At 47.4% G+C, this 57671-nt stretch carries 44 protein-coding genes (2 of these 44 only partly in view); 43 read left to right on the forward strand and 1 reads right to left on the reverse strand.

The genetic code is table 11. From position 1 onward, the window contains the following. On the reverse strand, window positions 1–151 hold the 5' portion of the coding sequence (locus LHL18_RS00820; RefSeq protein WP_226765387.1) for an alpha/beta fold hydrolase. 623 nt of this gene lie to the left of the window's left edge; only the first 151 of its 774 coding nucleotides appear in the window; it begins with the start codon at window positions 149–151; its stop codon lies beyond the left edge, outside the window. 108 nt (window positions 152–259) lie between these two features. On the opposite strand from LHL18_RS00820, the gene seqA reads away from it, so the two are divergent. The 43 genes from seqA to LHL18_RS01035 form a co-directional block, all read left to right on the forward strand. Beyond that, complete coding sequence (gene seqA / locus LHL18_RS00825; protein WP_134054892.1) at window positions 260–763, forward strand: replication initiation negative regulator SeqA; 504 nt, start codon at window positions 260–262, stop codon at window positions 761–763. 12 nt (window positions 764–775) lie between these two features. Next, window positions 776–2425 (forward strand): phosphoglucomutase (alpha-D-glucose-1,6-bisphosphate-dependent), encoded by a 1650-nt coding sequence (gene pgm / locus LHL18_RS00830; protein ID WP_226765388.1) that lies wholly within the window; start codon window positions 776–778, stop codon window positions 2423–2425. 153 nt (window positions 2426–2578) lie between these two features. Next, window positions 2579–5065: a glycogen/starch/alpha-glucan phosphorylase gene (locus tag LHL18_RS00835; protein ID WP_134054888.1), complete on the forward strand. Its 2487-nt coding sequence runs from the start codon at window positions 2579–2581 to the stop codon at window positions 5063–5065. Between the two features lie 114 nt (window positions 5066–5179). After that, window positions 5180–5980: an SAM-dependent methyltransferase gene (locus LHL18_RS00840; RefSeq protein WP_226765389.1), complete on the forward strand. Its 801-nt coding sequence runs from the start codon at window positions 5180–5182 to the stop codon at window positions 5978–5980. Continuing rightward, window positions 5980–6501, forward strand: a complete 522-nt coding sequence (locus LHL18_RS00845; RefSeq protein WP_226765390.1) for a GNAT family N-acetyltransferase — start codon at window positions 5980–5982, stop codon at window positions 6499–6501. Before LHL18_RS00840 ends, LHL18_RS00845 begins: the two co-directional genes overlap by 1 nt. A gap of 4 nt (window positions 6502–6505) precedes the next feature. Beyond that, window positions 6506–6763 (forward strand): hypothetical protein, encoded by a 258-nt coding sequence (locus LHL18_RS00850; protein ID WP_226765391.1) that lies wholly within the window; start codon window positions 6506–6508, stop codon window positions 6761–6763. A gap of 56 nt (window positions 6764–6819) precedes the next feature. Beyond that, window positions 6820–8520 (forward strand): GGDEF domain-containing protein, encoded by a 1701-nt coding sequence (locus LHL18_RS00855; protein ID WP_134054880.1) that lies wholly within the window; start codon window positions 6820–6822, stop codon window positions 8518–8520. Window positions 8521–8593: 73 nt separating this feature from the next. After that, window positions 8594–9652, forward strand: a complete 1059-nt coding sequence (astE, locus tag LHL18_RS00860) for a succinylglutamate desuccinylase (RefSeq protein WP_226765392.1) — start codon at window positions 8594–8596, stop codon at window positions 9650–9652. A 316-nt stretch (window positions 9653–9968) separates the two neighbouring features. Further along, window positions 9969–11153: a thiamine pyrophosphate-dependent dehydrogenase E1 component subunit alpha gene (locus tag LHL18_RS00865; protein WP_134054876.1), complete on the forward strand. Its 1185-nt coding sequence runs from the start codon at window positions 9969–9971 to the stop codon at window positions 11151–11153. Continuing rightward, window positions 11153–12130 (forward strand): alpha-ketoacid dehydrogenase subunit beta, encoded by a 978-nt coding sequence (locus LHL18_RS00870; RefSeq protein WP_226765393.1) that lies wholly within the window; start codon window positions 11153–11155, stop codon window positions 12128–12130. Before LHL18_RS00865 ends, LHL18_RS00870 begins: the two co-directional genes overlap by 1 nt. An 11-nt stretch (window positions 12131–12141) precedes the next feature. Beyond that, complete coding sequence (locus LHL18_RS00875; RefSeq protein ID WP_226765394.1) at window positions 12142–13695, forward strand: dihydrolipoyllysine-residue acetyltransferase; 1554 nt, start codon at window positions 12142–12144, stop codon at window positions 13693–13695. Between the two features lie 84 nt (window positions 13696–13779). Further along, window positions 13780–15615 carry a protein kinase domain-containing protein gene (locus LHL18_RS00880; RefSeq protein WP_226765395.1) on the forward strand — a complete coding sequence of 612 codons (1836 nt, stop codon included), beginning with the start codon at window positions 13780–13782 and terminating at the stop codon, window positions 15613–15615. Window positions 15616–15760: 145 nt separating this feature from the next. Then, window positions 15761–16234, forward strand: coding sequence for a GAF domain-containing protein (locus LHL18_RS00885; protein ID WP_226765396.1), 474 nt, complete (start codon window positions 15761–15763; stop codon window positions 16232–16234). After that, the gene (locus tag LHL18_RS00890; protein ID WP_226765397.1) at window positions 16231–16539 is read left to right on the forward strand and encodes a hypothetical protein; all 309 of its coding nucleotides are present in this window, start codon (window positions 16231–16233) and stop codon (window positions 16537–16539) included. Before LHL18_RS00885 ends, LHL18_RS00890 begins: the two co-directional genes overlap by 4 nt. Further along, the gene (proQ, locus tag LHL18_RS00895) at window positions 16526–17227 is read left to right on the forward strand and encodes an RNA chaperone ProQ (RefSeq protein WP_226765398.1); all 702 of its coding nucleotides are present in this window, start codon (window positions 16526–16528) and stop codon (window positions 17225–17227) included. The genes LHL18_RS00890 and proQ overlap by 14 nt, the downstream gene beginning before the upstream one ends. 17 nt (window positions 17228–17244) lie before the next feature. Beyond that, window positions 17245–19269, forward strand: a complete 2025-nt coding sequence (gene prc / locus LHL18_RS00900; RefSeq protein ID WP_226765399.1) for a carboxy terminal-processing peptidase — start codon at window positions 17245–17247, stop codon at window positions 19267–19269. Window positions 19270–19347: 78 nt separating this feature from the next. Next, on the forward strand, window positions 19348–20679 hold the full coding sequence (locus tag LHL18_RS00905; protein WP_226765400.1) for a sodium-dependent transporter: 1332 nt from the start codon (window positions 19348–19350) through the stop codon (window positions 20677–20679). 64 nt (window positions 20680–20743) lie between these two features. Beyond that, a complete protein-coding gene (gene nhaC, locus LHL18_RS00910) occupies window positions 20744–22213 on the forward strand; it encodes a Na+/H+ antiporter NhaC (RefSeq protein ID WP_226765401.1) in 1470 nt (489 codons plus the stop codon). A gap of 76 nt (window positions 22214–22289) precedes the next feature. Beyond that, window positions 22290–24875, forward strand: coding sequence for an aminopeptidase N (pepN, locus tag LHL18_RS00915; RefSeq protein ID WP_226765402.1), 2586 nt, complete (start codon window positions 22290–22292; stop codon window positions 24873–24875). Beyond that, window positions 24875–25096 carry a DUF2835 family protein gene (locus LHL18_RS00920; RefSeq protein WP_134054855.1) on the forward strand — a complete coding sequence of 74 codons (222 nt, stop codon included), beginning with the start codon at window positions 24875–24877 and terminating at the stop codon, window positions 25094–25096. Before pepN ends, LHL18_RS00920 begins: the two co-directional genes overlap by 1 nt. A 319-nt stretch (window positions 25097–25415) precedes the next feature. Continuing rightward, window positions 25416–27500, forward strand: coding sequence for a DUF1302 domain-containing protein (locus LHL18_RS00925; protein ID WP_134054852.1), 2085 nt, complete (start codon window positions 25416–25418; stop codon window positions 27498–27500). Between the two features lie 16 nt (window positions 27501–27516). Further along, window positions 27517–28878 (forward strand): DUF1329 domain-containing protein, encoded by a 1362-nt coding sequence (locus LHL18_RS00930; protein WP_134054850.1) that lies wholly within the window; start codon window positions 27517–27519, stop codon window positions 28876–28878. A 160-nt stretch (window positions 28879–29038) separates the two neighbouring features. Beyond that, window positions 29039–29995, forward strand: coding sequence for a WD40/YVTN/BNR-like repeat-containing protein (locus LHL18_RS00935; protein WP_226765403.1), 957 nt, complete (start codon window positions 29039–29041; stop codon window positions 29993–29995). Window position 29996: 1 nt separating this feature from the next. Continuing rightward, window positions 29997–32312 (forward strand): efflux RND transporter permease subunit, encoded by a 2316-nt coding sequence (locus LHL18_RS00940; protein WP_134054846.1) that lies wholly within the window; start codon window positions 29997–29999, stop codon window positions 32310–32312. A gap of 227 nt (window positions 32313–32539) precedes the next feature. Further along, window positions 32540–37378 (forward strand): NAD-glutamate dehydrogenase, encoded by a 4839-nt coding sequence (locus LHL18_RS00945; RefSeq protein ID WP_134054844.1) that lies wholly within the window; start codon window positions 32540–32542, stop codon window positions 37376–37378. A 64-nt stretch (window positions 37379–37442) separates the two neighbouring features. After that, window positions 37443–38453, forward strand: a complete 1011-nt coding sequence (pyrD, locus tag LHL18_RS00950; RefSeq protein ID WP_226765404.1) for a quinone-dependent dihydroorotate dehydrogenase — start codon at window positions 37443–37445, stop codon at window positions 38451–38453. Between the two features lie 116 nt (window positions 38454–38569). Further along, on the forward strand, window positions 38570–39085 hold the full coding sequence (locus tag LHL18_RS00955; RefSeq protein ID WP_226765405.1) for a cell division protein ZapC domain-containing protein: 516 nt from the start codon (window positions 38570–38572) through the stop codon (window positions 39083–39085). Window positions 39086–39162: 77 nt separating this feature from the next. Then, window positions 39163–40362 carry a class I SAM-dependent methyltransferase gene (locus LHL18_RS00960; RefSeq protein WP_226765406.1) on the forward strand — a complete coding sequence of 400 codons (1200 nt, stop codon included), beginning with the start codon at window positions 39163–39165 and terminating at the stop codon, window positions 40360–40362. A gap of 138 nt (window positions 40363–40500) precedes the next feature. Next, window positions 40501–41472 (forward strand): UTP--glucose-1-phosphate uridylyltransferase GalU, encoded by a 972-nt coding sequence (gene galU / locus LHL18_RS00965; RefSeq protein ID WP_226765407.1) that lies wholly within the window; start codon window positions 40501–40503, stop codon window positions 41470–41472. Window positions 41473–41486: 14 nt separating this feature from the next. Further along, on the forward strand, window positions 41487–42275 hold the full coding sequence (locus LHL18_RS00970) for a WecB/TagA/CpsF family glycosyltransferase (RefSeq protein ID WP_226765408.1): 789 nt from the start codon (window positions 41487–41489) through the stop codon (window positions 42273–42275). After that, on the forward strand, window positions 42275–43330 hold the full coding sequence (locus tag LHL18_RS00975; RefSeq protein ID WP_226765409.1) for a glycosyltransferase: 1056 nt from the start codon (window positions 42275–42277) through the stop codon (window positions 43328–43330). The genes LHL18_RS00970 and LHL18_RS00975 overlap by 1 nt, the downstream gene beginning before the upstream one ends. Before the next feature lie 8 nt (window positions 43331–43338). Then, window positions 43339–44370 (forward strand): acyltransferase family protein, encoded by a 1032-nt coding sequence (locus LHL18_RS00980; RefSeq protein WP_226765410.1) that lies wholly within the window; start codon window positions 43339–43341, stop codon window positions 44368–44370. Window positions 44371–44392: 22 nt separating this feature from the next. Further along, window positions 44393–45799 carry a mannose-1-phosphate guanylyltransferase/mannose-6-phosphate isomerase gene (locus LHL18_RS00985; protein ID WP_226765411.1) on the forward strand — a complete coding sequence of 469 codons (1407 nt, stop codon included), beginning with the start codon at window positions 44393–44395 and terminating at the stop codon, window positions 45797–45799. Between the two features lie 4 nt (window positions 45800–45803). Beyond that, the gene (locus LHL18_RS00990) at window positions 45804–47171 is read left to right on the forward strand and encodes a phosphohexomutase domain-containing protein (protein WP_226765412.1); all 1368 of its coding nucleotides are present in this window, start codon (window positions 45804–45806) and stop codon (window positions 47169–47171) included. Then, a complete protein-coding gene (locus tag LHL18_RS00995) occupies window positions 47168–48292 on the forward strand; it encodes a glycosyltransferase family 4 protein (RefSeq protein WP_226765413.1) in 1125 nt (374 codons plus the stop codon). Before LHL18_RS00990 ends, LHL18_RS00995 begins: the two co-directional genes overlap by 4 nt. 14 nt (window positions 48293–48306) lie before the next feature. Further along, complete coding sequence (locus LHL18_RS01000; protein WP_226765414.1) at window positions 48307–49530, forward strand: glycosyltransferase; 1224 nt, start codon at window positions 48307–48309, stop codon at window positions 49528–49530. Between the two features lie 38 nt (window positions 49531–49568). Further along, the gene (locus tag LHL18_RS01005) at window positions 49569–50693 is read left to right on the forward strand and encodes an endo-1,4-beta-xylanase (protein ID WP_166670426.1); all 1125 of its coding nucleotides are present in this window, start codon (window positions 49569–49571) and stop codon (window positions 50691–50693) included. After that, the gene (locus LHL18_RS01010; protein ID WP_226765415.1) at window positions 50686–51753 is read left to right on the forward strand and encodes an acyltransferase family protein; all 1068 of its coding nucleotides are present in this window, start codon (window positions 50686–50688) and stop codon (window positions 51751–51753) included. The genes LHL18_RS01005 and LHL18_RS01010 overlap by 8 nt, the downstream gene beginning before the upstream one ends. Next, window positions 51753–53183 (forward strand): lipopolysaccharide biosynthesis protein, encoded by a 1431-nt coding sequence (locus tag LHL18_RS01015; RefSeq protein WP_226765416.1) that lies wholly within the window; start codon window positions 51753–51755, stop codon window positions 53181–53183. The genes LHL18_RS01010 and LHL18_RS01015 overlap by 1 nt, the downstream gene beginning before the upstream one ends. A gap of 1 nt (window position 53184) precedes the next feature. Beyond that, on the forward strand, window positions 53185–54480 hold the full coding sequence (locus LHL18_RS01020; protein WP_134054816.1) for a VpsF family polysaccharide biosynthesis protein: 1296 nt from the start codon (window positions 53185–53187) through the stop codon (window positions 54478–54480). A 223-nt stretch (window positions 54481–54703) separates the two neighbouring features. Continuing rightward, on the forward strand, window positions 54704–56101 hold the full coding sequence (locus tag LHL18_RS01025; protein ID WP_226765417.1) for an undecaprenyl-phosphate glucose phosphotransferase: 1398 nt from the start codon (window positions 54704–54706) through the stop codon (window positions 56099–56101). Between the two features lie 12 nt (window positions 56102–56113). Then, window positions 56114–57313: an outer membrane beta-barrel protein gene (locus LHL18_RS01030; protein ID WP_226765418.1), complete on the forward strand. Its 1200-nt coding sequence runs from the start codon at window positions 56114–56116 to the stop codon at window positions 57311–57313. An 8-nt stretch (window positions 57314–57321) separates the two neighbouring features. Further along, window positions 57322–57671, forward strand: partial view of a polysaccharide biosynthesis/export family protein gene (locus LHL18_RS01035; RefSeq protein WP_226765419.1) — the 5' portion only. Its footprint extends 166 nt past the window's final position; the window shows 350 of its 516 coding nt (coding positions 1–350); it begins with the start codon at window positions 57322–57324; the stop codon falls past the right edge of the window.

The raw sequence follows: 57671 nt of genomic DNA on the forward strand, positions 1-57671 counted from the left end.
TACGCACATCAACGTTTATGATGTGATATTGTTCACTCAGGCTGCGGGCTATGACGCCAAGGTTTTCGTAGCTGCCGAACAGACCATGGATCAGAACCACCGGCTCTGCTGTGCTCTCGGTCAGGCCACTACTGTGGGTATATAAAAGCATGTATAACTCATCTGGTTAACGGGTGGTTTAGTCTAGCAAATCATGTTGCTGGCGTCAGTCGATAAGGCTTTATATAATGAAGCCAACTTTAGTGCGCGGAATAAATATATGAAAACCATCGAAATAGATGATGAGCTGTATCAGTACATTGCCGGACAAACGCAGAGGATCGGTGAAAGTGCCTCAGAAATTCTAAGACGGCTATTGCTGGGTGATGCTAAAGCGAATGTCACTGTTACAGAAACAGAGGCGGTGCCAGCGAAAATTGCTGTAAATAGTAATATTTTTGACTTACTTAACCGGCAGGATTTACAGGCTGAATCCAGTGTTGTCGGGCGCTTTCTGTTTATTTTGTCGACGCTGGCGCGGGCACACAAAAAACAGTTTCATAAAGTGCTGGAAATAAAAGGCCGTAACCGGCTGTATTTTGGTCGCACGGCAGAAGAGTTGTCAGAAGCCGGTAGTAGCACTAACCCTAAACCTATTCCGAATACAGAGTTTTGGGTAATAACAAATTCTAATACTACCCGTAAAAAAATGATGTTAACCGAAACCGCTGTGAAACTCGGTTATAGTGAACAGGACGCAGAGCGTATTCGCGATTTGTTATAACAAGGAATTTTTATGTCTTTACATCCACTGGCGGGGCAACAGGTACCTACGTCGTTGATTCCTAACATCAGCCGTCTGATGACCGCTTATTATGTATTGGAGCCTGACGTACACATGTATCCGGAACATAAGGTCAGTTTTGGTACTTCAGGCCATCGGGGCAGTGCCTTACAGTGTTCCTTTAACGAGCCTCATGTATTGGCAATTTGCCAAGCTATAGCGGATTATCGAAAAAAGCATGGCATTACCGGCCCGCTGTTTTTGGGTAAAGACACACATGCGCTGTCAGAAGCCGCTTTTGCCAGTGCGTTAGAAGTACTGATAGCTAACAAAATTCAGGTTTGTATTCAGAAAGATCTGGGCTACACACCGACACCCGTTATTTCTCATGCCATTCTGACGCAAAACAAAGATGCTGATAGCCGCCTCGCTGACGGTATTGTCATTACACCTTCGCATAACCCGCCGCAGGATGGTGGCATTAAATATAATCCACCACATGGCGGACCAGCCGACAGTGATGTCACCAATTGGATTGAGCAACGCGCCAATGAGCTGCTGGCAAAGGAGCTTGAAGGGGTCAAAATGATGCCGTATGCGCTGGCACTGCAATCCGGTTACTGCCAGCATATAGATTACATTCAGCATTATGTTGATGATCTGGAAAATGTTGTGGATATGGCAGCTATCGCAAAAGCTGGTATCCGCATTGGTGTTGACCCGCTAGGTGGCTCTGGTCTGGCATATTGGCCACGCATCGCTGAGCGTTATGGCGTAAATATCACTGTCGTTAATGATAAAGTTGACCCGGCATTTGCCTTTATGCCGCTGGATAAAGATGGGCAAATCCGCATGGACTGCTCATCTGCTTACGCGATGGCGAACTTGATTCAACTAAAAGACCAGTTTGATATCGCCATTGGTAATGACCCCGATTTCGACCGGCACGGCATAGTTACCCGCAGTGGTGGCTTGATGAACCCAAATCATTATCTGGCGGTAGCGATTAATTACCTGCTGGCGAACCGGCCTGATTGGGATACCAGCTTAGCGATTGGAAAAACATTGGTATCCAGTGCCTTAATTGACCGCGTGGTTGCTGCGCGTGGCCGGAATTTGTACGAGGTACCTGTTGGCTTTAAGTGGTTTGTCAGTGGCTTACACAAAGGCGAAGTGGCTTTTGGTGGTGAAGAAAGTGCCGGAGCCAGTTTCCTGCGCTTCGATGGCACGGTTTGGTCTACAGACAAAGATGGCATCATTTTAGGTCTGTTAGCCGCTGAAATACTGGCTAAAACCGGTGTTGATCCTTATCAGCAGTATCAGGCACTGACCAAAGAGTTAGGTTCGCCACTGTACCGCCGCCTCGATGCACCAGCCAGTAGTGAGCAAAAGGCTGCGCTGAAAAAGCTTGATGTCAGCAGTGTTACACAAACGACGCTGGCAGGTGACGACATCTTAGCGGTACTCACTAAAGCTGAAGGCAATCAGGCTGATATCGGCGGGGTAAAAGTGGTTACGCGTAATGGCTGGTTTGCCGCACGGCCATCCGGTACAGAAAACGCTTATAAAATTTATCTCGAGAGCTTTGTCGATCAGGCGCATCTGCTACAGTTAGAGCATGATGCTAAGGCTTTCGTTGAATACGTATTCAGTAAAATGTAACTGATTGAATTATATAAAAATTAAAATGTAATTAAGTTTCAGGTAATGCTGTTTATTTTGCTATCAGACAGGACATAGGGTATTTTTTTGTAATAATTCTACATATGCCGCTATTTTGTTGAAAATTCAGGCATTAACTAATCAGGATTTGTAATGAAAAAACAAACTGTTTCTGCCAGTACCGGTATGAGCCAGATAAATACCGAGCAACTTAAAGAGCAAATTATCCGCCATTTACACTCGACGTTGGGAACCGACGTAAACAAAGCCAGCCCGCAAGCGTGGTGGCGTGCAACTTGTGCCGCAGTGAATGAGCAGGTGTATGACGGTTTACGTAATACCCAGCGGACGCATTACGAACAAAACACCCGGGCCCTGCATTACTTTAGCCTTGAGTATCTGATGGGCCGGCTGTTTAGCAATAACCTGCATAATCTGGGCTTGTATGAACAGGCTAAACAGGCGTTGGCAGAGCTTGGGCTGAATATCGCTGATCTGGAAGATCAGGAAGAAGACATGGCGCTGGGCAATGGTGGTCTTGGCCGTTTAGCTGCATGTTTTATCGACTCGTTGGCGACGCTGAATTATCCGGCCATTGGTTATGGCATTCACTACGAGCATGGCTTGTTTCAACAGAGCTTCCAGGATGGGCGCCAGATTGAGCGGCCGGATAGCTGGCGTGAATATGGCAACCCGTGGGAGATTTGCCGGCCTGAATCCGTGCAGGAAATATCTGTTTATGGCTATGTCGAGACCGTATACGATCTGCAGGGCAAAATGAAAAAAGTCTGGCACCCTGGCCGTATTATCAAAGGTGTGCCATGGGATATTCCGATCGTTGGTTACAACGGCAGCTCCGTTAACGTACTGCGGCTATGGGAGAGCCGGGCCAGTGATTTTTTTAACTGGGATGTGTTTAACTCTGGTGGCTATATTGATGCGGCACGGGAAAATATCGAAGCTGAAACCATCTCTAAAGTACTGTATCCGAATGATGAAACGGACGCCGGTAAAGAGCTGCGGCTTATTCAGCAGTACTTTTTCGTTTCTTGTTCACTAAAAGATATTATCCGCCGGTATAAGCGGGCCCATGGCGATGACTGGAGCGACTTTGCCAAGCAGGTCGTGATCCAACTTAACGACACACACCCTGCAGTATCGATTCCCGAGCTGATGCGTATTCTGGTTGACCGCGCAGAAATGCAGTGGGATCAGGCGTGGAATATCTGCCAGCATGTATTTGCCTATACCAACCATACGCTGTTACCTGAAGCGCTGGAAAAATGGCCGGTCAGATTGTTCGAAAAAGTGTTACCACGCCATCTGGAGATTATTTACGAGATTAACCGTCGCTTCCTGATAGAGCAGGTCGATGTGTTATGGCCAGGCGACAACGATAAAAAACGTAAGCTGTCCATCATTGAAGAAGGCCATGATCCTATGGTGCGGATGGGGCACTTATCTGTAGTGGGCTCTTTCAAGGTAAACGGCGTCGCTGAAATTCACTCGCAACTGGTGAAATCAGACCTGTTCCCTGAAATGGTAGCGCTATGGCCGGATAAGTTCACTAACGTGACTAACGGTGTAACGCCACGGCGCTGGCTGAAAGCCTGTAATCCAAAACTGGCGAAACTGCTCGACAGTAAAATTGGTGATAACTGGCCAACCGATCTTAAGCAGTTGTCTAAGTTCGCTGCTTTTGCTGATGATCCTGCTGTACAGCAGAGTTTTATGGCAATAAAACAGCAAAACAAAGCCGAGTTGGCAACGGTGGTTAAAAAGCTAACCCAGATTGATATCGACCCTCATGCCATTTTTGATATCCAGATCAAGCGCCTGCATGAGTACAAACGCCAGCACCTGAACCTGTTGCATATATTGGCACTGTACCGCCGTATTCTGCAGGATCCGGACTACGATATGGTGCCCAGGGTATTCCTGTTCGGCGCTAAAGCGGCGCCGGGCTACAAGCTGGCGAAAGAGATCATCTATGCCATTAATAAGGTGGCAGAGAAAATTAACCACGATAAACGGGTGAAAAACCGGCTTAAAGTGGTATTTATGCCAAACTACCGTGTAACGCTGGCCGAGAAGATGATCCCGGCTGCCGATGTATCGGAGCAAATATCTACTGCAGGTAAAGAGGCGTCAGGCACAGGCAATATGAAACTGGCGTTAAATGGCGCTATTACCGTCGGTACGCTGGACGGTGCCAATATCGAAATTGCTGAAGAAGTGGGCAGCGACAACATTGCCATTTTCGGTTTAACGGTAGATGAAGTAAAAGCGCTACACGCCAAAGGTTATAACAGTGCCGATTACTACTATGCAAATCCCGAGATTAAAGCCATTCTGGACTGGCTGGAAACCGACTACTTCACCCCGGGTAAGCCTGGCGAACTGTCTGCAATTAAACGCAGCTTATTAGAAGGTGGTGACCCTTATCTGGTACTGGCTGATTTTGAAAGCTATGTTAAAGCACATGAAAAAGTCGATTCCTGGTATCGCGATCAGGCCGGCTGGGCGAAAAAAGCGATGCTGAACACCGCATCTGTCGGCAAGTTTACCTCGGACCGTTCGATTGAGGATTATGTCAGCCGCGTCTGGCAGCTTAAAAAGTGCAATATTACCGCGCAATAACTAAAAGGCCTGTCACTGACAGGCCTTTTTTCTGATCCTTATATTGCCCGCTGTACAGTAAGCGCTTTATAGTGGGCAAAAGAACAAAAGCAAAAGAATAAAAAGGAATGTGTTTTGCTAACAGGTAGTTTAGTTTGTGTCGGCACCGGTATGACATTGGGGTCACATATTAGCCCGCTGTCGCGCAGTTATATTGAACAGGCTGACGTGGTATTTGTACTGGTGGCCGATGGCATTACCGAAAAATGGATAGAACAAATGAATGCTGACGTGCGTTCACTGCAGCCTTATTACCTGGAAGGTAAATCACGCATGATTACCTACCGGGAAATGGTGGCCGCTATCCTTGCTGAAGTAAAAGCCGGTAAAAAGGTAGTAGGGGCTTTTTATGGCCACCCCGGCGTATTTGCCTGGGTGCCGCACAATGCTATTAAACAAGCGCGGGAACTTGGTTTTAAAGCGCATATGGAGCCGGGGATATCGGCAGAAGATTGTCTGATTGCTGATCTGGGCATCGACCCGGGTTCTTCAGGCTGCCAGCACTTTGAAACCAGCCAGTTTATGTTTTACAAACGCACTATCGACACGGCTGCGCTACTGGTGTTGTGGCAGGTAGGCGTAGCCGGTGACAGAAGCCTGGCCAAATTCACTACCGATAGTGAGTACCGTAAAATTCTGGTCAAGTTACTGGCGCAATATTACCAGTTAGATCATGAAGTGATCTTGTACGAAGCAGCTACATTACCCATTCAGCCAACCCGTATTGAATATTTGCCGATAAGCGCTTTGCCTGATGCTACGATGGATTTAAAAACCACGCTGGTAATTCCGCCCAGTACTAAAGCTGAGTTGAATGATGAGTTGATTGCTGAGTTGGAGCAGCTGGTAAAAAGTCGTGAGGCTGCTGAAGGCTGATGCAAGACCAGGTCAAAAGGTTTAATGAGTTAGTCGGTCAGCGTCTTACTCTTAAACCCATAACAGATAGCGATTATGCGCTTTATGCCAGTTTATATGGTGACGATAATATTCTGCGTTATATATCGCCTGCGCTTGATTCTGACTCACTACATAAGAGCTTTACTTCGGCGGTAAAACTTAGCCAGCAAGACACATGTAAGCGCAGTTTCTTGGTGGCAGTTTTAAATGAAACTGACGAGCAAACCGGCATTTTGGGGCTTACGGTTAACCAGAGTATAAAGCAAATAGAGGTTGGAATTATTTTTCTGCCCGAGTTTCAAAGGCAAAACCTTGCCTATGAAGCCTTGCAAATATTGGTAACCTTTCTTTGTAATCAGTATGTTGAATATAAAATCATAGCTGAAGTAAACCCGCAAAACCGGGCCGCTGTTTGGCTGGCAAATCGGTTGGGATTCAGGTATAACAATGTGTCGGCGTTATTCGAGTTAGAAAAACAACATAAACCATTGTGGGGATAATAAAATGGGAAATATTATAAATTTTATGGAAAAACTCGGCGCATCAGCTGAATTTCAGGAATTGTCTGAAGCTGAAGTATTAGAAATGCTGCACAAGCAAAATCTTACCAGCGAAAAGTCCGACAATTTTAACAGTGCCGTTGTGGATCTGCTTGAACCGAGAAAGAATTTAGTCTGTGGTATCATGCCAGCAGAGGAGCCAAATCAGGAACCTGAACCAGACGATGAGTCAGAAGAAACGGAAAGTCAATCGAAGAAATAAATAAAGTGTTTTTCTGTATTAACAGATTAAATCTTCTGTTCAAGACAAGCTTGCTGTTGGCAAGCTTGTCTTTTTTTATACCTGCTTTAGGTAAAGAGCCGGAAAGCATAGAGGATAAGATTCAATTAGCTGAAGAGTTAAAAGCTACGGATTTCAATAGGTTTAATGAGTTGTTGAAGCAGGTAGAAGACAGCTCCGTAAATTTAACCGCAGAGCAACATGAACAATTCAGATTTTTAGATGCTTATCGCTTGGCTTACTCTGGTTCTCAAACGCAAGCTGTGGCGAATCTAACAGAGCTCGTAAAGGTTGCAAAGTCTGAAAAAGTACAATTTAAATCTTTGAGTGTATTGTTGAATATTTTGATAATTTCAAGGGATTATAGTGAGGTTTTTCAATATCTTGAACAATATGACCAGATGCAAAAAAACATAACAGATAAAGATTTAAGACAACATGCATTAGGTATTCTCGCGTTAGTATTTAATCAAACAAGTCAATTTGACATTGGATATTTTTATGCAAACAAATTGTCATCCGATGCAGTAGATGGGAAATATGCATGTTTTGGTATGCAGTTTAAGTTGGAGTCACTACATCGCCTAAAAAAATATGATGAATTTGATCAGGAGTTTGATGCTGGTGTTGCAACTTGTGAAGCTGCAAAGCAGCCAATTTATAGTAAAATTATTCAATCTTACAGAGTTGAACGTCTGTTAGAGGTGGATCCTAATCAAGCTATAAGTCTGTTAAATTCGTTATATCAAGATGTAGAACAGACTTCTTACAACGTTTTGATTACGTTGTATAAAACGCTATATAGCATTGCATACCTTAGAAATGAACAGTTGGATGTAGCCAAAGAGTATGGGCTGTCTGCAACGAAAAATATAAAAGAAGACGATATAAACTATGCCATTTTATTGCTGTACTCCACATTATACGAGATAGAAAAAGCCAATGGCAATTTTGAAAAGGCACTAACATATCATGAGGTATTGGTTTCCAAGCAGAAAGCCTATGATGACGAAAAAGCAGCAGGTTTGTTAGCTTATAATATTGCTAAAGCAAATGTAGAAGTTAAGAACCAACGAATTGCCTTGCTGGATAAAGACAACGAGCTGCTGTCTTTACAAAAAGATCTGTACGAAAAGGAAGCGCGTCAGAATAGGCTGTTGGTGCTAATTTTAGGCGCCATACTTCTGCTTGCAACGGTTCTGGCTTATCGCGGTTTAACTGGCCGTAGTCGCTTTAAGAAAATTGCAGAGTACGACCAGCTTACCGGTATCAGCAACCGTTATCATTTTAATAATCAGGCTAAAATCGCGTTGGATTACTGTGAAACTAACGCCAAACCTGTAGCACTAATACTGTTTGATCTGGATTACTTTAAAGATATTAATGATACCCACGGCCATGCAGTCGGCGATTGGGCATTGCGGGCGGTTGTAAAAACATGCCGCAATTTTATGCGCAATAACGATGTGTTCGGCCGTATTGGTGGTGAAGAATTCGCTGTTGTATTGCCGGGCTGTCAGACTGATAAAGCGGTATTGCTGGCTGAGATTTGTCGTGATGCTATCGCAGGTATTGATACTACTGAGAGCGGAAAGCACTTTTCACTCAGCGCAAGTTTTGGTGTCAGTGGCTCGGACAACTCAGGTTATCAGTTGAAACAGCTGTTGGCTGATGCTGATAGTGCAATGTACAGTGCAAAAGCAGCGGGACGGAACCAGGTGGCTACTTTTTCTGAATAACGCCATCTCTGATGTTGTCTGAAGCTTTTAATGCGCTAGAATTGGCGCCAACCTCACAACAGGGAGTTGGCGCATGCCCAAGTCATTACCAGAACAACTACTTACACAGGGTGATTTTCTAAAGCTTACCCTGGCTCACCCGGATAGCCTTGAACCTTTTCAGTTTGACTTGCCAGACGATACCCGCGTTAGCGTATGGGACACTGGCGTTATTTGTTTTGAACCTGCAACTTTAACAGGCAAAGATATCGTTTTATCTTGCGGTGTGCATGGCAATGAAACGGCGCCTATTGAAATCTGTGCTGAGCTGGTGCAAGACGTATTGCTCGGCAGGCTTAACCTTAAACACCGCTTGTTAGTATTGTTCGGTAACCCGCCAGCCATCAACGCCGGCAAACGTGAAGTTACAGAGAATCTTAACCGGTTGTTTTCAGGCCATCATAGCGCCGGTGAGGGGCTGGTTAACGCCGAGCGTATACGAGCAAAGGCTTTAGAAGACTATGTTAGCAGATTCTACAGTGATAAACGCGTAACCAAAATGGTGCCGCGTAACCGTTGCCTGTACGACTTACACACCGCTATCCGCGGTTCACGCTTTGAAAAATTTGCTGTCTATCCGTTTGTACACGGTAAGTCGTGGCAAAAAGCCCAGTTAGAATTTTTACGTGCGTGTGATGTCACAACCGTGCTGCTTATGCAAACGCCAGCGTCAACCTTTAGCTATTACGCGTCGAATACTCATGGTGCTGATGCCTTTACCATTGAGCTGGGTAAAGTGCGGCCGTTTGGGCAAAATGATATGAGCCGCTTTGCAAAAGCACGCCAAACACTGCGGGCACTGGTAAGCCTGGCTGAGGTTGCAACCGAGCCTTTCGTTGAAGCCGATTTCCAGTTGTATCAGGTATACCGTGCTATCAATAAGCAAACTGATGCTTTTAAGCTTAACTTTGCCGATGATGTAGAGAACTTTACCAGCTACCCGGTCGGCACTGTGCTGGCAACCGACGGCGATATCGAATACCGCGTCGAGCGAGAAGGTGAGGCGTTAATATTTCCTAACGCCAAGGTGGCCATTGGCCAGCGCGCTATGCTGATGGTGGTTCCGACAACAGTATCGGACAACCTGGCGTAGGTACGCTTGCGGTACCGGATTAGCGTAAAAGAGTAAATTTAAGCTGACAGTCGTATGCAGTGCACAGTGGCTGTCATGGCGCTTGCGGTTGCAATGCAGTTTACGTAAAGGTAAAGTTGCCGCCGTTAAAGCATATAACACCGGCGCAAATAGCAATGTTTACGCAAACGGGGAGAGTGGCTAAAGCCGCTATACTACATTGGTAACAGCTTTACTTAAAAACATAAGCTGCTACCGGGTTTAAGAGCCTGATAAACAGGCCAATGCCGACAGGGCAACCACATGTCTATGACGTATAACAAACAAGAGACATCCTATGACTAACCCAAATAACGCCACCATCACCACGGTGCACACCGCAGAGTTTACCGCCGGTGATGCGTTAAAAATTCCTACGCTGCGCATATTACGCGATGACGGCAGCTTATATGACGGGGCCGCAGCGCCAGAACTGGATAAAGCCACGGCACTGAAAATGTACGATACCATGGTATTTATCCGCGTGCTGGATGAGCGCATGCTGGCCGCGCAGCGTCAGGGCCGGATCAGCTTTTACATGCAGTGTTTAGGTGAAGAGGCCACAACAGTTGGCAGCGCAGCGGCACTGGATGATAAAGATATGATTATGGCGCAGTATCGTGAACAGGGGGCGCTACGTTACCGGGGTTTTACGCTGGAACAGTTTATGAACCAGCTGTTCTCAAACGAGAAAGATTTGGGTAAGGGCCGCCAGATGCCAGTGCATTATGGCAGCAAAGACATTTACTACATGACGATTTCTTCGCCGCTGGGCACACAAATTCCTCAGGCCAGTGGTTATGCCTATGCACAGAAGCTGCGCGGATTAGATAACACCACTATCTGTTATTTTGGTGAGGGCGCGGCGTCTGAAGGTGACTTCCATGCCGGCCTGAATATGGCGGCGGTACATAAAGCCCCGGTGATTTTCTTCTGTCGTAATAATGGCTACGCCATTTCTACACCAGCTAACGAACAGTTTGTTGGTGATGGTATTGCTTGTCGGGCAGTGGGCTATGGCATGAAAGCGCTGCGGGTTGACGGGGCTGATATTCTGGCTGTTTACCAGGCGACGCAAATGGCGCGTAAACATGCGCTTGAGCATAACGAGCCGGTGCTGATTGAATCTATCGCTTACCGTTTAGGTGCGCATTCATCATCCGACGACCCAAGTGGCTACCGCTCTAAAGAAGAAGAAGAAAAGTGGCGCCAAAACGATCCAATTTCACGTTACCGCTTGTGGTTAATTGAAAAAGGCTGGTTAGACGAGGCTGATGATAAAGCCACCATTGAAAAGCTGCGAACCGAAATTCTCGATGCATTAAAAGTAGCAGAGAAAGTAGCTAAGCCAGGCATTGAGCATTTAATTTCCGATGTGTACGCCGAGCCCATTCCAGCATTACAACAACAATTAGATGAATTAAAAGCGCATATCCGTAAATACCCGGATGCGTATCCGGTAACGGCGGGGAGATTAGACTAATGGCCAAAATGAACATGTTGCAAGCCATTAATAATGCGCTTGATTTAGCCATGGCAAAAGATGATAGCGTGGTCTGTTTCGGTGAAGACGTTGGCCACTTCGGTGGCGTATTCCGTGCGACCAGCAAGCTACAGGAAAAATACGGTAAAGCGCGCTGCTTCAATACACCTCTGACTGAGCAGGGCATTGCCGGCTTTGCTAATGGTATGGCGGCACAGGGTATGAAGCCGGTGGCAGAAATTCAGTTTGCCGATTATATCTTCCCGGCGTTTGACCAGATCGTTAACGAAACGGCGAAATTCCGCTACCGCTCAGGTAACGAGTTTAATGTCGGTGGCCTGGTGTTCAGAAGCCCGTATGGCGGTGGTATTGCCGGTGGTCACTACCACAGCCAGTCACCGGAAGCTTATTTTGCCCATACGCCGGGGTTAAAGGTGGTGATCCCACGCGATCCGTATCAGGCGAAAGGCTTGCTACTGGCATCCATTGCCAGCCCGGATCCGGTGATTTTCTTCGAGCCGAAGAAGCTATACCGCGCCTCGGTTGGTGAAGTGCCGGAAGAGTACTACGAAATTGAACTGGGTAAAGCCGAAGTCACGCAGCAGGGTAAAGACGTTACGGTGCTGGCCTGGGGCGCACAGATGGAAATCGTGCAAAAAGCGGTAGAAATGGCCGAGAAAGAAGGCGTGTCATGTGAAGTGATTGACCTTCGTAGTATTTTGCCATGGGATGCCGATACGGTAGCCGAGTCGGTGAAGAAAACCGGTCGTCTGGTGATTAACCATGAAGCACCGTTAACCGGTGGTTTTGCCGGTGAAATTGCGGCGACGATTCAGCAGATGTGTTTCCTTTACTTAGAAAGCCCAATCGAGCGCGTCTGCGGTATGGACACGCCGTATCCGTTGGCACTGGAAAAAGAGTACGTAGCAGATCATTTAAAAACTTACGAAGCCATTATGCGCTCGGTTAAATTCTGATGGAGGCAGAGATGAAAAAAGATTTTATTCTGCCGGATATCGGTGAAGGTATTGTTGAGTGTGAAATTGTCGAATGGCTGGTTGCTGAAGGCGACAGTATTAAGGAAGATCAGCCGGTTTGCGATGTGATGACTGACAAAGCGCTGGTGCAAATTCCGGCGATACATGATGGTGTAGTTAGCAAATTGTATTACGCAAAAGGCGACATTGCCAAAGTACACGCACCTTTGTTTGAAATGCAGGTAGAGAGCGCTACAGAGGCCAAAGCAGATGTTGCTAAACCTGATGCAACGACGCCGGTAACCGCTGCTGTTACAGGTAGTGCCAGTGAAGATTTTATTCTGCCGGATATTGGTGAAGGTATCGTTGAGTGTGAAATCGTTGACTGGCTGGTAAGCGAAGGCGATGACATCGTTGAAGATCAGCCGGTGTGCGATGTGATGACCGACAAAGCGCTGGTACAAATTCCGGCGAAATACTCCGGTAAAGTGACCAAACTGTATTACGCCAAAGGTGAGATTGCCAAAGTGCATTCACCGTTGTTTGCCATGACGCATGCTGGCAGCAACGCAGCAGCTGAGCCTGCGCAACAGGCCGATGCGGTGCAGTCTAAACCGGCCAGTACAAGTTGCGGCATAAAGCAGGCAGCGACCACAGGCACTAATGGTAAAGCGCTTGCCAGCCCCGCAGTACGCCGTCTGGCGCGTGAGCTGAATATTGACCTGGCGAAAGTGCCAGGTAGTGGTGATAAGGGCCGCGTCTATAAAGAAGATGTACGCGCCTTTGCTAAAGGTAAAACCACTGATGCCGCATCAGCACATGCACCTGCTAAGGTAGCATCGCCTGCAGCGGCAACCGGCGGTCATCGGGTTGAGCCGATCAAAGGTATTAAAGCGGCGATGGCACGGCAGATGGTGGAGTCGGTGTCGACTATTCCACACTTTACCTACTGTGAAGAGATTGATTTGACGGATCTGATTGCACTGCGCTTCAGCTTAAAAGACCAGTACGCTAAGCAGGGTATTAAGCTGACGATGATGCCGTTTTTTATCAAGGCATTATCAATGGCGATCAAGCAGTTCCCAATCATGAACAGCCAGGTCAATAGCGATTGTACTGAACTGACATATTTTGACGATCACAATATCGGTATCGCAGTAGACTCCAAAGTAGGGCTGTTGGTGCCGAATATTAAAGGTTGTCAACAGAAGTCGATTATTCAAATTGCTGAAGATTTAACCAGCTTAACCGATCAGGCGCGCGAAGGCCGAGTCAGCCCGGCAGATTTGAAAGGCGGCACCATCAGCATCTCTAATATCGGTGCTTTAGGTGGCACCGTAGCTACGCCAATTATTAATAAGCCGGAAGTGGCGATAGTGGCGCTTGGCAAAGTGCAGGCTCTGCCTCGCTTTAATGCCCAAGGCGAAGTAGAAGCGCGTCAGCTGATGCAAATCAGTTGGTCCGGTGATCACCGCGTGATTGACGGTGGCACTATTGCCCGCTTTACCAACCTCTGGAAGCAATATCTGGAGCAACCGGCCACTATGTTGTTGGCTATGCAGTAAAGAGCGACTTGGCACCGTTGTCGCTTTCTGATAAAACCCACTGGACTACAGTGGGTTTTTTATTTCGCAATTTAAGGTAAAGCGATGCAATACAAAAACCAGCTTCGTAACTTTTATATTCCGGAAGAGCAGTCAATCTACCTGCTTAATACGAATGATGCTAAGAAACTAAAAGACTGGGTAGCGTTATGTATCTCTGAGCTGGAAAAGCTTGGTTACCGCCAGATAGAGCTGATAGGCAAGGGCGCTTATGGTTTTGCTTTCGCCGGGCTAGACAGCAGTGCTCAGGCCTGCGTATTTAAATTTTCGCGTATAAATTTACCACAGCATATTCAGGATCGGCTGGCCGACGAAGCCTATATGTTATCGCAGGTTACGCATCCGAATGTACCGCGGTATATCACCTATCAGGTGGTTAAAAAGCAGGGTATCCTGATGATGCAACGTGGCAAAGGCATCGATCTTGAACAATTTAGTCTGAATAAAGGGCGTTTACCTGCCAGGTTGCTGGTCGATATTGCCTGTCAGCTGGCAAACGTGCTGCTGGCGCTGCGTGAACATCATAAAGACGGCGAATTACAGCCGATAGTACACGGTGATATCAAACCCTCAAATCTGGTATTTGATGAGCAAACTGGCCTGGTCAGCCTGATTGACTGGGGTTCGTCTGTGTTTGCGCAGCTCGATGCACAGGGGCAATACTTGTCTAACAATGTCATGCAGCTGATGTCGGCTGATTTACACAGTTCCAATGCCAGAATGGGCGACGTGTATTTTATCGGGCCAGAGCAGCGCAACGGCGCGTTATCCAGCCCGCGCTTTGATGAGCAGGGCGTTGCCAGTACCTTGTATGCGCTAGCATCCGGTCAGTCCTGCCGTTTTGGCCGTAAAGCTATACCGGCCAGAAGCTTAGGCTTGCCAGTTGAATTTGCAACTATGCTCGACAGTATGCTGTCCGATGATGCGCAGTTAAGAGCTCAGGCGGGTGACTTTTTTTTACAGCAGATGCCACGATTAAAACACCTGATTTTGCCCGATATTGGATTGTTTGATGATGCACCGCTGTTACCCGTCTGGGTTAGCCCTCAGGTGCGTGAGCTGGATACTGTGGTTTATTCATCGCGCAAATCATTTTTACGGGAACATAGTGAAGAAGATGGCATTGCCTATGTAGATGATGTGCAACTGGAGCGTTATTACAAAAACTATCTGGAGGGGATGGGGGAGACCGAAAAAGCCTTTGTTGCTGCAGTCAGCCGGTTGGCTCGTTATCCGGTGGTGGGCGGGCTGGCTATCCACTGGCAGGCCAGTGGCGTCTACATAGACTCCAGCCTTAACCTGTATGATGACAGTCTGGCCAGATCTTTCGCGTTGTCGGTCAATAATGTTGTATCTCTGGCCAGAGCTATTGCAAAGGTAGGCATCTTTAAAGCCTGTTTATTCAATGCGCGAAATACTATCCACATCAGCCGTTCAAGTGTGCAGCAGCCATTCCTGCCGCCTGTGGATGCGGTAATACCTTATCAGCTGGCGCCGGTATTAAGTAATGAAGATGCCAGCAAGCAGCATTCTTACTTTGAAGATGGTAAAGACCCGGATGAGCAACTGGTGCTACCGGATACCATCATGGCAGATATTGCCAGCCTGAATTTAATCCGCCATACCGGCTGTATCATTTTTGAAGTAACCAGCTTATATATGAAGATCCACAGCTATTACCGGCTGCTGGATCCGAATGCCGAGGCTGAATTTCGCACTTTGTTACAAAATATCCTGGCGAAGGTCAGCGAAATTACCGGCGAAGGCGTAGGTGGCTTTATGAAATTACCTTATAAAGATACCCGTTTTTTTGCGCATCAGTCTCAGCTACCTGTACATTATTATCCCGCTAACCCACTTAAAATAGCGGGCAAGCAGTAAAATAATGTATAAATCTCATTCGATCAGCTGTATTAAAGTGTTAAATGCCTGCCGAGGGCGCAAATCTTTGCCGCGAAATGGTTTAAATTTACGGGCAAAACGAGTAATGTACGGGTTTTGAGCATTAATCAGAATTCCTTACTTCATGTCGAATGAAAAAACTGCGTTATACCACCTGCTGAACCAGCAAGCTCAGGCGTTAATCGAGCAAGAAACTGATCTTATCGCCAATATGGCCAATCTAAGCGCGTTGTTATTTAACCAGCTACCCGATTTAAACTGGGCAGGGTTTTATATCATGCGCTCAGGAGAGCTGGTATTGGGGCCATTTCAGGGCCAGGTGGCTTGTGTACGGATCCCGGTCGGTAAAGGTGTCTGCGGTACTGCGGTGGCCAGCGGGCAGGTGCAGCTGGTTAAAGATGTGCATGAATTTCCTGGCCACATTGCCTGCGATGCAGCCAGTAACTCAGAAATCGTTTTACCTCTGCGTCATAATGGTGAAATTATTGCGGTATTAGATATCGACAGCCCATTGCATGCCAGATTTGATGGTGACGATCAGGCTGGTTTGGAACAATTGATCAGTCTGTTTGAAAAACACCTGGCCGCTACGTTATGAAAGACGCAATTTCACTTCACGATTATCTGTTTGATGTTGCAGATGTCGGTGATTGGGAAGGTGAAGAAGAACTGGTAACAGATAAGCTCAATGCGGTTTATCATGCTGTCTGGCATACTTTACCTGATGAGATAAGTGCTGCAGAGGTTGAGCAGTTACTACCTGATATCTGGGATCAGCTACGTGGTGGTACTGTGCTGCTTGAAGCAGATGAAGATGAGTTAATTGATTGGGCGTTGGCTTATGTACGCCAACAGCTGGAACAAGGCATACCGAATGCGGATGCTGCAGATGAAGAAGAGTGAAGCGTTAATGACCACCCCATCCGAACAAAATGTAAAAGCTGGCAATGTAAAAGAAGTGCTGGCTTACCTTGCTGTAAAGTTTCCAGCTTGTTTTAGCGTTTCAGGTGAAGCTAAGCCCCTGAAGATAGGTATTTTTCAGGAACTTGCGCAACGACTGCAAGATGATACAACAGTCAGCAAAACTCAGTTGCGCCAGGCGCTCAGAGTGTACACATCCAGCTGGCGTTATCTGGAGTCGACGAAAGAAGGCGTAAGCCGCATTGACTTAGACGGTAATGCTGGCGATGTAATTGACGCTTCACAGGCAGAACATGCCAGTAAGGTGCTGGAAGAAAGTAAAGCCAAAGCTGCCCAAAAACGTAAAGCAAAAATTGCCGAAGCCAAAAGCCAGGCAACCGCTGAAAAACCTGCTTACAAAAAAAGCGCGAACAAAAAGCCAACTGCAGCCTCTAAAAGCACTAAGGTTAACCAGAAACCTGTATCTAATACTGAGGCTCCGGCCAAAGCCGCGCCGGTATTGGAAAGGATACCCGCTGAACATGTTGTTGTTGGTGGTAAAGTATTGTTAAAGTTGGGGCAAAGCCCAATGCTGGCTACAGTGCTTGAGATCAGCAAAGACGATGTGACTGTACAGTTGGGCTCTGGTATGGTGATCAAAACCCGTCAGGATAGTTTATATATTGCCTGACCAACTCTGAGTAGCTTATGAAAAAATTATCAGTACTTGCGACAGCCCTCATCGTTGCCTTTAGTATAAATGCTTCTCCTGAATCTAAAACTGAGCCGTTGGTGCTGCCTTCAATTGCACAGGATGCCCAACATGCGACTGCCAGTAAAAGGATTACGGCGCTTTTCACCCGGGGCCATTATACGCACGTGCAACTTGATGATGAGTTGTCATCCAAGATGTTCGACACTTATCTGAAGAATCTGGATTATTATCGCAATGTACTGACAAAAGCTGATATTGATGCTTTTGAGCAATACCGGGATAAATTTGACGATGCGATCAACAAAGGAAACCTGAACTTTGCTTTTGATATGTTTAATTTGACGCTGAAACGCCGGTTTGAACGTTTTGATTATGCTCAGAAGCTGCTGGAAAAAGGTTTCGATTTTGACGTTGAAGATCAGTACATCTACGATCGTGAAAAAGCCAATTGGGCAGCAAGTACAGCTGAGCTGGATGAAATATGGCGTCAGCGGGTCAAGTTCGATGCATTGAACCTGAAACTGGCTGGAAAAAACGCTGAAGAGATCCAGACTATTCTGAAAAAGCGCTATCACAATAGCCAGAAACGTTTAACACAAAGCGAAAGTGAAGACGTTTTTCAATTGATCATGAACTCATTTGCGCGCAGTATTGAAGCACATACCTCTTATCTTTCTCCCCGTAACGCAGACCGTTTCCAGCAGGAAATGAACCTGTCATTGGAAGGGATCGGAGCGGTACTTCGTGCTGACGAAGACTATACCGTTATCCAGAGCCTGGTACCCGGCGGTCCTGCCGATTTAACGCAGAAATTGAAGCCAAAAGATAAAATCATCGGTGTGGCGCAGGACAAAGCTGAATTTGTCGATGTGATTGGCTGGCGTCTTGATGATGTGGTTGATCTTATCAAAGGCCCTAAAGGCAGCACAGTACGGTTACAGGTTGTCGGTGCTAATGATATTGGTACCAGCCATGCACAGGTTATAAGCATTGTACGCGACAAAATCCGACTGGAGGATCGCGCAGCAAAAGCTGAAGTGTTTAAACCTCAGCTGTCTGAATTAGATCAGAAAATCGGCGTGATAAGTATTCCCGGCTTTTACAACAATCTGGCCGACGATGTTAAAAAACTGCTGGTGGAACTGAAAGAAAGCTCAGTTGATGGCATTATTATCGATCTTCGTGGTAATGGCGGCGGCTCACTGCAAGAGGCGACTTTACTTACCGGGCTGTTTATCGACAGTGGCCCTGTTGTGCAAATCCGAGAAGGTGACGGCAAGGTATCAGTGTCTCAGGATAATGATGGCGTAAGCTACTATGAAGGTCCGCTAACAGTAATGGTAGACCGCTACAGTGCGTCGGCGTCAGAAATATTTGCTGCAGCAATGCAAGACTATGGCCGAGCGCTGATAGTGGGTGAGCAAACCTTTGGTAAAGGCACGGTGCAGCAGCATCGCGGACTTGGCCGTATTTACGACATGTTTGATAACCCATTAGGCAGCGTGCAATACACTATTGCTAAGTTTTACCGTATTAATGGCGGCAGTACGCAGCATAAAGGTGTAATACCGGATATACAGTTCCCTACCGCAATTGACCCGGCAGAATGGGGTGAAAGCAAAGAGGAATATGCGTTGCCATGGGACTCGATTAATGCGGCGCGTTATAGCAGCCTGAATGATATTTCCGGTGTGTTACCTGCACTGAGAGAAAAACACCAGGCTCGCATCGGTAAAGAGCCTGAGTTCAAGTATCTGTTGGATGACATCAACGAATACAAACAACAGATGGATGACAAGACCGTATCGCTGAAAGAAGTCGAGCGCGTTGCCGAGCGGGATGAAGCTAAAGCAAAGCAGCTGGCCAGGGTAAATGCGCGTTTGAAACGTTTTGGTATGCCAGAGGTGACATCTTTAGATGATGTGCCAGAGAAGCTGGAGAAGATTGACCCGTTTCTGGAAGAAGCGGCTAATATCACTGCAGATTTTAAAATGGTAAGTCGTCTGGCAAAAAAATAGATACAGAGTTCATCATTAAATAAGGCGGTTGTATTACCGCCTTTTCTAATAAAATCATAATAATTATAAAGGTTTACTATGACAACACGTGGTGAATTCTCCTCGAGAATTGGCTTTATTCTTGCCGCATCCGGTTCTGCTGTCGGGTTGGGAAATATATGGGGATTTCCAGCTCAGGTCGCCAGTAATGGCGGTGCAGCTTTTGTTTTAATGTACCTTATTCTTGCTTTTTTATTGGCCTATCCGGTGTTGATGGCTGAGTTTTTGATTGGCCGTGCAACCGAGTCTAATGTTGTCGATGCGCTTGGCAAAGTGTCAAAGGGGCTCAGTGGCAGGTTAGTCGGCATGTGGGGTATAGTGACAGTGTCACTAATCCTGGCGTTTTACGGCATCGTCGGCGGCTGGATGCTGGCCTACACGCTGGAGGCTGTTGCCAGTTTGGCAGGGCTGGAAGATACCGCACAATGGTTGGTTTCACAGTCTGTTAGCCGGAATATTATATTTTGCGGGCTGTTTATGTTACTGACCGTCGGTATTGTCAGCGGCGGCGTTGTAAAAGGTATAGAGCGTTGGTCAGTGCGATTGATGCCTACGTTGTTTGCGATCATGATTTTGTTGTTCGGTTATGTGATGACGCAAGATGGCGCAGTTGATGGGCTTAAAGTGTATTTGCTACCTGATTTTTCACAGGTACTGAATCCGGATTTACTGATTAGTGCCATGGGGCAAGCCTTTTTCTCGATGTCTTTAGGTGTTGGCACCATGCTTATCTATGGCTCTTATGTTAGCCATAAAGAGAACCTGCCAAAGCTGGGTGCCGCCGTATCCCTTATTGATATTGGTGTTGCAGTTTTGGCCGGATTGCTGATTATCCCTGCAATGTACGTAGCACTGCACAACGGTGTACAGATATTTGCCGAAGACGGCCGCTTATTGGCTGAAGACACATTGATCTTTGCGGTATTGCCGTCGCTGTTCGATACCATGGGATTGGTTGGTTTATTTGTCGCGCTGGCATTTTTTCTGCTGATGTCTATTGCTTCATTGACGTCATCTATTTCGATGCTGGAGGTTCCGGTGTCTTATGTGGTAGAGAATAAAAACGTCAGCCGGCACAAAGCAGTCTGGTTGATTGCTGCCATTATTTTCGCTGCCAGCGTCATCATAATTCTGAATTTCTCAACGCTGTTTGGTTTTGTTATCGCGCTGACAACACGATACAGCCAGCCTTTATTAGGCTTGATGTTGTGCATATTTGCCGGCTGGGTGTGGAAACGCAATGAAATACTACAGGAACTGAAAAAAGGTGACAGTAACGCAGAGAACTCTTTGTTCTGGCGCATCTGGCCTTGGTATGTCAGGTTTGTTTGCCCGGTGGTGATCTTACTGATGTTTTACCGTTCGCTATAACTAAAAATATAACAAAAGCAGAGTGAAGGGCCGGGCGACGCCCTTCATCAACCGGAGCAACACCATGTCTGAAAAACAACCCAGTTTTCTTGATGCGTCTATTCCACTCATCGTACTGGTCATTTTACTCTCAGCGTCAGTCTATCTGTTTGGCGATAATTCATCATACGGTCCTAACCAAATTGCATTGTTTATGGCAACAGCTGTTGCTGTGGTGATTGGTTTGAAAAACGGCTATCGCTGGGCCGTTATCGAAAAAGCCATGGTTAAAGGTATTTCGTTGTCGCTGGGGGCTGTGCTTATTTTATTATCTGTCGGTGCATTAATTGGTACCTGGATGTTATCCGGCACAGTGCCAACGTTGATTTATTATGGTTTACAGCTGTTAAACCCGAGTTGGTTTTTTGCAGCCAGCTGCCTTTTATGTGGCATTGTAGCGATGAGTATTGGCAGCTCCTGGACAACAGCCGCGACTATAGGTGTTGCATTGATAGGTGTTGCACAGGGCCTGGGATTGTCGCCGGCAATTACAGCAGGCGCTATAGTGTCGGGGGCCTATTTTGGGGATAAAATTTCACCGTTAAGTGAAACCACTAATTTAGCGCCAGCAGTGGCCGGGTCTGATTTATTTGATCATATTCGACATATGCTGTGGACGACAGTGCCAAGTTTTGCAATAGCACTGATTTTATTCACTGTTATTGGCTTTAGCACTGATGTTACTGCCGATTTTGAAAGAATAAATGAAATAAGTAATGTGCTACAGCAGAACTTTTCCATTAATTTCACCGCGCTGATCCCGTTATTTGTACTGTTAACCATGGCGGTTAAGAAAGTACCCGCATTCCCGACTGTCTTTATCGGTGCGCTGCTAGGTGCAGTATGGGCTGTGTTGTTTCAGCAGGATTTGATGGCAAAACTGGTTGAGCAGGATATTAACTACGCACTGGCAAGTTTAAAGCTGATTTGGCATATCTTTCATGCTGGTTTTACGATTGATACCGGCAACGCCAGTTTGAATGATCTGTTAAGCGGCGGTGGCATGGCCAGTATGCTTAATACTATCTGGCTGGTATTTTGTGCGATGATGTTTGGTGCGACTATCGAAAAGATTGGCTTGCTGCGTAAATTTGTTCAGTCCATTCTGTTTTTTGCAAAAAGCACAGGCTCACTTATCACCAGTACCATTGCGACCTGCTTTGTTACCAACGTACTGACGGCCGATCAGTACATGTCGATAGTCATGCCCGGCCGTATGTTTAAAGAAGAATATGAACGTCGTAATCTGGCACCGGTTAATCTGTCCAGAACACTGGAAGACGGAGGAACGATTACCAGCCCGCTGATCCCATGGAATACTTGTGGGGCTTATATGCACAGCGTGTTACAAGTCAGCCCGCTTGACTATGCGGTTTACGCTTTTTTTAACCTTATTAACCCTGTGTTGGCGATTATTTACGCTTACTGCGGAATTAAAATATTACGGCTTACCCCTCCGGACTCTGTCGCGAAGGATTTGGCAGCAAAAGCCTGACAAAAAAGCCTGAATTATTCAGGCTTTTTTGTCAGTATACTTCGAAGAACAAAAGACTATTTAGCAGGACACTGACATGGCAACAGATCAGCAAAACCGGCAGGCAAAGTCGCGTCACGATTACCAACCGCCCGCATTCCTTATTCCTACTATCGACCTGCATTTCGAACTGGACAGCGCTGCAACTATTGTCAGCTCTGTCATGCAGCTTCGTCGTCAAACTGCGGGGGCAGCACTAAAACTTGATGGGCAGCATCTTAAGCTGCTTCAGGTGCTGATTGATAATAAACAACTTTCCGACGCACAATATGACTTAAGCGGTGAAAGTCTGACAATACCTGACGTTCCTGATGCATTTGAGTTGAAGATCGTAACGCAGATTGCACCAGTGGAAAACACCGCTCTTGAAGGCCTGTACATGGCGGGAAATAGCTATTGTACCCAGTGTGAAGCGGAGGGATTTCGTCGCATAAGCTATTTCCTGGATAGACCCGATGTGCTGAGCGAATACCGGGTAACAATTAAAGCAGCTGCCGCCAGCTATCCTTACTTATTGTCCAATGGTAATAAAATTGCCGAGCATATAACGGCAGATGGCAGCCGGATAGTGCAGTGGCACGATCCCTTTCCGAAACCTTGCTATTTGTTTGCGCTGGTTGCCGGGGATTATGATTTGCTTGAAGACAACTTCATCACGGCTTCAGGTCGAGAAGTTGCATTACAGCTGTTTGTCGATAAAGGTCAGGCGCACAGGGGCGATTTCGCGTTACAGGCATTAAAGCGTGCTATGCGTTGGGACGAGCAGCGTTTTAATCTGGAATACGACCTGGATATCTATATGGTCGTAGCAACAGATTTTTTTAACATGGGGGCGATGGAAAACAAAGGCCTGAATGTTTTTAACAGTAAATATGTACTGGCAGAAACGGCAACGGCAACTGACCGGGACTATTTTAATATCGAATCCATTATCGGCCATGAGTATTTTCATAACTGGACCGGTAACCGCGTAACGTGCCAAGACTGGTTTCAGCTAAGTCTGAAAGAAGGGTTAACGGTTTTTCGTGATCAGGAGTTCAGTGCGGATATGGGCTCGGCTACGCTATGCCGTATAGATGCTGTGAAACTGATCCGTACTGCGCAGTTTGCTGAAGATGCCAGCCCAATGGCGCATCCAATCCGGCCAGAATCAGTGCTTGAGATGAATAACTTCTACACCGTAACCGTTTACGATAAAGGCGCTGAAGTGATTCGTATGCTACAGACAATACTGGGTAAAGAAGGTTTTGCTCAGGGTATGGCGTTGTATTTAAAACGGCACGATGGACAGGCGGCGACTTGCGACGACTTTATACGGGCAATGCAGGATGCAAATCGTTATGATTTAAGCCAGTTTGCACTGTGGTACAGCCAGTCAGGTACAACGCAACTGACTGCTAGCCAGCAATATGATGCTGCTACACAAGTACTGACATTAACACTTGGGCAATCTACCGCAGCAACGGCTGACCAGAGTGTTAAAAAAGCCTTACTGATACCAGTACGGATCGAACTGCTACTGTCTGGCAATGAAAAACAATCTCATCTTTTGCTGCTGACTGAATATGATCAAGTTTTTAGTTTCAATAATATCAGCAACGAACCTGTTGTAGTCTGGCTGGAGCATTTTTCTGCGCCGGTAAAGCTGCAGCAGCAAAGCTCTGACGATGCACTTTTACACATCGCTGCCTTTGCAACCGATGGTGTCGCCCGTTGGGACGCAATCCAGCAGTTTTGGAGCCGAAAAGTGGCGGAAGTGATAGCAGGGAAAAATGCGCAGCATGTTTTACCGCCAAAACTGTTTCAAATGATGCAAAGCTGGTTGCGCGACCCAGGAGATGACAAGGCTTTGATTGCAGAACTGCTATCACTGCCTGATTTTGAGACTTTGGCGGAGCAATATGAGCAGATCCCAGTCGACGGCATTTTATCGGCGTTGGAGCAGTTCAGGCAAATTATCGCCGACAGGTTGCAAAGCGACTTTGTCAGCTGCTATCAGCAAGTGCCAGTATCAGCTTATCAGTATGACGAGGCGTCTGTCGGTAATCGCCGCTTAAGGGCATTGTGCCTTGGTTACATTGCCTTTCAACACAACAGCCAGCAATTGCTGCAAGCTCACTATCATCAGGCCGACAATATGTCAGACACTATTGCTGCTCTGATGGCGAGTCAGCAGGCGCAGACTGATACCTTCAAAGCGTTGCTTGCTGATTTTAGCCAGCGCTGGAATAGTGATGTATTGGTGATGGACAAAGCCTTTGGCTTGGCGGCTACGCAGCCTTCTGAGCAGGTCTTTACCAGCATCGAAGAGATGCAGAGTCACCCTCTGTTCAGCTGGAAAAACCCAAATCGGGTAAGAGCGTTATTTTCAGCTTTTAGTATGAGAAACCCCAGGCAGTTCCACAGCGCAGATGGCAAAGGTTATCAGTTATTGCAGTACGCTGTGGCTAAAATGGATGCAATTAATCCTCAGGTTGCGGCCCGGCTGATAACGCCTTTACTGAGCTGGCGAAGATATGACGAAAGTAGACAGCAGGCAATGCGCAATGTGCTGCAGGTTTTGGCCGACAGTTCATCGTTGAGTAATGATGTGTTTGAAAAAGTGAGTCGAAGTCTTAGCTAATGCGCCGCTATTTTTTTAATGCCATGCTTAGCGCGGAACAATGCTATGGTTATTATCGCGGCGACATTAAGAACGTCGTCGTTACTACCGATAGCGGGGAGCGTGTTCAACTGATGTTCAAGCACTTCCAGCGCTTTATCGGCAGTGATGGCATCCGTGGACGGTTTAGGCTCATCGTAAGTGAACAGGGTGCTTTTGTAAGCCTGGATAAAATTAATTAGAGCTTATACTTTAAACGCTGAATTAAAACAATGACTTGCTTAAAATGAACGTTTGGCCTTTAATTTCATAAGTTTAGCGTTTTCTTCGCTAATGATAGATGAAGAGGTTAAACCAGATGGGCAGTAATTAGTTTAAAAGTTGAGCGCAATTTGTAAAAAGTGAATACAAATCAACAGATTTCAAGCCTTGCAGCCCTTGCTTGCAGCTTGAAATGATGTAATTATTTTGGCTAAGTAGGCTGAGATCGGATCAGTTGGCTTAGTAATATAACTAAAAGAACATTTAAGAATCCTGCAGGGACAGGGGGGAGAAAACAAGATGAATAAAAGGTCAATAACCTTTGCTAAAAAGCCTTTAGCAGTGGGTGTTGCGTCAGCGCTGTTTGCCTTGTCATTGGCTCCGGCTCAGGCCGCATCCTGGGATCTGGGTGATGTAAATATCACTTTTGACTCAACATTTTCGTACGGCGCCAGCTGGCGTATGGAAGACCGCGACTGGGATACCATCAGTAAAGTCAATCATCCACGGTTTGACTGGACCGGCTATAACGCCGCGACTAATAATATCTATCTTCCATCCCAGATTTGGCAGCAACCGGGGGCTTACTCCAGCAACGGTGATGCAGGTAACTTAAACTATGATCGCGGTGATATGTTCAGTAGCCTGGCAAAAGGCCTGCATGAACTGTCCATAACCAAAGACAATATTGGTCTGTTCACCCGCTTTATGTATTTCTACGACTTCGCATTGATGGATAAAGACGGCGCTTATACCAATCCGGTATCAGGTCAGCGCGTTGATCCATGTGCCGATGACGATGCCCGCGACCTTGCTTGTCGTGACATTCGTCTGCTGGATGCCTATGTATACGGCAATTTTAGCTTTAACGACGGCATGAACCCGGTGTCAGTTAAAGTGGGTCAGCAAGTGCTGAGTTGGGGTGAAAGTACATTCATACCCCATGGTATTAATTCTACTCCAATCGATGTGGGGGTATTACGCTCTCCCGGCGCCGATTTGAAAGAGGCCTATATCCCCGTCGGCATGGCGGTGTTGAATATCGGTTTAACCGAAAATCTGTCAACTGAAATGTTTTATCAGTACGAATGGGTAAATAGCTATTTACCGGTACCTGGCAGCTATTTTTCAACCAACGACTTTGCCGGTGAAGGCGGATATTTGCAGAACGTACAGCTCGGTTTTGCAGGTAACCCGGACATAGATCTGGCGCACCTGCTTCAGAGTCTGAACACACTGGGCGCTGCGGTAGCCGGTGGCGCTATTACTCCGGCTCAGGCAGGACAGGCCTACCTTGCCTATCCGACGAAAGTAACTTTGCGTCCTTATGGCAGTGCCGGCGAAATCGAACCGGATGATGGTGGCCAATATGGTATTAAGTTTGACTACTTTGCATCGAACTTAAATGATACTGAATTCTCACTGTATTATATGAACTACCACAGCCGGGTACCGGTAATTTCTGGTATCGCATCTGATTTTTCGCAGGTAGGCGCAGATATCGGTCGCCTGGTAAATATGGCAGCAACCGGTGGTGTCACAAAAGACAATATTACCCAGCTGGCTGCGTTTTCTAAGGCGCTTGTTGAGTATCCTGAAGACATCAAGTTGTATGGTTTCAGTTTCAACACCACGCTCGGTGAAACGTCTGTCGCTGGTGAAATAGCGTACCGTCAGGATGAACCGTTACAAATTGATGACGTAGAGATATTGTATGCAGGTATGCCTGAACAGCTAGCGAATGCTGGCTTGCGCCCAGATTTAGCCGGTATTTCACAAATTGGTCGTGATCCGCGCTATGGCGAAAAAGTGCAGCCTGGGCAAAAAGCTAACGGTTTTATTTTAAGCGATACCCTGCAGGCACAGATGACATTTACCCATCTGTTTGGCCCAACGCTGGGCGCCGACAATTTTACTATGCTGGCCGAAGTTGGCGGTATCCGCATTCAGGATATGCCGGATCAAAGCGTGCTTAGGTTAAATGGACCCAATACCGATCGCAGCGGTGCGCCGCTGGTGAATGGCAACGGCGTTGAAATTCCAGGGTTACATACTGGTTTGTCAAACGGCGCGGAAACGAATCCGTTCCCAACAGCATCAGCCTGGGGTTATCGTTTACTGGCAAAAGCAGACTATAACAACGTTTTTGCTGGCGTTAACCTGTCTCAGCGCATGGTATTTGCACATGATGTCAACGGTATTACGCCTGATCCGCTGTTTATGTTTGTCGAAGACCGTAAATCTCTGGCCTATGCTGTTAGCTTTGATTATCTGAGCAAGTGGTCAGGAGAAGTGTCTTACAACGTATTCTGGGGCGGCCAGGGCACAACCAATAACGTTGCCGACCGTGACTTTATCTCTTTTAACATCAAGTACTCTATTTAAGGGACGAGCACTTATTATGAAAAAACTCACCCTAATTTCTTCAGCAATTGCATTAGTATTAAGCTGCTCTGTAGCTGCAAAAATCTCTCCGGAGCAAGCCGCACGGCTTGGCAACGACTTAACGCCGCTAGGCGGTGAGAAAGCCGCGAATGCAGACGGTTCTATTCCTGCGTGGAATGGAGGCATCACGTCAGCACCTGCGGGGTACACGCCAGGCATGCATCATCCGGATCCGTTTAAAGACGATAAGATACTGATGACGATTGATAAATCTAATGTCGATCAGTATAAAAACTTGCTAAGCCCGGGCCAGATCAAGTTGTTTGAGATTTATCCTGATACTTACAAGATGAATATCTATCAATCACGGCGTACCGCATCATTTCCACAGTATGTCTATGACGCAACTAAGCAAATAGCTACCAAGGCTGAGCTGATTGAAGGTGGCAATGGTATTGTGAATGCGGCTATCGGTATTCCGTTTCCTATTCCGCAAAATGGCCTTGAGGCAGTTTGGAACCATTTGTTGCGCTACCGGGGTGTAGCAGCAAGCCGTAACGGTGGCCAGGCTGCACCTACTGCAACGGGCGCTTTTACAATTATCGGCTTTGATGAGCAAATAATGTTTAAGTACTCTGAGCCGAATGCAACGCCAGAAGCGTTAACAGAAGAAAATATCCTGTTCCGCTTTAAACAAGGTGTAACTTCTCCGGCGCGTCTGGCTGGTACTGCACTGTTAGTACACGAGACCATGGATCAGGTTAAAACACCACGTCAGGCCTGGACATACAATACTGGCCAGCGCCGCGTTCGCCGTGCACCAAACGTAGCATATGATGCACCAGGTACAGCATCAGATGGCTTACGTACTACCGATGATTTTGACATGTTCAACGGCTCACCGGATCGTTATAACTGGACGCTGGTCGGCAAACAAGAGCTGTACATCCCTTATAACAGCTATAAGTTACACAGTAATGAAGTTAAGTATGCGGATTTACTGATGGCCGGTCACGTTAACCCTGATTATGTGCGCTGGGAAAAACACCGTGTCTGGGTTGTCGAAGCGAAACTAAAAGAGAATACACGTCATGTATATGGTAAACGTGTATTTTATATCGATGAAGACAGCTGGCAGATCCATGTTGCGGACTTATATGACAACCGTGATGAGTTGTATCGTGTAGCAGTAGCGCATGGCCTGAACTACTACGAAGTGCCTACTCACTGGAGTACGTTGGAAGTTTACCACGACCTTAACTCTCGTCGTTACATTGCGATTGGTTTGGATAACGAGGACAAAATGTACGATTTCTCAGTTAACCTGACTGACGCTGATTTTACGCCGGCAGCATTGCGTCGTGAAGGAACGCGGTAACCTGATAGTGGTATGACGACGGTTGGCCTGGTGCCAACCGTTTTTATTTTTGAATTTATTTAGAGTGAAAACTCAAAGTATGGCTAAAAAGATAATCTGTCTGGCAGCAGCGTGTGCGGCCTTATGTTCAGTAATGACGGCAACAGCGCAGTCTAATGATATGCAACCGCAAGCTGCTGATATTGCTGTATTAGCGCAGCATTCTTTGTTGACCGATATCGTTAATATTAACGGCCAGCAAATTGTTGCTGTAGGTGAGCGCGGGCATATTTTGTTAAGTCAGGACGGACAGAACTGGTTGCAGTCACCTGTTCCTGTGCAGGCTAACCTGAACGGCGTCTATTTTATTGATAAGCAACATGGCTGGGCAGTGGGGCATGATGCCAGTATCCTGGCTACACAAGATGGCGGTGCCAGCTGGCAGCTGCAGCATTATGCACCTGAGACAGATAAACCACTGTTTGACGTTTATTTTGCCGACAGTAATAGCGGCATCGCAGTAGGTGCGTATGGCTTGTTTTATCGGACTGAAGACGGCGGTGAGACCTGGCAAAAAGAGTTTCATCCCGAAGTGCTGTCAGAAGATGATCAGGCCTATCTTGAAGAGATGAAAGAAACTGATCCAGACATGTATGAAGTTGAGCAAGGTGCTATTTTGCCGCATTTTAACCGCCTGTTTGCAGATGGTAACGTACTGTATATGGTGGGGGAAGCTGGTTTTGCTGCCAAAAGCATTGATAACGGCACTAGTTGGATCAGACTGGAGCCATTTTACAATGGCTCCTTGTTTGATATCACCAGAACACCGCAAATGGCATTACTAGCCGTTGGCTTACGCGGGCATGCGTTTTTAAGTCATGATCAGGGACAGAGCTGGCAACAGATTACGCTAAATGAAACTGCGACGTTGAATAGCGCGTTTTCTGACGACAACGGTCGCTTATATCTGGTCGGTAACGCCGGCACTTTACTGGTCAGCAATGATGATGGTGTTTCTTTTACTAATGTGTCTCTTGCCGACGGCAAAGCTATTGTCAACGGTCTGTTATGGCGCGATGAGCTGCTGCTGGTTACAGAAACAGGCATTAAAAGCATCAAGCAGAGTGAATTAAAATAACATGAGTGTAAATCGACTGGTTAATAAATTTGAATACGCATTGTTTCGCCATCGGGCAATGGTTATCGGCGCCTTTGTGCTGGCAACGTTGTTTTTACTGTTTAAAGCGACAACGATAAAACTTGATGCAGCGTTCACTAAAAATATCCCGCTAAAGCACGAGTATATGCAGACGTATTTACGTCATGCTCAGGATTTTGGCGGCGCGAATAATATTTTGATTTCGTTATGTGACGAAAGCGGTGATATTTTTAATGCGGGTTTCTTTGACACCTTACGCAAAGCACATGACGAATTGCTTTATACCTCTGGTGTCGATCGGGTTCAGGTTAAATCTTTATTTAGCCCAAGCACCCGCTTTGTTGAGGTCGTTGAAGACGGCTTTGCCGGTGGCCCGGTTATTCCGGCTGATTTCATCGCCAATGAAGCAGGGTTGGCTAAGGTAAAAGAAAACACTGAGAAAGCCGGCATCGTTGGACGTATGGTTGCTGATGATTACAGCTGCGCCATGATTTCAGCGCAGTTACTGGAGGTTGACCCAGACACTGGCGAAAAGTTAGATACGATAGGCCTTGCCGGTACGCTTGAGCAGAATATCCGCGCGAAATACCAGTCTGATAACATCAGCGTACATATTATTGGCTTTGCCAAAATGGTAGGTGATGTAGCCGAAGGGGCGAAAGGCGTATTAGTGTTTTTTGCTATCGCTATCGCCGTAACATCAATCATGGTGTTTTTCTTCTGCCGCTCACTGATGCTTACGGTATTGCCTATTGCCTGCTCATTGATTGCTGTTGTCTGGCAGATGGGCTTGCTGTCACTGATGGGGTTTGGCATTGACCCAATGTCTATTCTGGTGCCATTTTTAGTATTTGCCATTGGCGTAAGCCATGGCGTGCAAATGATCAACTCTACCGGCAAACGTGTTGCTGCCGGCATGGATGCAAAAACCGCTGCCCAGGCCAGTTTCCGTAAGTTATTGGTGCCAGGTGGTGTAGCGCTACTGTCTGATACGGTAGGCTTCTTAACGTTACTGATTATTGAGATTGGCGTTATCCGCGAGTTGGCTATCACGGCCAGTTTGGGTGTCGCCGTTATCATTCTGACTAACCTGATTTTACTGCCGGTACTGATGTCGTTTGTCCGTTTTAGTCAACGCTATAAAGCCCATGCAGCCGCGCCGTCTCCGACGAGTGACAAAATTTGGTTTGCGTTATCTGCTTTTGCCACCCGCAAGTATGCCGCCGTAATTTTGCTGATTACTGCCGCATTATTTGCTTTTGGTTTTATGCAGAGTCAGCAATTGAAAATAGGGGATTTACATGCCGGTGCGCCTGCGCTGCATGAAGACTCGCGTTATAACCAGGATACTTTTCTGATCACGGACCGCTATGCTATTTCTGTCGATTACCTCAATGTAATGGTTGAAACCATACCCAGCGCCTGTACAGAACACAGCATTATGGCCAAGATAGACCGGTTTCAGTGGTTGATGGAAAACGTCGAAGGCGTGCAGTCTACAGTATCGCTGGCATCAGTATCAAAATCGATCAATGCCGCCTTTAATGAGGGTAATGTGAAATGGCGGGTACTGCCGCGTAATACCCAAAGCCTGGTACAGGCGTCATCAAGGGTAGAAACCAGCACCGGTTTGCTAAATGCAGATTGCTCTGTCATGCCGGTGATTCTGTTTTTGCAGGACCATAAAGCTGAAACGATGGAGCGAGTGGTTGCTGCTGCTAAGCAATACGGTAAGGAAATCGGTGATGAGCAAACCCGGTTTATGCTGGCATCCGGCCCCGCAGGTGTCATGGCCGCGACAAACGAAGCGGTGTCAGAAGCCCAGCAGCCAATGATGTGGTACGTATATGGTGCAGTTATTGTGCTGTGTCTGTTAAGTTTCCGCTCAGTACGGGCAACGGTGTCAGTGATAGTGCCACTGTATGTCGTATCTGTACTGGCTACAGCGTTAATGACAGCACTGCAGATTGGCCTGACGGTATCAACCTTACCGGTTATAGCCCTTGGTGTCGGTATAGGGGTGGATTATGGTATTTATATCCTATCGAATATGACACAAATGTTGCGAGATGGTGCACCGTTGCGTCAGGCTTATTACGAGGCACTTAAAGAGAGGGGCAGTGCAGTGCTCTTCACCGGTATCACACTGGCAATAGGTGTCAGTACCTGGGTATTCTCAGCTCTGAAATTCCAGGTAGATATGGGGATACTGTTAACCTTTATGTTTATCGTCAATATGCTTGGTGCAATAGTTGTTTTGCCCGCGCTTGCAGCATTTTTATGGCGAAAAAATTAGTTTCGTTTACTGCATGAATAAACACGAAAATGGCCGAAAGGCCATTTTCTATTTACAGCGAGTGAATAACTTCTCAGATACCTTAAAAATCACTGGTTTAACCAGCATAAAAGCCCAAAATAGTGCTCGAAAAGCGCTACAATAGGCACTACACTGCGCACCTGACACGCTCTGGTTTGTTCGGTAGCGCCTGCTGTGAAAGCAGTGACTGCAAAAAGGATACAAAAATGGCACTGATAGACGGTCAACCCTCTGTATTACTACAAAATGTTAATAAACTAATCCAACAGCGAGTAAAAGATCAGGTGAAACTGGTTGAAAAGTTCGCGAATACCCTTTACGGCAATATGTCTAATGAAGATTTGGTTGGCCGTAACGACAGTGATTTATACGGTGCAGCCCTTAGCTTATGGCAAACGTTTAACAGCCATGCTGAGCCTGCAGCAAAGATCCGGGTTTTTAACCCCGAAATAGCCAAGCACGGTTGGGAATCTAAACACACTATTGTTGAAATGGTGGTGCAGGATATGCCATTCCTGGTTGACTCGGTGCGCATGGCCCTGAGCCGGCAAAGCATTACAGCACATTTGCTGCTGCATTACCCACTGCAGACCGAACGTGACAAAGATCAACAGATCACAGACTTCTTTAAGCTGGGCAGCAAAGCCAATGCCAGCACGCAACAGACCGTATTTCACATTGAAATCGATCGCGTTACAGACAAGGCCGCTATTCAGACACTGACAGACGAGCTGCACTCGGTAATGGAAGATGTTTCTCTGGCCGTGCAAGATTGGCTGCCGGCAAAAGAGAAACTGCAGGAAGTCATTAAAGCGCTGCCAAAACAAAGTGGCAAAGCCAGTGCAGAAGAAGTAAAGCAGGCCAGCGAATTTTTAAACTGGCTGGCAAAAGACAACTTCACACTGCTTGGTTACCGCGAATACACCATCACCCCGGTTAAGGGTGATTATAAAATCAGTGGCATTGATAAAAGCTCGCTGGGTTTGATGCGCCGCTCAGCATCACGTGATCTGATGTTGTCGGAATTGCCTGAAAGTGGCCGCAAACAAGCAGTCAACAATGCGCTTTTGATACTGACCAAGACCAACAATAAGTCACGCGTACACCGCCCGGCGTATATTGATTACATCGGCGTGAAGAAATTTGATAAAGACGGCAAAGTCATCGGCGAAGATCGTTTTATCGGTTTGTACTCTTCGTCACTTTATAACAACAGCGCCGGCGATATTCCGCTGTTGAAAAGCAAACTGGCTAAAGTCATGCAAATGTCGGAGTTTGCAACAGGCACTCATGCCTACAAAGCGCTGCTGAATATTCTGGAAACTTACCCGCGTGATGAGCTAATCCAAGCCACAGCAGATGAACTGTTGCATGTTGCGATGGGCGTACTGCAAATGCAGGAGCGTGATATGACGCGCCTGTTTATGCGCAAAGACAGCTTTGGCCGTTTCGTCAGTGCTATGGTGTATGTACCGCGCGAGCGCTATAACACCCAACTGCGTAAAGAGACTCAGGCCATACTGCAGCGTGCTCTTGGTAGCAATGAACCGGTAGAGTTTACCACTTATTTTTCTGAATCTGTGCTGGCACGTACTCATTATCTGGTGCGGATCAGCGATAGCCATGTCGAGTATAAAGTGAAAGATATCGAACGTAATCTGGTAGAAGCGGCCCGTACATGGGAAGATAAATTAGAAAGCGCCTTAATTGGGGTATACGGCGAAGCACGTGGTCGTGAGCTAATCAGCAAATACGTCAACGCGTTTCCACGTAGCTACAAAGAAGAAATGTTACCAAATGATGCGCTGGTAGATATCGGCAAGCTGGAATCACTGAATGATGATCATAAGCTGGAAATGCTGTTCTACCGGCCGCAGGAAGAAAAAGCCGACAGCAAAGCCGTAAGGTTAAATCTGTTCCATAAAGATCATCCTATCCATTTGTCTGATGTGCTGCCAATGCTGGAAAACTTTGGCCTGCGTGTTATCGGTGAAACACCTTATGCAGTGAAATGTGCCGATGGCTCTGTCAGCTGGGTGCTTAACTTCGCAATGGAGCTAAACTGTGCATTGCCAGCAGATTTTGAAGCTGCTCAGCAATCATTCCAGGAGTCTTTTGCCAAGGTATGGAATGGCGAGCTGGAAGATGATGGTTTTAACCGGTTAATCCTTGGTGCCGGGTTGAGCGGCCGCGAGGCTTCTTTGCTGCGTGCTCTAGCGAAATACAAGCGTCAGATTGGCGGCACGTTCAGCCAGTCTTATGTGGAAAACACCTTTGCCCGCTATGCTGAGCTTGCCAACCTGCTGGTGCAGCTGTTTAACAGCAAGTTTGACCCTAAATCCAAAGCGACACCCAAAGCGATTGAGAAACTGGAAGAGCAGATTGTTTCATCGCTGGAAAATGTTGCCAACCTGGATGATGACCGCATAGTACGTCGCTTTGTCGATATGATTAATGCCACACTGCGTACAAACTACTTCCAGAAAAGTGCGCAGGGCACCGATAAGCCTTATATCTCGTTTAAGATTAAGTCGGATTTGATTCCGGACATGCCACTGCCGACACCGATGTTTGAGATTTTTGTCTACTCACCGCGGGTAGAAGGTGTGCATTTGCGTTTTGGTAAAGTTGCCCGCGGCGGTTTACGCTGGTCAGATCGCCGGGAAGATTTCCGTACCGAAGTACTGGGTCTGGTAAAAGCACAAACCGTTAAAAATACCGTAATAGTACCTACCGGTTCTAAAGGTGGTTTTGTTTGTAAGAAACTGCCGGAAACAGGTGGCCGTGAAGCATTCCTGAACGAAGGTAAAGATTGTTACCGCACCTTTATCCGCGGTTTGCTGGATGTGACCGACAATATCGTGCAGGGCGCGATAGTACCGCCGAAAGACGTAGTGCGTCATGATGAGGATGATCCGTATCTGGTGGTAGCGGCTGACAAAGGCACCGCGACCTTCTCTGATATTTCGAATGGTATTTCTGAAGAATATGGTTTCTGGCTCGGTGATGCGTTTGCTTCAGGCGGTTCAAACGGCTATGACCACAAGAAGATGGGCATTACTGCGCGTGGCGGTTGGGAATCGGTAAAACGTCACTTCCGTGAAATAGGCATCGATTGTCAAACCACCGACTTTACCTGTGTAGGCATAGGTGACATGGCAGGTGATGTGTTTGGTAACGGCATGTTGCTATCAAAACATATCCGCCTGCAGGTTGCATTTAACCATATGCATATCTTTGTAGACCCTAACCCTGATTCAGCCAGGAGCTGGGAAGAGCGCAACCGGATGTTTAATCTGCCTACATCCACCTGGGATGACTATGATAAGTCGCTTATTTCTGAAGGCGGCGGTATCTTCTTACGTAGTGCCAAAGCCATTAAGTTATCGCCACAGATGAAGGAAATGCTGGGCACAACTAAGGCCAGCATGACACCGAACGAGCTGATCCGTGAAGCCTTGATGATGCCGGTTGACCTTATCTGGAATGGTGGTATCGGTACTTACGTTAAAGCAACCAGCGAAAGCCACGCAGAAGTTGGCGATCGTGGTTCAGAGCCGCTGCGGGTGAATGGTAAGGACCTGAAAGCGAAAATCATTGGCGAAGGTGGCAACCTGGGTGCTACGCAACGTGGACGTATTGAATACGCGATGAACGGCGGCCGGGTTAATACTGACTTCGTTGATAACGTGGGTGGGGTTACTTGCTCAGACAACGAAGTAAACATTAAGATCCTGCTCAATACATTGGTTGCCGGTGGTGATTTAACGCTGAAACAGCGTAATAAGTTGCTGCTTGATATGACTGAAGATGTGGCAGCAATTGTTATTAAAGACTGCTACCGTCAGACGCAGAGTATCAGTATTTCGTCTTTATTAGGCGCTGAGCAGCTAAAAGAATATACCCGTTTTATTCATACACTGGAAAAAGACGGCAAGTTAAACCGTGAGCTGGAGTTCCTGCCGTCAGATGACGAGCTGGCAGAGCGCATGGCCAAAGGGCAGGGTTTAACCCGTCCTGAGCTGTCTATCCTGACGGCTTACGGTAAGATGGTGTTGAAAGAGCGTCTGGTACTGCCAGAGATTTATGAAAACGCTTATTTCAAACGTCAGCTGTTTGCTAACTTCCCGCAAATGTTGCAGGACAAGTACGCTGCAGAGATGGAAAACCATCCGCTAAAAGCAGAAATTATCGCGACCAAACTAGCCAATATGCTGGTTAACGAGATGGGGCCTAATTTTGCACAGCGTATGCAGGAAGAGACCGGTGCCGGTGTCGGTGAAGTAACACTGTGTTATGCCATTGCACGTGACCTGTTTGATTTATCGCCAATGTGGCGCAAGCTGGAACAGCTGGATAACGTGATACCTGCTGCGCTGCAAAGCAAGCTGCTGCATCAGTTGCGCCGCACAATGCGCCGGGCAACCCGCTGGTTCCTGCGTCACCGTAACAAGGCGCTGGATATTCAGCAAACTATCGACTTCTTCAAACCAGCTTATCAGCAGTTAAACAAAGAACTGCCAGCTTATCTGGCGGCATCTGAAGCTGAACAGCTGTTACACAAGCAATCGGCACTGACAGAGCAGGGCGTACCTCAGGATATCGCCCAGTATCTGGCACAATTAAGTACAGTGTTCTCTGTGATGGATATTGCACAGGTGGCCGATGCTGAGAAAATTTCACTTTCAATGGTCGCTGAGATCTACTTCAAACTGGGTGACAAGCTTGATTTGCACTGGTTCCTGGAACAGATCACCAATCAGCCGGTATCAAATCACTGGCAGGCATTGGCCAGAGCGTCCTACCGTGAAGAGTTGGACTGGCAGCAACGTGCATTATCTGCTGTTGTAGTGCGCAGTTGCGGTAAGGTCTGCGAAGCAGATGAGGTTATCAGCAGCTGGATTAATGAACATGATGCGTTGCTTGAGCGCTGGCGCTTAATGCTGGCAGAGTTCAAAACGACCAAGAGTCATGAGTTTGCCAAGTTCTCGGTAGCATTGCGTGAATTAATGTTGTTAAGTCACCACTGCGACCCTGTAAAATAATAGGCTAAATGGCTACAATACCCCGGCTGGTCCGGGGTATTTTTTTGTTTTTAAAAGGCAATTTATGTTTTATCCAATCGCGCAAAAAGTTATGTTCGCCTGTGATGCCGAATGGTCTCACAACTTTGCTCTTGGCAGCCTGAAACGGCTGGCTCATACGCCTGCGGCAGCTTTGTGGCGCCAGCAACTGCCAATGAAGCCTGTTACTGTTGCTGGGATCCGGTTTGACAATCCACTGGGTCTGGCTGCGGGTTTAGATAAGAATGCCGAGTGTATTGATGCTTTTGGCCAGATGGGCTTCGGTTTTATTGAAGTGGGTACCGTTACCCCAAGAGCACAGCAGGGCAATGACAAACCCCGTTTGTTTCGTTTGCCGCAAGCTAATGCCATTATTAACCGCATGGGTTTTAACAACAAAGGTGTTGATTATCTGGTCGAAAATGTCAAAAAGGCCAGTTACAAAGGTGTGCTTGGTATTAATATCGGTAAGAATAAAGATACACCAAACGAGCAGGGTAAAGATGACTATATCCACTGTATGCGTAAAGTCTATGCGCATGCCAGTTATATAACGGTGAATATATCCTCACCAAACACTCCCGGTTTGCGTGATCTGCAATTTGGTGATGCGTTGTATGATCTGTTGCAAAGTGTGAAAAATGAGCAGCTGGATTTGCAGGCCCGGCATGACAAGTATGTGCCGGTGTTTGTAAAAATTGCGCCGGATATGGATCTGGTGGCTGTAAATCAGGTTGCAGAAACACTGCTAAACAGCAAGATGGACGGTGTAATAGCGACCAACACGACATTAGACAGGAGCCTGGTACAGGGCCTGCAGTATGCAGACGAAGCAGGTGGTCTGAGTGGACAGCCCGTCAGACAAAAAAGTACTGAGGTATTGCGCCAACTAAGAGCCGCCGTAGGGACTAAGCTGCCAATAATTGGTGTTGGCGGAATAGATGACGCTGAATCAGCGCAGGAAAAACTGGCGGCAGGTGCAAATCTGTTACAAGTTTACACCGGTTTTATTTACCGTGGGCCAGAGCTGATAAAACAGATCGTTACCAGCTTATAAGGATCAGTAGCTGATCTTGGTATGTTATAACCAAAAGGTCTTTAACATATTGATCAGCATAGTGTATTTCTGTAACTGCATAATTGTTAGTCTACCGGTTTTTAATAGGGAATCTTATGCTTAGGCCGTCAGAGCGCTGGTTTTGGACATACTGCAATAAAAAAGACCGCTTGTTGCTGGATATCAGCGATGAGGCGCAGTTTTGTTCACCTTTTACTCAGTCGCAGCTGATCCAACAGCCGCAAAAGCAGCCGTTGTCGATGGCAGAAGCACAGGCGTTCTGGCAAATAGACGAGAGTTTGCAGCAACTTGATTTGCCGGCGGCAGTCCGCCTGGAGTTATGTCTTACCGCACTATGTGCGCCTTTTGTCCAGCAACAGGCGCACAAAAGTTGGTACTTTCAACAGGGCCAGCAGTATGAGCCTGCTCAGTTTGACGTTGTGACGATGCGCGGCCTGAGCAGCCAATATGCGCTGGTACTGTCTACCGACAGAGAATGTGCAAACTGTCTGTTATTAGGCGAAATCACGACGCTGGCCGGTAAAGTACTGCCAAGGTTGCAGATTATCCGTGTGCTGGCAAATCGTATTAGCTCACTGAAAACTACGGTGTCTTACCGGCAGATTGCCTGAATTTACTAATCTGTTATTTCCCTGCTGTGTTTAACCGACTAAACTAGCGGCATTTGATATTGCCGTGAATCTAATCTATGCCTGCTGTTGTTTCTTCTGCTGAACTTGATGCTTTTTTTAACTTGCTTAACTCTGCTGTTAGCGGCCAACAGTTACTTAAACTGGTATTGAGTAAATATCGCGGCAGTGAACCCTTGAAGCAGATTCAGGTGCGCCCGGTGCAGTTAAAACAGCAATGGCTGCTTAGTTTTACCTATAAATATCAGACAAATGATGTAACACGTAACCTTGATGCCGCAGATGCGCTAACAGAAATCCACAGTTTACTGGGTAATAGCTTTAGCGCTGCAAACTTATTTACAGTAGATGCGGAAGCACAACTTGCCATCAGTAAAAAAGGGAAAGTGTTGTATCAGGTAAAGCAACTGCAGCTCTCCGCCACAGCGCAGGCTGCCACTCATAACCGTGAAAAGCATCGCTACCTGTCGCTGCAAAGGCCTTTTTTGCAGGAGCTTGGCGTGACTGATGCGCAGCAGCAGTTGATACCGTCGATGTCGCGTAAATGGAAGCAGATAAACAAGTTTATTGAAATTTTTTCTAATGCCGTGCAGGAATCTGGCTTGAAACAACGGCAGCAGCTGCATGTAGCGGATTTTGGTTCAGGTAAAGCCTATCTGACGTTCGCCATGCATGACTACCTGACCAATACTTTGGGGCTACAAGCAAAAGTTACCGGCGTTGAGCTACGACAAAACCTGGTGGATTTATGTAATAACACAGCTGAAAAACTGTCGTTAGCGGGCATACATTTTGAACAAGGTGACGTAAAGCACTTTAAAGCCCGGGGTATCAATGTCATGATAGCACTGCATGCTTGCGACATCGCGACCGATTATGCGATTCATATGGGTATAGCAACAGGTGCAGAAATCATCATGTGTTCGCCTTGTTGCCATAAACAATTACGCCCACAAATGAAGCTGCCAGCGGTGCTGGCACCAATGTTAACCCATGGCATCCATCTGGGGCAGGAAGCTGAGATGGTAACCGACAGTGTTCGGGCATTGCTGCTGGAAGCTTTTGGCTATAACACAAAAGTATTCGAGTTTGTTTCGCTCGAGCACACCAGCAAAAACAAGATGATTTTAGCAATAAAAAATAAACAAAAAATTAACAAGGAAAAATATTTATCCCAAGTGTCTGAAATAAAACAATTTTATGGTATAAATCAGCATTATCTTGAACGCTTGCTGAATATCACGGATGAAATTAAGTAACGCGTTAATCACAAAAACTTCACCTGTACAAAATTGACTTAGCGCGTCAGCCGCCTGTAGTCTGATCCGAAAGCTTAATGTTGTTAAGCATTAATCAGTAAATCGTTTCTTTACTGTCAGGATAAGGATGCAGAGGCTATGAAAACAGTACCAGCACATAGTGATACCCGCCGCAGCAAGATCACCAAGGCGGTCATTCCCGTTGCGGGCTTAGGCACGAGAATGTTGCCAGCAACAAAAGCCATTCCGAAAGAAATGTTACCGGTGCTGGATAAACCTTTGATCCAGCATGTAGTGCAGGAAGCTGTCGCGGCCGGGATGACGGAGATTGTACTGGTAACACACTCTTCAAAAAACAGTATTGAAAACCACTTTGATACCAGTTTTGAGCTGGAAGCTACGCTGGAAAAACGCGTTAAGCGCCAGCTGCTCGAGGAAGTTCGCAGCATCACCCCCAAGAATGTCACTCTGATTTCAGTGCGCCAACCGGTAGCGCTGGGGCTGGGAAATGCCATCATGTGTGCTTACCCGGTGGTTGGTCACAATCCTTTTGCAATTTTGCTGCCGGATGTTCTGGTCGACCAGCATCAGTGCGACCCTGCTAAAGACAATTTGGCGGCAATGATGACGCGCTACAGTGAAACCGGGGCCAGTCAGATTATGGTCGAGCCGGTACCCGGTAATATGGTTAATCAGTACGGTATTGTTGACTTGAATGATGCAAGCCTAAATGCCGGCACCAGCGCAACGATAACTGACATGATTGAGAAACCTGCCGTCAATGAAGCGCCAAGTAATTTTGCGATTACAGGTCGTTATGTGCTGTCAGAACATATCTGGGACTTGCTTGCTCATATACCGCCCGGCGCCGGCGATGAAATACAGCTTACCGACGCGATATATCAGCTGTGTTTACGCGAGAAGACAGAGGCATATCATATCATTGGTAAGAGCCATGACTGCGGCACCAAGCTGGGGCTGATACAGGCGAATATCGAGTACGCATTGCAGCATGAAAAATATGCTCAGCCCTTGCGTGCCACCATCGAGCGCATTTTCGCAGATCTGAATAAAGATAAGCGACACCTGCAGCTGTTAAAAACAGTGTAAGAGGGATACAAGTTATGCAAAACAGCATACCGCATATCCATAAAAGTCAGCCTGTGGCAGGCGTATCTTTTTGCTTGCTGTCACAGGAACAAATTGTGCAAAGTGTCATGTCACTGGCACCGGAAGATGAAGCTTTAAGACTGGTGGTGACGACCAATGTTGATCATATGGTCACAATGCGCAGACAGCCAGAATTCAAACATGCCTGTGAAAATGCCTGGCTGGTTACCGCAGACGGCTTTCCGGTTGTGAGTTTGCTTAAAATGTTACACATTGCTACGCCGGGGCGTATAACGGGTGCCGATTTATTTCCGGCCATCCTTGGTAGCTTAAGCCCGGTGTGGCATTCACCGTTTTTTGTCTGTGCCAGCGAAGCCACGGCGGATTACTTGCGTTGCTGGTTAGCCGGTAGAGGTTACACCAATCCGGAACAACGCGTTATCGTACCTGAGTTTGGTTTTGAAAAAGACGCACTGCGCAGCAACGAAATGCTAAAGCAGATCCGGGCTGTTGCTACTACCCATCTGTTTTTTGGTGTCGGAGCACCCAAATCCGAATTATGGATGCAAAAACACAGAGCGCAACTTGCCGGTATGTATGGCTTTGGCTTTGGTGCCGGGCTGGATTTTTTTGCTGGTACAGCCAAACGGGCCCCGCAGTGGGTGCAACATGTGAACATGGAATGGGCGTGGCGCTTGTTTTCTAACCCGCGGCGTTTAGCAAAACGCTATCTGGTTGATTCATGGAGTTTTCTGCGGATAGCACTGACAGAATACAGGTTGACTGCGAAGGAGAGTCGCTAATGTCTTCATCCTCTATGATGTTGCCTGATGCCATTATTGATTGTTCTCATTTAGGCCGTAAAACGACAGGTATCGAGCGCATTACAGAAGAGTTATTTTCTGATGAAGCGCTTGGTAACAGCCAGGTTGTCAGATTAAAGTCGCGTAGTATCAGCGGTATGCTATTACAGCAGTGGTTTGGCATTTTGTATGCGGCGCTTAAGTACCCAGATAGCTTAATCATCACTCCGGGTTTTCCACCTTCGGTGCTGGCAACGCTGATGTTAAATGACAGGCTTATCCCTTATATCCATGATGTTTTTCTATTGACCCGCCAGCATGAGCTTAATCGCAAGGCAAGGCTTTATATGCGGCCGTCTTTCGCTTTTGCGGTAAAAAGATTAAAGCGCTTTTTCGTCAACTCAGAAAAAACCAAGCAGGATTTACAGCAGTTTTGCCAGCCCGATGCGCAGATCATTATGTTACGGCCTCAGGTACGAAATGTATTTGAGTTGCAGCATGATGAACAGCGCTATGCAACAGTTGAACCATCCAGATTAAAGTTGGTAATGCTGGGTACCGTAGAGCCGCGTAAGAATTATGCGGCGGCTGTGGCTATTCTTAATGAACTACGGGCCAGGTCAGGTAGTGAGGTGGAACTGCATGTTGTAGGACGGCTAGGCTGGGGGCCGGATGCCAATTTACTGCAGAATACCCCGGGCGTGGTGTGCTATGGCTATCTCAGTGCGGATGAGATCAGAGCGTTAATAAGCAGTGCGACCTTTTATTTATCCACGTCGCATGACGAAGGTTTAGGCTTGCCGCTGTTAGAGCTGCAGTACAGTGGTATAGCTGTGGTTGCGGCTAAAATACCGGTATTTGCCGAAGTATTGGGTAATTCCGGATTGCTGATAGATACCGGCGACGCTGTAGGGGCAGCTGATCAAATTCTGGCATTTTGCCAGGACAGCGCCGCGATGCAGCAGCAAGCTGAACTTGCCAGGCTGAATATTCAGCGCTGGAATGCCCTGGCAATGGCAGATAAAGCCAATGCTGCGGCGCTGATCTCAGGGTAGGGTAAGCAGTGTTTTTCAATGGCATAAACAATTTTCGCGCGCTGGCTATTTTTCTGATCGTCTGTGGCCACTGCTTCTGGATCTCAAATTGGTACCCGGAGCAAACCTGGGAGAAAGTGTATTTGTACATGATACCCGGTGGCACCTTCTTCTTTGCTTTTATCAGTGGTTTTCTGTTCGCACACCTTAACGTCAATACGTTCCGTTATGCTGATTTTATCGGAAAAAAGTGGCGCAATATTGCCTCACCTTATCTTTTCCTATCGATTCCGGTGATATGTCTGGCGGTTGTTATTCAGTATCCGGGATACTTTGTCGATGAACGTTCTGGCCTGTATTATCAATATATTCAGCCATTTATACAGTATCTACTGACCGGGCGGGTACTGACGGGATACTGGTATATACCCTTTATAATGCTGGTGTTTGCAATATCGCCGTTATTGGTTCGGTTTTACCGCATGCAAAATCAGGTTTTGCAACTGGCTGTCGTTGGCGCTTTGCTGGTAATCGCGATGTTTGTGCATCGCTCAGAAGATAATCTGAATCCGCTGCAGAGTTTTGTCTATTTTCTGCCTGTGTTCATGTTTGGCATGGTATTTAATCGTCACTACGCATTGTTGAAGGATAACTATCGCGCTCTACCGTGGCTGTTGCTTATCTGTTCTCTGATGTTGTCAGTGTATCAAAGTGCCTGGTTGGGTATTGCACATAACGCGCACAAAGCATTTTTCGAGTATGCTGGTGCAGATCTGAAGTTAGTGGAAAAGGTGATGCAGGCAGTAGCAATTTTGCTACTGTTTGAACGCTACTGGCATAAGCGTTACCGGTTGATTGACCTTATCGCATCGGCCAGTTTTGCAATATTTTTTCTGCACCCGATTGTGATTGCCGTATTTAAGCGGGTGCTGCAGAACAATTTTGCCGGCTTTATGTACTGGCATGTTCTGACGTTTACGGTTTTCTTTACTACGTTGTTGCTGGCCTGGTGTGCGAAGCAGGTTCTGGGTTCGTACAGCAGACGGGTAATAGGCTGGTAAAGGGTATTTTAAAGGAGCTGTTATGTTTACACCTGTAATTATGGCCGGGGGTTCAGGTACCCGTTTATGGCCGCTGTCGCGTGGTAATTTTCCCAAGCAGTTTTTACCACTGACAGGGCGTCACACTATGTTGCAACAAACATTACTGCGCCTGAGCGGGCTGCAGCATAGTACGCCATTGCTGATCTGTAATGAAGACCATCGTTTTATCGCGGCGGAGCAGATCCGGCAGTTGGGTAATGGTAAAGCAGATATTCTGCTGGAGCCGGCAGGACGCAATACGGCGCCGGCAATCGCACTTGCCGCGCTGCGAGCCAAGCAACAGGGCCACGCTGAAGCTGTGCTGCTGGTGCTGGCGGCAGATCATGTAATAAACAATACACCTGCTTTCCAGCAGGCAGTTGAACAAGCCTTGCCTTTGGCACAGGGCGGACAACTGGTTACCTTTGGCATAGTGCCGTCAAGTGCAGAAACAGGCTATGGCTATATTAAACGTGGTGAAAAATCAGGTAACGCGTATCGGGTAGACAGTTTTATTGAAAAGCCGGATTTGAGCACTGCAGAGTTTTATCTGCAAAGCGGAGAATACTACTGGAACAGCGGTATGTTTATGTTTCGTGCTGATATTTACCTGCAGCAGTTACAGAAGTTCAGACCGGATATTTATGCCGCCTGTGAAGCCGCCATGACAGAACAAGTTGCTGATTTAGAGTTTGTCCGGGTAAACAAAACCGCTTTTGAAGCTTGCCCATCGGATTCTATCGATTATGCCGTGATGGAAAAAACTGAACATGCTGTTGCCGTGCCGCTCGATGCCGGCTGGAATGATGTCGGCGGCTTTGCAGCGCTTTGGCAGGTATCGGCAAAAGATACTGATGGCAATGTTTTGTGTGGCGACGTACTGGCGCTGGACAGTGAAAACAGTTACGTACGCAGCGATGACAAACTGGTGGCGGCTATCGGAGTGAAAGATTTGGTAGTGATCAGCACCAAAGATGCCGTACTGGTGGCGCACAAAGACCAGGCCCAGCAGGTTAAGCAAATTGTTAACCAATTAGCCCAGATGGGACGCAGCGAAGCGGTGTTTCACCGTGAGGTATACCGGCCATGGGGTAAATACGATTCAGTAGATTGTGCCGAGCGTTTTCAGGTTAAACGGATCACCGTAAAACCCGGCGCAAAATTGTCGGTACAAATGCACCATCACCGAGCAGAACATTGGATAGTGGTGTCTGGTACTGCCAGGGTCACTATTGATGGCAAAGAGCAGTATGTTACTGAAAACCAATCTGTTTACATACCAATCACCGCAGTGCATGCATTGGAGAACCCCGGCAAAGTGCCACTTGAGCTTATAGAAGTACAGTCAGGCGCTTATCTGGGAGAAGACGACATAGTGCGTTTTGAAGACCGATACGGGAGAGCCTGATCAGATGCAAAAACTGACATGTTTTAAAGCCTACGATATCCGCGGCAAACTCGGCGAGCAGCTTAACACCGATATTGCTTATCGTATTGGCCGGGCCTTTGGCGAATTTCTTCAGCCCAAACAAGTGGTGCTGGGGGGCGATGTCCGCGCCAGCTCAGAGGATCTGAAACAGGCGCTGGCAGAAGGTCTGATGGACGCAGGCAGTGATGTGATAGATCTTGGCATGACTGGCACAGAAGAGGTGTATTTCGCCACCTTTTATCTTGACGTTGATGGTGGTATCGAAGTTACCGCCAGCCATAATCCTATCGACTATAACGGCATGAAGCTGGTACAAAAAGGTGCCAGACCAATCAGCGGAGATAGTGGGCTGTTCGCCATTCAGCAGCTTGCCGAACAGGCCGATTTTAAGCCTGTTACGCAGCGCGGGAAATACAGCAGAAAATCGGTGGTGGATGCCTATATCGAACACTTGCTCAGTTATGTTGATTTAGCGCTGTTTGAACCTTTGAACATTGTAGTTAATTCCGGCAATGGTGCTGCAGGCCATGTTATTGATGCACTGGAGCAGGCGTTCACCCAACACAAAGTACCGGTGAACTTTATTAAAGTGCACCATCAGCCTGATGCGACTTTCCCCAATGGTATACCTAACCCACTGTTGGTGGAGAACCGCGCCGATACCCGCAGCGCTGTGCTGGAGCACAAAGCTGACTTTGGTATTGCCTGGGATGGTGACTTTGACCGCTGTTTTTTATTCGACGAGCAGGGCCGCTTTATCGAAGGGTATTACATAGTGGGTTTACTGGCTGAAGCTTTCCTGCAAAAAAATCAGGGCGCCAAAATCATTCATGATCCGCGTTTAACCTGGAATACCATCGATCTGGCAATCAGGGCAGGTGGCATGCCGGTGCAATCCAAGACCGGACACGCTTTTATTAAAGAGCGTATGCGCCAGGAAGATGCGGTGTATGGCGGCGAAATGAGCGCACATCACTATTTTCGTGATTTCGCGTACTGCGACAGCGGCATGATCCCTTGGCTGTTGGTTGCGGAGCTAATGTGTCGCAAAGCCCAGCCTTTATCTGAACTGGTCGACCAGCGCATAGCGGCTTTCCCTTCATCTGGCGAAATCAACTTCACGCTGTCAGATCCACAGCAGGCAATAGAGCGCGTTATGCAGCATTATCTGTCGGAAGCCTTGGTTGTGGACAGAACAGATGGTATCAGCCTGGAGTTTGCTAACTGGCGTTTTAACCTGCGAAGCTCAAATACGGAGCCGGTAGTACGGCTGAATGTGGAAAGCCGGGGTGATATTGATTTGATGCGCCGTTACACCGATGAAATCAGCAAGTTACTGGTGGCAGCATGAAAATTCTGGTGAACCATTTACTCGAACCTGCAAACCGTATTTCCGGGATCAGCAAATACTTATTTTCGCTGCTGGAAGAGCTGGTAAAAACCGGCAGGCATCAATACGTGTTGTTAACGTCGTGGGATGAGGAGTGCCTTCCCGCAGCACTTAGAACACCTGCGTTGACGGTAGTATCGGTTCCCTACATTGAGTCAACGCCGCGTAATCTGTTACGCCAGTTAACACTGGTGCCTAAGATCATGCAGCAGCAACATGCTGATATCGAATTTAACTGTAACCCTCTGGGGGGCTTTCTTGGTAGTTGGCCTAGAGTAACGGTAACGCATGATCTGTATTTTAATGTGTCACCGGCCTCTTACAAAGCGCATCACAGGCTGTGGTGGAAGCTGTTCTATCCGCTAACCTGCCGCTCTGCCAGCAATATTATCTGTGTTTCAGAAAATACCCAGCGAGATCTGGTGCGGTATTTCCCCCGGTATGCGGATAAAACAACTGTGATTGCTGAAGGGCCTTGCCTGAATGTGCCTGAGGGTATCAACAGCGACACACAACAGCGGGAGAACTTTGGGCTTTTTGTTGCAAACGTGTCGCCAAACAAAGGTGCCGATACCTTAGTTAAGGCGTTGGGTTTGCTGCGGGGCTGCCAGCGCGAGATAGTTGTTAAGCACGTCGGGGCCGACAACGAAGGTAAGTTTTCCCGGATGGTCGCAACTATTCCGGATGGCGTAGCGCCGGTGTCAATTGGTTATGTCAGTGACGCGGAGCTGAGCAGCTTGTATCGCAAAGCCAGATTTTTGGCATTCCCGTCGCGTTATGAGGGGTTCGGCTTGCCAGTTATAGAGGCTCAGGCCCACGGTACGCCGGTTATTGCCTCAGATATCCCTGTGCTGCGTGAAGTCGCTGGTGAAGGCGCAGTGTATTTCCCGCCGGGAGATGCCAGTGAGCTTGCCCGACATATGTATGCCTTATTAAATAATGACAAGATGTTCAGTGAGCTGTCAGAAAAGGCATTGCAGAATCAGAAACGATTCAGCTGGCGCAAAGCAGCCAGACAAACCGAACAGGTGTTTACGCAGCTAGGCTGCGCCACAGTGGCCAGCCAACGCCAGTTAAACTAACTTAAGGTAACAACATGACTTACAAATCAACACTTTTTTCAGTTCATCCGCTGGATCCCTATGGCAGTAAAGTTGGCGGTATTGAAACCCATGTACGTCAGTTACTGAAATATTGCCCGCCAGACATGCGGCTGGTACTGATCGGAGTAGACGACAGCGGTAAGCGGAAGCTTGGTGAGCTGACAGAAGTTGAGTTGTATGGTGGGCGCTTTTTATTTATGCCGATTATGCATTGTCAGCATGAAGCGGTGAACTCAGCGGCAAAGTCACTGTTTCAATCAACCACACTACGATTTTTTGTCAACTTTATCCGTTTCAGCGGCCGCATCCGTGCCCTGGCAAAAGAAATGCCGTCGAGTTTTGATATTCAGCGCTATGAGTTTTCCTGGTTGTGCCGCCTGTTTGGCTTTGATTATGTATTAACAACCCATGGTGATGCTAATCCGGATCAACCGATGGACTCGTTGCTGAGCCGCTACTGGTTTCTGCATAAGTTTAATGAGAAACACGCAGTTCATGGTGCACAGCACGTATATTCGGTTAACCAGCAGCAAACCGACAGGATCCGCGCCGATTATCCGAAAGCAGCAGCAAAAACGGATTTTATGACAGTAAGTGTGGACGACCAGCTGTTTAAACCAACACCTTACCTGCAGCTGGATGGGCCGTTGAAGGTCGCATTTGTCGGACGGTTAGATACATTTAAACGCCCGGGTATGATGTTTAAAGTGATAGCTGAGCTGGCCCGCCAAACTGATGATCAGGTCGAGTTTCATTATGTTGGTGCGGCAAAACCGCATAGTTTTGCCGAGTTTTCAAGCATTGCGCACCTGAGTACCTGTCATGGTTTTAAAACATCCGCTGACGTAGCAAAACTGTGGCCGCAGTGGCATATGGGGATCGTCACATCGGTATTTGAAGGCATGCCGGTGTATGTGCTTGAAGCCCTGTGCGCAGGCCGGCCGGTATGCTCTGTTAATTTGCCACAGCTGTCACTGGTGATCGATAACGACGTAAACGGTGCAGTACTCACGGCGAATGAAGACTCAGAGCAAATAGTGCAGCAGCTGGCTCAACAGATGTTGCAGTATTGGCAGAAAATACGCAGCGGCCAACTGCAACCGGAAGTAGTGAGCCAAATGGTTGCACCTTACAAAGCCAGTAATCAGATGCAGGTATTATTTGGCCGTCATCAACAATTACATTCTGACAATGGAGATGTCGTCACCCAAAGTTAAATATACGAGGTTTACCTATGGTTTCGCGCAGACAATTTATGCAACGTATGCTTGGTTTAAGTGCAGCAGCAATGCTGCCGCCAGCGATGGCAAATGCCGTTAAAAAAGCACCAGCCATTAAAACGGGGCAGGCCGCAGCGGCGACAGCTGTGGCGCAGTCGTCAGCAGGGACAGAGGTGGAGTCGTTACATCAGATAGCCGCGGCGTCAGGCCGGATGTTTGGTAGCGCCTTTGATATGGCGTCGGTTAACGACCCTCAGTATGGCGAATTATTAAGACACCATTGCGGTATTTTAACGACAGATTATCAGTTTAAGTTTGCCACACTAAGGTGGCGTGAAGAGTCGATAAATTATTACAAGGCAGACCAGTTGGTTGCATTTTGCCAGTCTGCCGGGCTTCCAATCCGCGGGCATACGTTAATTTGGAACGAATGGAACCCGGAGTGGCTGAAACAAGCCGCTCCCAGTCATGTTGCCTATTGGTTGGACCGTCATATCGAAGAGGTAGTAGGACGCTATGCCGGAAAGTTTCATTCCTGGGATGTGGTTAATGAGCCGATGTGGCCGGGCCACAATAAAGAGTTTGGCCTGCGCTCCGGGCCGTGGTTCCGAGCAATGGGGCCGGCGTATATCAAACGGGCCTTTGAAGTGACAGCGCGCACAGATCCGGCGGCTAAGCGTGTGCTGAACGAAGCCTGGCTTGAGCGTGCAGACCATTGGGGCCGTGGACTCAGAGCCGCATTTTTGCCGATGCTTGATCAGTTGCTGGAACAAGGCACACCGATTGATGCGATAGGGCTGCAATGCCACCTGGCACCGGATAATCTGGATATGGATGCCTTTTTGCAATTAGTCGAGCAGATTCAGCAGCGCGGACTGCCAATCTATGTCACTGAACTTGATGTTAACGATCAGATCTTTGCCGATGATATCGCTGAGCGCGATCAACACGTTGCGGCAGTATATTCTGATTTTTTGCAGGAGCTGTTGCAACAACCCGGCATTGAAATTATTCAGACCTGGCAGTTAAGTGATAAATATTCGTTCTATCAGGGCCGGCAGGAGCGTCAGGTCAGGGTGCTGCCGTTTGATCGCGAGATGCAGGTAAAACCGGCCTACCATGCGATTGCCCAGGCGCTGGCGATACCGCGAAATGACTAATATCTCTGTTATACCCCCCATAGGCGCGACATTAAACGCCAAACCACATTACAGTCATATTGCCCTGGCACGTGGGCTCAGTATTGTATTGGTTGCCTTTGGCCACAGCGCGCTGGCTGACATGCATGTCGCTGCAGAAGCGTTAGGCGTTGTCAGAATGCCGTTTTTCTTTTTGCTGGCAGGGTTATTTTTTGCACCGCCGTCAAATCTGATGCACTACTGTCGCAAAAAAAGCATTGTGCTGTTAAGCCCCTATTTTTTCGTACTGACAGCAATAGGCATAAAGCAATGGCTTGCCGGCGGTGATCTGCTCAGTTATCTGTCAGGTATGCTGTACGGTAATGGCCAGACTATCGCCTGGACACCTTTGTGGTTCTTACCGCATTTGTTTTTATTGTACTCGCTGGCAGCACTGACTCTTGGCCACGCAGCGTTCCGGCGTTTGCAACACTGGCAGCAGTATCTGATTACAGTAGTGTGGCTTATCGTTGCCGGTGCCGTGCTGAATATTATGCAGATACATGTATTTGCCACTGCTGCTGGTTTATTACATACCGGTTTGCCGTGGGGGGCAGATTTTGCCCCGGTGTCGCTGGGGTATTTTGCACTGGGCTATCTGTTGCGCCAGCAGTTTGTGCAGGCACAGTTTAGCCTGATAAAACTAATTGGGTTTACTGCGTTATTCTGCGCACTGGTTTATCTGTTAAATGCAGCGGTGGATTTTAACCTTCGGCTGTATACACCCGCACTATTATTACCCGTCATTATCTTGCCCGGCTGTTTCATGCTATTGCAATTTGCTTTACTGCTAAGCCAGGTTCCGCTGCTGAGCAAAGCGTTTACGCTGTGTGGCCGGTACAGCTTGTATATTTTAATTTTCCACGTTTTTTTGCAGCAGGTGCTCAGCCGCCACCTTGGTAACGCGGCACTGTGGCAGCAAGGTACTGTGCTGGTGGGCAGCGTTGTGCTTTCGGTCGCAGCAGGCTGGTGTATACGCAGAGTGGTGTTGCTGCGCTATTGTTTTGAACCGCTGAATGCAGGTGTCGGAGTAACCCGATAATGCTGATTTCTAATACGCTAAAATATCTGCCATCGCAGGTGCTTGCGCCGCTGTCACAGTTTCTGTCTATTATTCTCTGGACCTATTTTGCTGATGAGAAGCTGATTGGTTACATCACGCTTATTACGGCGTTTCAGGAACTGGCAATGGCGATGTTCGTAAACTGGTGGATGCACTATGCGATGCGGGAGTATGGCCATTTCAAGCAGCATAACCAGCTAACTTCTTTCTGGCAGACATCCCGCTGTGTTATCGCTGTTTCATCTGCGATCATGGTAACGGCAGCCTTGTTGAACTTAGTGTTGTTTGTCGATAACGCTGCCAGCCCAACAGTGTGTGTTCTGGTTGCATTATATGCAGTTTTTCGGGCGCGTAATAATTTTAATGCTGCGATAGCATCGCTGGAGCAGCAAATTCTGCGCTATTCGATATTGACCAGTATCGGGCCCTTTGTCGGGCTTTTTATTGGCGTAGCATTACTGTATCAGTTTGGTAGCGATCCGCTTTACCCTTTACTGGGGTATGTATTAGGCGAAATGCTGGCGACAGTACTGGCGCATCAGCGACAGCAGATCAGACTTAGCTGGCAGCCTGACTCTCAAACCGTTAAGCAAGCACTGCATTATGGTTTGCCGATGATAGGTGCTGCCTTGTGTGCCTGGTTGATCCTGCAATACCCGCGTTACTTCATTGCCGGGACTTTGAGCCTGGAGCAGGCGGGGCTTTACGCAGTGGGTGTAGGGCTTGGCCTGCGTATTGCGTCGCTGATTACGATGATGGTGACGCCTGCTGCACTGCCACTATTATTTAAGCTGGTACATGAACAAGGGCAACAGGCAGCGGTTGCTCAGCTTCAGCAAAATCTGTTGCTGCTGTTAGTCGTTCTGCTCCCCGGTTTGCTTGGCCTGTACACTATTATGCCTGTGCTGGTGCCTGTGCTGGTGGAACAGCGCTTCGTTGAGGCGACGATGCAGGTTATGCCGTGGGCATTGCTGGCCGGTGGTATAGAAGCAATCAAAAATGGTTATCTGAACCATTACTTTTTTATTCACAAAAAGACAGCCAGCATTTTTATTTACGACACAGCTATGGCTATCGCGGTAGTAGGATTGTGCTTTTTCATGGTTAATCTGTTTGGGATACAAGGTGGTGCTATGGCCACTGCTGTTGCTCTGGCGGCAGGTATTGGTGGTATTGTATTGTGGCTGGTGCTCAGTGCCCGAGTCTGTTTGCCGTATATCAATATACTGAAAACGGTGTTTGCTGTGACGGTGATGTTTTTACTGGTTGACAAGGTGTCAGCGGCAACTGCTGTTACTGCACTGGCGCTGAAAATATTTGTTGGCGCGCTGTCGTACACTGCACTTATGCTGCTGATGTTCAGACAAGATATCAGCGGCCTGATACGGCTTCGTCATTCTGCGGGTTAATATGCCAGATATTTTTCAGCGTAATATGCTAATGCCTGCTCCGCAGCTCAGTTTACTGGTATTGGCGCTGGCGATAATCGCCTTGTTCAGTTTATCGGGTAATGTGTTGTACCTGTTTGGTATTTCTTATGACTCTCCCGGTGGCAGCCCACTGCAAAAGATCCACCCGTCAAGCTACCTGTTATTGTTAAGCATGATGATCTGGGCTTTGTACCGAGGTGGCATACAGCAATTGTATTCGCTTACGTTGCTGCGCAGCCACTTCTTGCTACTTGCCGCTGCAGTTTGCTTGTTACTGCAGGATATTTTGCTCGGCCGGCCTTTGTCTTCGGCTATTGTAAGTTATGTTAGCGCAGCACTTTTTGTCATGCTGTTAAAAGCACAAAGCCTGAAACGTTTGTTACAGCTTAAACAGATATTACTGTTGTTGTTGTTCGCCAATGCGGCGGTTGGCGTATATGAATATTTAACCGGCGGGTTGATTGCGCCTCTGGTACTGACCGATATCAGCAGTGGTGACGTCATAGATACATCTCACTGGGGGCAGGTGCGTTCTGCCGGACTTATGGGACATCCACTAACAAGTACCATGTTAAGCGGGTTCTTTCTGGTGTGTTTTGGCGCGCGCTTTCTGTTTGCCAGAGTGTCGTTAGGGGAAAGCTTAACCGCAGTAATGTTGTTAGTTGCGTTGCCACTTTTCGGCGGTCGCGGCTCTATTCTGGCTTTTCTGCTAGTGCTATTGTTGATGCTTAGTATCAAAGGTGCGCAAAGCCTGCAGCGCCGCGCTATGTCGCGAAATGCTTTGTTGTATTTGTTATCCTCGCTACTGCTACTGCCTTTACTGTTGTATGCGGCTTATTTAGCCGGTTTACTGGATCCGGTACTTAGCAGAATGGAGGATGACCAGGGCAGTGCGTCAACCCGGCTTATTGCCATTGAAATAATGCTTGATACCCCGCTTATAAACATACTGCTTGGCGATATAGACCGTAGTTTAGCCGCTAAGGTACTGCTGTACGGTTCGCGCTACGGTATTGAAATTGGCTGGATAGCACTGACGCTTACTTACGGGGCGTTGTTGTCCGGTTTTCTGCTGTACGCACTTTATCTGAATCTTAGTCATTTATATCGCAAGCTATCAGCGTTGCTTATTTTCCCGTGGCTATATGCTGTTATCGCATGGAGCTCCGGCACTGGGATATCTGGCAAAACCATTATGTTAAGTGCAGCATTAATAATGACATTGTTGCTGTTTGCCGAAGAGCATGATGTCCGCCACGGTGCAATTACCGGCTGACGCTATAGCACGCCAAGCTGAACAAAATGTGAACATAATGTTGAATAAAGTATTAATTACGAGTGAAAAATTATAACCCAACAGGTTATAAATGTTCGTTTGTCACTGTTGCTGTGGACGCAGTAGTTTAGTAGCGATGCAGAATATCCGAGGTGTGCATAGCTGCAGTCCGGCCCGGCACCCCCCATATTCTGTGAAGCTGAACTAATGCGGAGCAGAAACCATGACTAACTCAATATTCCGTTATGAGCATTCGGGCTCATCAGTAGTATACCGGTTAATCGATCTGATGATTCTGGTAGCCGTATTTCTTAGCTGCTTGTATGTGTACCAGGTGCCTTTTGACAAAGAATACCTGCTGTTACTCAGTGCCTCTTTGGCTATCTACTCTTATCTGGCTGAATCGGTGCAGTTGTACCGCTCGTGGCGCGCGGGCCGGTTTTCACGCATGCTGGTGCATGTCGCCGTTATTCATACGGTGTCATTCTTACTGATCGTCGCCGGGCTATTCCTGTTAAAAGAAGCAGAAACATTCTCCCGACTGGTGTTAAGTACGTCTTATGTAGCAGGTTTATCTGTGCTGATCCTGTGGCGCCTGGTTGCCCGCGCGATAAAAACCTGGCGCCGCAAACGTGGTTTGAGCCTGCAACAGGTGGCGATTATAGGGCTGACGCCATCAGGTATCGCGCTGCGCGAAGAAATGGCTCAGCACATTGAGTTAGGTTTTAACTGCATTGGCTTTTATGATGACCGGACACCTGAAAGGCTTGAAGACATGCCAACAGAAGCACTGCTCGGTGATGTAGAAGCTGCGGTAAAGATGGCGCGGCGGGGCAAAATTGCCAAGTTGTATATCTGCTTGCCGATGATGGCAGAAAAACGCATAGCAGATATTATCAGCCGGCTTGGAGACACGACAGTTGATGTGTTGATGGTGCCGGAATTTCTGCTGAAAAACCTGATGCATGCCCGTATCGGTAATGTCGGTAACATCGATACGCTGAGTGTGTTTGAATCTCCTATGTTTGGTTTTCAGAGTTTTTACAAACGCAGTTTTGACTTATTGTTTAGCAGCACTGTGTTGTTATTAATATCTCCGCTTTTAATCCTGATTGCACTGGCTGTTAAGCTTACGTCAAGCGGGCCTGTGTTATTCCGTCAGGACAGATATGGTCTGGATGGAAAAAAAATAGGTGTCTATAAGTTTCGTTCGATGAAAGTGATGGAAAACGGCGGCGCTGTAATACAGGCCAAACGTAATGACAAGCGTATTACGCCGGTCGGAGCGTTTTTACGCCGGACGTCATTGGATGAGTTACCGCAGTTTTTCAATGTGCTACTGGGCGAAATGTCAGTTGTTGGCCCAAGGCCACATGCCGTTGCGCATAACGAAGAGTACCGTAAACAAGTCGCCTTTTATATGTTGCGGCATAAAGTCAGACCCGGTATTACCGGTTGGGCGCAGATAAACGGCTGGCGTGGTGAAACGGACACGCTGGAAAAAATGGAAATGCGGGTGAAATACGATCTGGACTATATCCGAAACTGGTCGCTGCTGTTTGATGTCAGCATCGTATTTAAAACGGTATTTAAAGGCTTTGTTGATAAAAATGCCTACTAACAGGATACGTTAATGTCTCAACACTCTGGATTATGCCAGCCGCTGCTGGCATTACTATTTCTCAATAGTATACCGCTGTCAGCACAACAGCTGATGACAACGCCGATTAAAACAGCTTCGGGAGTCGATTTTACCCCGCAGCTGGATTTTGAAATGCGTCATGATGACAATATTGCCAATACCGCAGCTAACGAGCAAAGCAGCTGGATATCCATACTGACACCTGAGCTTAGCGCGCAGCTGCTGTCCGGCCCGAATCAGTACCGGGCTCTGGTTAAACTGGTCTCGGGTAGTTACTTAAGCAGTAAAGATGATAATTATCTCGATTGGCAGGCTCAGACATCAGCATTGCTTGAGCTGTCAAGTCGCCACCGTTTTGATATTTCAGCAAGTTATGCTGGTGCACATGAAGCCCGTGGTACCGGCATTACTGAAGGACAGGGTAATCAATTGAGCGAACCGGCAGAGCTACGTAATTTTCGCCTGAACGGTGCCTATGAATATGGCACCCGGAGTGGTCGTGCGCAATGGCGTCTGTTTGCCGGTTATTATGATAAACAGTATCAGAACTATGAAGATCTGACGCAGTTCAGAAATTACGACAGTACCAAAGTCGGGACAGAGCTATTTTATAATACCGGTGCCAGTACACATTTACTGGCCGAAGTGAATCAGGTGTATACCCGTTATGACCTGACCGACGTCACTGGCAGCCGGGACAGCGATACAACCAACTACCGCATCGGTGGGCGCTGGCAGCCAAGCGAGCTGACGGCGGCAGAGCTTCGGGTTGGCTATCAGAACCGGCAGTTTGACAACCCGCTACGACAGGACTTTTCCGGTGTCGCCTGGGACATGACATTGCAGTGGGCACCGCTGAGTTACTCGCGTTTTAATTTAAGCACCGGGCGTCAATCAAAAGAGCCTGACACGCAAGGTGATTTCGTCAAAGAAACCCATTACAGCCTGTTCTGGACCCACAATTGGCAGCCCCTATTCAGCACCCGCGCTGGTATCAAAAGGGTAGAGGATGAATATACCGGTTTTGACCGCAGCGACACGCTAATGCGCTATCAACTCAGCGCTCACTATTCTGTTATGCCACAGTTACTGCTGGGTGCCGGGGTTGTGTTACACCGCAACGACTCTACCCAGGACAATATCCGTTTTGATAAAAATGAAGTGTTTGTCAATCTGCAGTTAGCGTTATAAGGATCACTATGACGAAATACGTAATCGCCATATTGTTATGTTTGTTTGCCTGGCAAACCAAGGCGCAAGAGCAATATCTGCTTGGACCGGGGGATGTCATTATCATCAAGGTATATGGTCAGGAAGATCTGGAATTGCAAACCCGCCTGACAGACAGCGGCACCATTAATTATCCGTTCCTGGGTGAGTTACAGCTTACAGGCATGAGTATCAAGCAGGTTGAAAATGTGATTTATCAGGGCCTTAAAGGTGATTATCTGGTAGAACCCAATGTGTTTGTCGGCATGGTGGAATACCGGCCATTCTATATCCATGGTGAAGTCAAACTACCCGGTGGTTACCCCTATCAGCCAGGCAT

Source organism: Rheinheimera aquimaris (assembly GCF_020531985.1).
In the GTDB taxonomy this organism is placed as follows: Bacteria; Pseudomonadota; Gammaproteobacteria; order Enterobacterales; family Alteromonadaceae; genus Alishewanella; species Alishewanella aquimaris.

Bases quoted from the DNA above. Each gene is read 5' to 3' on its own strand.
- proQ (WP_226765398.1), top strand. From the start codon at position 16,526: ATGAAGAAGAGTGAAGCGTTAATGACCACCCCATCCGAACAAAATGTA.
- LHL18_RS00865 (WP_134054876.1), top strand. From the start codon at position 9,969: ATGACTAACCCAAATAACGCCACCATCACCACGGTGCACACCGCAGAG.
- seqA (WP_134054892.1), top strand. From the start codon at position 260: ATGAAAACCATCGAAATAGATGATGAGCTGTATCAGTACATTGCCGGA.
- LHL18_RS00995 (WP_226765413.1), top strand. From the start codon at position 47,168: ATGAAAATTCTGGTGAACCATTTACTCGAACCTGCAAACCGTATTTCC.
- LHL18_RS00835 (WP_134054888.1), top strand. From the start codon at position 2,579: ATGAAAAAACAAACTGTTTCTGCCAGTACCGGTATGAGCCAGATAAAT.
- pepN (WP_226765402.1), top strand. From the start codon at position 22,290: ATGGCAACAGATCAGCAAAACCGGCAGGCAAAGTCGCGTCACGATTAC.
- LHL18_RS00850 (WP_226765391.1), top strand. From the start codon at position 6,506: ATGGGAAATATTATAAATTTTATGGAAAAACTCGGCGCATCAGCTGAA.
- galU (WP_226765407.1), top strand. From the start codon at position 40,501: ATGAAAACAGTACCAGCACATAGTGATACCCGCCGCAGCAAGATCACC.
- LHL18_RS00955 (WP_226765405.1), top strand. From the start codon at position 38,570: ATGCTTAGGCCGTCAGAGCGCTGGTTTTGGACATACTGCAATAAAAAA.
- LHL18_RS00885 (WP_226765396.1), top strand. From the start codon at position 15,761: ATGTCGAATGAAAAAACTGCGTTATACCACCTGCTGAACCAGCAAGCT.
- LHL18_RS01030 (WP_226765418.1), top strand. From the start codon at position 56,114: ATGTCTCAACACTCTGGATTATGCCAGCCGCTGCTGGCATTACTATTT.
- LHL18_RS01025 (WP_226765417.1), top strand. From the start codon at position 54,704: ATGACTAACTCAATATTCCGTTATGAGCATTCGGGCTCATCAGTAGTA.
- LHL18_RS01010 (WP_226765415.1), top strand. From the start codon at position 50,686: ATGACTAATATCTCTGTTATACCCCCCATAGGCGCGACATTAAACGCC.
- pyrD (WP_226765404.1), top strand. From the start codon at position 37,443: ATGTTTTATCCAATCGCGCAAAAAGTTATGTTCGCCTGTGATGCCGAA.
- prc (WP_226765399.1), top strand. From the start codon at position 17,245: ATGAAAAAATTATCAGTACTTGCGACAGCCCTCATCGTTGCCTTTAGT.
- nhaC (WP_226765401.1), top strand. From the start codon at position 20,744: ATGTCTGAAAAACAACCCAGTTTTCTTGATGCGTCTATTCCACTCATC.
- LHL18_RS00925 (WP_134054852.1), top strand. From the start codon at position 25,416: ATGAATAAAAGGTCAATAACCTTTGCTAAAAAGCCTTTAGCAGTGGGT.
- LHL18_RS00975 (WP_226765409.1), top strand. From the start codon at position 42,275: ATGTCTTCATCCTCTATGATGTTGCCTGATGCCATTATTGATTGTTCT.
- LHL18_RS00845 (WP_226765390.1), top strand. From the start codon at position 5,980: ATGCAAGACCAGGTCAAAAGGTTTAATGAGTTAGTCGGTCAGCGTCTT.
- LHL18_RS00970 (WP_226765408.1), top strand. From the start codon at position 41,487: ATGCAAAACAGCATACCGCATATCCATAAAAGTCAGCCTGTGGCAGGC.
- LHL18_RS01005 (WP_166670426.1), top strand. From the start codon at position 49,569: ATGCAACGTATGCTTGGTTTAAGTGCAGCAGCAATGCTGCCGCCAGCG.
- LHL18_RS01000 (WP_226765414.1), top strand. From the start codon at position 48,307: ATGACTTACAAATCAACACTTTTTTCAGTTCATCCGCTGGATCCCTAT.
- pgm (WP_226765388.1), top strand. From the start codon at position 776: ATGTCTTTACATCCACTGGCGGGGCAACAGGTACCTACGTCGTTGATT.
- astE (WP_226765392.1), top strand. From the start codon at position 8,594: ATGCCCAAGTCATTACCAGAACAACTACTTACACAGGGTGATTTTCTA.
- LHL18_RS01015 (WP_226765416.1), top strand. From the start codon at position 51,753: ATGCTGATTTCTAATACGCTAAAATATCTGCCATCGCAGGTGCTTGCG.
- LHL18_RS00935 (WP_226765403.1), top strand. From the start codon at position 29,039: ATGCAACCGCAAGCTGCTGATATTGCTGTATTAGCGCAGCATTCTTTG.
- LHL18_RS00985 (WP_226765411.1), top strand. From the start codon at position 44,393: ATGTTTACACCTGTAATTATGGCCGGGGGTTCAGGTACCCGTTTATGG.
- LHL18_RS00990 (WP_226765412.1), top strand. From the start codon at position 45,804: ATGCAAAAACTGACATGTTTTAAAGCCTACGATATCCGCGGCAAACTC.
- LHL18_RS00960 (WP_226765406.1), top strand. From the start codon at position 39,163: ATGCCTGCTGTTGTTTCTTCTGCTGAACTTGATGCTTTTTTTAACTTG.
- LHL18_RS00930 (WP_134054850.1), top strand. From the start codon at position 27,517: ATGAAAAAACTCACCCTAATTTCTTCAGCAATTGCATTAGTATTAAGC.
- LHL18_RS00920 (WP_134054855.1), top strand. From the start codon at position 24,875: ATGCGCCGCTATTTTTTTAATGCCATGCTTAGCGCGGAACAATGCTAT.
- LHL18_RS00945 (WP_134054844.1), top strand. From the start codon at position 32,540: ATGGCACTGATAGACGGTCAACCCTCTGTATTACTACAAAATGTTAAT.
- LHL18_RS00880 (WP_226765395.1), top strand. From the start codon at position 13,780: ATGCAATACAAAAACCAGCTTCGTAACTTTTATATTCCGGAAGAGCAG.
- LHL18_RS00890 (WP_226765397.1), top strand. From the start codon at position 16,231: ATGAAAGACGCAATTTCACTTCACGATTATCTGTTTGATGTTGCAGAT.
- LHL18_RS00875 (WP_226765394.1), top strand. From the start codon at position 12,142: ATGAAAAAAGATTTTATTCTGCCGGATATCGGTGAAGGTATTGTTGAG.
- LHL18_RS00870 (WP_226765393.1), top strand. From the start codon at position 11,153: ATGGCCAAAATGAACATGTTGCAAGCCATTAATAATGCGCTTGATTTA.
- LHL18_RS00940 (WP_134054846.1), top strand. From the start codon at position 29,997: ATGAGTGTAAATCGACTGGTTAATAAATTTGAATACGCATTGTTTCGC.
- LHL18_RS01020 (WP_134054816.1), top strand. From the start codon at position 53,185: ATGCCAGATATTTTTCAGCGTAATATGCTAATGCCTGCTCCGCAGCTC.
- LHL18_RS00905 (WP_226765400.1), top strand. From the start codon at position 19,348: ATGACAACACGTGGTGAATTCTCCTCGAGAATTGGCTTTATTCTTGCC.